This is a genomic window from Pseudoalteromonas sp. SG43-7, assembly GCF_014164295.1.
Lineage (GTDB): Bacteria > Pseudomonadota > Gammaproteobacteria > Enterobacterales > Alteromonadaceae > Pseudoalteromonas > Pseudoalteromonas rhizosphaerae.
On the sequence record NZ_JACJEY010000020.1, the window covers coordinates 1 to 57671 of the forward strand.

A 57671-nucleotide genomic window follows, 5' to 3' on the forward strand; every position below is an offset into this window, starting at 1 on the left:
CCACACAGATGATTGCTTTATATTGTTAAAGAACGTTGCGGTTAAAGTTAAACTTTATCTCGCTAGGGCTGCGCATATTACGCTTTCCTATTTTTTTGTCAACACTTAATTTTAAACTTTCTTAATAATCTAAACTCAAGTTTTACTCGACTAACTGATTAACTCTTGCCTCGCTAAGCGTTGCTGTCTGCCGTCTCAGTGGGGTCGCATTATAGGGCGCGGCGAATTTTACGCAAGCGTTTTTTAAATAAAACTTGAAATAAAGTGCTGTTCGTTCAAAATTCAAGCCAAACCCTACAAAAGAAATACTTTTTTAACTTCAAAATAACTTTATACGGTTATAAAACGCAAAAGCCCGATGAAAATCATCGGGCTTTTGTTGAATAGCTTTAAGTATACTTAGGTTAAGCTATACCATATTGCTCACGATAAGCTTTTACTGATGCAAGATGCTCGTTCATAGTACCTTTAGTTTCAAGGTAGCTAATTAAATCTGCAAGTTTTACTATTGAAACTACTTTAGTATTAAAGTCACGTTCTACTTCTTGAATTGCAGACAGTTCGGCTTTGCCTTTTTCTTGACGATCAAGAGCTATCAAGACACCACTTAGATCCGCACCATTTTCTGCAATGATTTCCATAGACTCACGAATAGCTGTGCCAGCAGTGATCACGTCATCTACTAACATGATTTTGCCTTTTAGCTCAGAGCCTACTAATGTGCCGCCTTCACCGTGTGCTTTCTTCTCTTTACGGTTAAAGCAATAAGGCACATCTTTATTGTGATGATCTGCAAGTGCTACTGCGGTAGTTGTTGCAATTGGAATACCTTTATAAGCAGGACCGAATAAAACATCATATTCAATGCCTGCATCTTCAAGGGCGGCAGCATAAAAACGACCAAGACGTGCAAGGTCACGACCTGTATTAAACAACCCCGCATTAAAAAAGTAAGGGCTAGTACGGCCAGACTTTAAAGTAAACTCACCAAACTTTAACACCTGTTTTTCTAAGGCGAATTCAATAAACTCTATTTGATAATCTTTCATTACTATAAACCTATTACTTATTAAGCTAATGCTTGCTTCTGAACGTCAATGATTTCGCGGATTGAATGCTTCGCAAGAGTGAGTAATTCATCAAGCTCATCAAACGAGAAAGGTTCGCCCTCGGCTGTACCCTGCACTTCAATAATTTTACCTGTTTCGGTCAAAATTACGTTCATATCTGTTTCAGCGTCAGAATCTTCTAAATATTCTAAATCACTAATAGCTTGGCCTTTATAAATACCTACCGAAATAGCTGCAATCATAAATTTAAGAGGATTTGAATTGATCATACCCTTGCTACGCATGTGTGTTAACGCATCTACTAGAGCAACACAAGCACCACTGATTGATGCAGTACGAGTTCCGCCATCAGCTTGAATAACATCACAATCAATAGTAATGGTATTTTCGCCTAACGCTTTTAAATCAACTGCGGCACGAAGTGCGCGTGCAATTAAACGTTGAATTTCCATAGTACGACCGCTTTGCTTGCCACGCGCCGCTTCACGGCCATTTCGGGTATGGGTAGAGCGCGGTAACATACCGTACTCAGCTGTGATCCAGCCTTTACCTTGGCCTTTCATAAAACGCGGTACACCTGATTCAACAGTGGCTGTACAAAGTACTTTTGTGTTACCAAACTCAACCAACACAGAGCCTTCAGCATGCAAAGTGTAATTACGTGTAAATGTAACCGGTCTAATTTGGTTAGGTGTTCTTTCGCTTGGACGCATTCACGATCCCCTTAATTCAGAATTTCCCACATTATATGTATATATAGCTGTAGATGCCATGCTGATTTAAACAAAAGCAAATTGTAAAATTCGCAGCAACAAAAATTTCCGCTAGAGCTTAACCAGTGTTACGGTATAATCACTTTTAATATTGTTTAATAAAACTAGGAAACCATCCATGATCCACAGTATGACTGCTTACGCGCGTCGCGAAATAAAAGGCGATTGGGGCACTGGCACGTGGGAAGTTCGTTCAGTTAACCAACGCTACCTTGAAACCTTTATTCGCGCACCTGAGCAATTTCGTGGCATGGAGCCGGTGATCCGTGAGCGCCTACGTAAACATTTACAACGCGGCAAGGTTGAAGTGTTCTTAAAGTTTGTGGCAAACCCAGCCCATGTTGGTGAGCTTTCAATTAATGAGGCGTTGGCTGCACAACTGATCAATAGCGCCAAATGGGTGCAACAACAAAGTAATGGCGATATTAATCCTGTCGACATCTTACGTTGGCCTGGTGTTATGGAAGCTGAAGAACTAGATATGGATAGCGTTAACACCGCACTCATTGCTGGTTTTGATCAAGTGATTGAAGATTTTAAATCTGCACGTGGCGATGAAGGCGCTAATCTTGAAGAAATGATAGCCACTCGTCTTGATGCTATTTTAGAGCAAGTAGCGATAGTTGAAACTCACATGCCAGAAATTGCCAAATGGCAGCGTGAAAAATTAGCACAAAAATTAGAAGATTTAACTGCAAATATTGACGAAGCTCGCCTTGAGCAAGAGCTCATCTACCTTGCACAAAAACAAGACGTAGCTGAAGAACTAGACCGTTTAAAATCTCATGTCAAAGAAACTAAAAAAATCCTTAAAAAAGGTGGCGCTTGTGGTCGTCGTTTAGATTTTATGATGCAAGAGTTTAACCGCGAAGCCAACACCCTCGCCTCTAAATCAATCAATAGCGACATCACCAATGCTGCGGTTGAGCTTAAAGTATTGATAGAGCAAATGCGTGAGCAGATCCAGAATATAGAATAACAAAATTAAAAAAGGCCGTAATTTAAACTCATTACGGCCTTTTTTAATCTGTTGTTATTTATGCGCACTACAGCAAGTTTAAAGATGCTTTTAGAGTCTCAAACTTAATTGGTTTGGTCAGTACTTTATTTATGCCGACTTTAAAGCACGATGCTTTATCGTCGGTTGCGGCATTGGCGGTGAGTGCGTAAATAGGAATATCGCTTAATAATTCATTACGTATGTATTGTGTAGCAGTTAACCCATCCATCGTTGGCATCATAATATCCATTAAAATTAAATCAAACTTTTTGAGCTTCATAAATTCAATCGCTTCGGCGCCATCATTAGCTATTGTCACTTTATGATTTAATTTTTGTAAGAACGCTTTAATTAATACCTGATTGGTTTTGTTGTCTTCAGCAACGAGGATCGATAAAACAGGATGCTCTGCAGATAGTTCAGGCTTCATTTCACTAATAGGTGCTTCTGCAAATGGAATTAAAATAGTAAAAGTACTGCCAAGCCCAAGTTGCGTATCAACAGTAATTGAGCCCCCCATTAACTCAATTAGGTTTTTTGAAATACTTAACCCAAGACCAACTCCTTCATTCTTTCTGTTAATGCCATCGTTAACTTGCCTGAAAGGCTGAAATATAAAAACCAAATCTTTTTTTGCGATACCAACACCAGAGTCTTGGACAGTAAAGTTAAGCTTTCCATCAACAATACTTACGCATAGTAAAATACGTCCAGAGCGCGTAAATTTGAATGCATTTCCAATAATATTAAAGAGTATTTGCCCTAATCTAAACTCATCTCCCATTATAAAGGTAGGTATGTCGTCACTTATTGATACTGAGAAGATAATATCGTCACTGTCTTCTATTATGTGTAACTGCCCTACTATATTTTCTATTAATAATTTTACATTAAGAGGTTTGTTAACCAATAAAATTGTTCCTGATTCGATTTTTGAAAAATCAAGCACATCAGTGATTAAGCCATATAGAATATCAGCACTTGAATTAGCATAGTCCAGCCACTGTCGTTGTTCTTTAGTGAGCTCAGTATCCAGTAATAACTCTATCATCCCCATAATCGCATTCATTGGAGTACGGATCTCGTGTGACATGATCGTTAAAAACTTTGACTTGGTTTGACTGGCCTCTTCAGCTTTTAATTTTTCACTTTCAAGTGCGGCCTCTCGCTCTTTTGAAAAAGTAATATCTTTGGCAATCCCTAAATAACCAATAAAATTTCCCTGATCGTCAAACTGCGATTTGCCATTAAGAGATACCCAAAGGGGCTTAACTGCATAAACTTCAAATTCAAAACCACTAAAATCGTCATACTCTGCAAGTAAAGCTGAGAATTGCTGCCATTTCAGTGTGTTTTTTCGCTCATTAATAGTGAGTAAATTATCAATTTTTTTATTAATAAAAAGTTGAGCGTAAGTGTTATTTTCGCTTTCAATATTATTAACGCTAATAAACGTCATATTAAGATCTGTGCGCCAAAACCACTCACTAGCAAGCTCTTTAAATAAACTAGAGAGTTGAGAAAATTTATCAAGCAGTAAAATAGATTGGTGAGTTTGAGCGTGTAACTTCATTAAGTTCAAAAAAGCATAGAACGCCTGTTGAAAAAACAGCTTTATAAGATCTGAACCTACAACGTCACTGACCTCATTTATGTCTACATTAGTAAAAATAAATATGCCTTGCTCATTGGAGGTGCTAACACTTATCAATAAAGACGCTTTAAGTGCAGTTTTGGCATTGCCCTCTAAAAAATTAAATTCGAGATCTTCTGACGGATTGTTACAAAATGCATAGCTATTTTTTAATACCTGTAAAAACAATCTGCAATGCGGCCATTTCTGATCATAAAAATCAATATTGCTAGTGCCTATAGTTTGATAATGCTTATCAATTTTTTGTAGGATTATACAATCTTGATAATGAAGCAACGGCTGCAAAAAAGCGGAGATAGTCGCTAAAATATCAATTTCATCATTACATTGAGATAATGACTCTAACTGACTTTGTAATTCACTAACAGTAATTAAATCACTATTTTGCATACCGGTTTCCCCACTTAAAATGCATCGCGTTTTGCAAAAAAAACTTAAGCCGATGACATGACTATTTAATATAGAACAAAATTCAATATAAATCATTGAGTTATTTTTTTTGCTAGAGTGGAATGATTTCTGCTTAATTAATGTAAATAACAAACACCAAGGCAAAACGATGAAAATAGTTTGCATAGGCGGTGGGCACGGATTGGCACAAGTTTTAAGCGCAATAAAACCTTTGTGTAATAACTTAACAGCAATCGTTGCAACCACCGATAATGGCGGCAGGACGGGTAGGATTAGAGAAGCACAAAATTGCATCGCCCTTGGTGATATTCGCCGTTGCTGTGTTCAACTAGCGGGTGAAGGTTCAATTGCTCATTCTGTGTATGAACACAGATTTACGAGCGGCGATATTGAAGGTCACAGCTTAGGTAATTTAACTCTTTTAGGTTTGACTCAAGTTATGGCCTCTCCTACTCAGGCTATTGCATGCTTTAATAAACTACTTGGTAATTGTGAAACCGTTTTACCCATGTCTGATATACCAACAGACTTAGTCGCTGAGCTTGATAACGGTGAAAAAGTGTTTGGTGAGTGTGCGATAGATGCCTTAAATTTACTACCTGAGAAAGTATATTTATCTAAAAAAGTACCTGCATCACCAGGCGCTGTTGAAGCTATTTTAAATGCTGACTTAGTGATTATTGGCCCTGGCAGTATCATAACCAGTATTATGCCCGCTTTTTTAATCGACGATATTGCACTCGCTATTCAAAAAACCTCTGCGTGTCGTGTATTTATTGAAAATACAGCGCAAGAGAACAGTGTAATGCAATACACTCATAGTGCAGGTATTGATTGGTTACAAAAAAAGCTCGGCGCTAAAATATACGATTTAAGTATTTCTCCTCCAGCGATTATGGAAATTTTGCAACACGGGAATAAATGCAATAAAACGGGTAAACATTTACATAATATCGATGAGTTAAATAATGTATTTTCAGAATTATTAAAAAGCTCTTTTAATGCAGAAAAACACGCTTAAGCGTTATTAACTAATTGATTAATTTGTTGAAAAGTTTTTTTACTTTGCGAGTCAGCTAATTTTAACAAAGTCCTAACCTCTGGGTTTAAGCCATTGGTCTTAACTTTTTGCTCAATCAGCTGACATGTTTGTGCTAGATGTATTGCACCAAAGCTATAGCTACTGCTTTTTAAGCTATGTGCATGAAGCTCTATATCATTAGTGTTGGTTGAGTTAAGCATTTGTTCTACTAATTTTTTAGACTCGTCAACAAACACTTTGAGTAACTCAATAGCCATGCTGTCGCCAACATCATATTTTAGCTGTTCTATTACAGATATATCTATCATATTTTTCTTTTGAGGTTCGTTATGAATTGCCAGATTATTTTGTTTGTTGACTCTTCCATGATCGGTGGTATTGAAACCCACATCGTGGAACTACACAAACTACTCAGTAAAAATAACGTTTCTTGCTCTGTTTTATTTTATAAAAATCATGGCAATAATGATTTTTATACGTTACTTGATAAGCAAAGCATACGCTATGATTTTCTGCAAGGCACACCTTCGAGTTTAATTAAGCAATTGCGCCGCTACGATGACAATACAGTTATTCATACCCATGGTTATAAAGCGGGTATTTTAGGCCGTTTAGCCTGTAAACTTACTCATAAACATTGTATAAGCACTTACCACGCAGGTGATGCTGGGACAGGTAAAATGTGGCTATATAACAAACTAGACCTGTGGCTTTCATGTTTATCAACCAACTTTGCAGTCTCAGAGCAAATCAGCAAAACAATTAAGAATGCCACATTACTAGAAAACTTTATTGATATCAAAGAACCACCTACGGTTAACTTTTCCTCATCCCCTCTTAGAATTGGATTTGTTGGCCGGTTATCGTATGAAAAAGCTCCTGATATTTTTTATACCTTAGCCGAAAGTATGCAAAACAGTAACAATGTGATGTTTCACCTTTTTGGCGACGGTCCGATGCGCAATACCATCCCGCAACTGGAAAACTTACACTATCATGGTTTAACCAATCGCGACGATATTTGGCATCAAATCGATGTGTTGCTTATCTGCTCAAGAGAGGAAGGTTTACCCATGACATTACTTGAGAGCATGGCGCACCATAAAATCGTAATTAGCAGTCCTGTTGGCGCCATCCCAAGTATCATAAAAAATAATACGAATGGCTTATTAATGAAAACAGGTGATGCACAAGAGTGTCAAAATTGTATTAACGCACTTTTAATACAGTCTCCTGATCAAAAAAGCGCTATGGCACAAGCCGCTTACGTCATGCTTAAAGAAAGGTTTTCTGGTAAAAACCAATTTTTGTTATTACAAAATGCGTACACCGCAAAATCACGCTTACGCTTATAAGTTTTCTTCCCAGCTTTTAATTTTTCTATAAAGGGTAGAAGGGCTAACTTCAAGTAATGCTGCTGCTTTGGGAATATTTGTTGAACATATTTTTATAACACGTTCTATATAGTCTTTTTCTGCTAACCAAAGTGCTTTTATATCACTTTCAATTTGCGGTAACTCTTCAAATTCTTGTATTTTAGTATGAGTAAAGCTTTCGTTTGGCTTGTAATTTGGTATTTCTTTCTGAGAGCTTTGTGGCAAGCTGGGCAACATATTTACATCAATCCACTCTTGGGCATTGAGCACTAAAATATTGCGGATCACATTTTCTAACTGTCTCACGTTACCAGGCCAATCATATTGAGCCAGTAAGCGCTTTACATCCTCTGTAATGCCTTTGTACGGATGTTGCTCTTCGCGAGCTATTTTGATAAACAAAGCTTCTGCTATCTCAATAATGTCTGTACTGCGTTCCCTTAATGGTGGCAACTCAATAGGGATCACATGCAATCTATAATATAAGTCTTCTCGAAACCGTCCGGCTTCGACCTCAACAAGTGGATCTCTGTTGGTTGCACACACAAATCGTACATCAACTTTAACAACTTTTTCACTGCCTACTTGCTGATAAGTGCCGGTTTGAATAAAACGCAACAGCTTACTTTGTAAGTTGACGTCCATTTCGCATAGCTCATCTAAAAATAAGGTACCGCCATCAGCTTGACCCGCAGCCCCGAGACGATTCGCAATAGCTCCTGTAAATGCGCCCTTTAAGTGACCAAAAATTTCACTTTCAATTAAATCTTTAGGGATCGCAGCACAATTTAACGCAACAAAAGGCTTATCAGCGCGATTCGATGCTTGATGTACCGCTCGTGCACAGAGCTCTTTTCCTGTGCCACTTTCACCGGTAATGAACACCGTAGCTTTACTTACCGATGCCGAGCTAATTATTTGATAGACAGATTGCATCTGCTTTGAACTACCAATCAAATCAAAATATCGACCATTTTCGTAGGTATTTTTATATTTCGTGACGGTTTGTTTTAGGTCTTTTATTTTTAGCGCATTGTTTATTGTAATACGAAAGCGCTCTGCCTCAACGGGCTTTTCTAAAAAGTCACTGGCACCGAGCTTGATCGCTTGAATGGCCATTTCTTTTGTCGCATGACCAGTTAAAACAACAACCTGAGGAGAATTATCAGGAGCTAACTTGGCTAAAATATCTAAACCATTCATGTCTGGTAACATGACATCTAATACGATTAGATCAGGCTTTATTTTATCAATAATCGCTAAAGCACTTGCACCATCATTTGCCACCAGAGTATTAACACCTGTAGGAACTAGATAAGATTGATACAACATAGCGAGCGACTGGGTGTCTTCTACAATGAGTATTGTTGGTGGCATAATCCCTTTCCTTTTAGCAGCCCGCTAAGAATTATTTAGATAAAAAATATTAACTTATGAATGTTAAGTTAACTATAGTTACCTCATTAAATCAAATTCAATTAATTATTATTAGTGATGCATCATCAATTTCTTTGGAGAGTGTCACTTGCGAGTTTTTCCATAATGAGTGGGCAAAGTCCTCAGCAGAGTTGCTCTGTGTTGGGATTATTGTTTTTAACTCAGCCATTTCATCTTTGTCAGTAAAGCGATTATCGGTCCAACCATCCGTATAAAGTAAAATATGTTCAATATTTTCTAATTCAGCTTCATAAAGGGTGTATTGATGATCATTAGAAAGGCCTAACAATGGACCGGTTCCCTTTAATTGAGATATTTTTCCATCTTTATCAATAATAACTGGCGGTGGATGTCCGGCATTAAGCCAATACAATTTATTATTTTCTAAAAAACAAATTACCAGTGTAACTAAACTCGATTTGCATAGTTGCTGCTTATAAAGCGCATTATTAAGCGCCACCAGCATGTCTTGATATGCCAATCCAGTTGCTAAAAAGCCACTGATAAAGCCTTTAATCGCAAAGCTTTCTTTAAGTGCTTGCAAGCCGTGCCCCATCATATCACCGAGGATAAAAGCAGTCCCTTCATCATTAATCGGCATAAAAAAGTCACCACCGTTACCGACCGCAATTGAACCAAAAATATGCGCTGTTTTATTATTAGCTAATAACACTTTTGATGGTGTTAAGCCAAATGTGCTCTGATACGATAAGTAAGCGAACCGGTGCGTTACCCTTTCAATACTTTGCAAAAGCTTATTTTTTTTCACTGGTTTAATTAAGTAATCATCGACTCCTAAGCGATTAATTTTACTGATCACTTCTTCGCTGTCATCACCGGTTAACATCACTACCGATAATTGTGATTTGAGATTAGATTTATTTAGTTTTTCTAATAATGGCTCACAAGTGCCTTTTTTTAGTTGGTGATCAAGTAATAAAATACTGGCATCAGAGGTTAAAATAGCCTGCCAACCCGCCTCAATATTTTCGCAGGTGATCACTTGAAACTTGTCTTGAAGATAGGCGCTCATTAATGCAAGCTGGACAACATCATCATCAACATAAATAATACTTGGCCTTTTATCTATGTTAATCAAAGGAAAGGAAAAATAATTTTTAGAGGCTATTGTTTCATACGTTGCATCTGCAAAGTAATGACGAATTAACTCAACCCCCATTCCACCTTCAACTAATTCATGCGATTCGATTGTCCAAGATGAGTCATTTTTTTTGAATAAATTATAAGGCTTCAATTCATCTACAAACGTTAAATGATATGTGTCAGTATTCGTTTGGCTGATGCGCAACATAATAACGTGCTCATCCCCCTGATTATGCCTAATCAAATTAGTGAGGTACTCCGTTGCAACTAAACCGGCAGCATCCGCTTCATCCCGTTTTACTGATAATGCACCCAACACATGTTTTAACACTTGGCGTATCTCGGTTAACGTTGGCCATAACAATTCAAAGCGTCGTTCAAATAATATATCCATAAAGACCTCAATAATGCTTAAACAGCCACTTTTGCCTGTTGATTTTGTTTGTTAAAAACGTACATACTCTTGGCCATTGAGGTCTATATCTTTGTAAAAGTAATAGCATTCGTTCACCCAAAGGTGCAAAACTATATTGGCTCACTAATAATTTAATATTGCTATGGCCAGCTTGTTTAAGCTCTGCAACGCCGTTACACAAAGACTCTTCATCATTAACACCTAAACCAACTGTTACTAAAGTCAGTTCGCTACATAAACTTAAAGAGTGTAGCGGAATATTATTGCGATTGAGCTTTAACGCAGGAGACATATCAAGTAACACATAATCATATTCTTGTTTTAAACGGATCACAGCCTCATTGAGTACATGTTTATTTTTAGCCGAATCAATGGACTCTAAATTATGTATGCTCAAAATATCTATCCCCTGATAAGGTAATACACTTAACTGGCAAGAAATATCATCAAATCGCCATAGCTTAGTTAAGCTAGATAACTGCTTATCTAAGCGAAACGAACTAATGGGGTTAAGATCAATCACCAATACTGACTTATGTTGACTAACTAATCGCTGGGCAACACTGCTACACGCCGTTGATGAACCTTCGCCACCATACAGCGAAATAAATGTAACGCATCGTGCATCACTATCAACGAGGGTATTACAAATCGTTTCTAGCTCATGATACTGCTCTGGAATTAACTTCATAAACTCACCACTAAAGCAATTATTGTTATAAAATCTAAGAAATTATCTTTAAATTGACTTAATAGATCTTGCCCCTTATCTGGTACATATAAAGTATCGCCAGCCCTTAATACCGGAATATTTGCCGAGTTTGGTGATTTTATAAATGCTTCAAGATTGAATACTCGAGACTGCTCTTTACAACAAGAATGATTAACCACAACAATTTTATCAATGAGTGCGGAACTTGATGGCCCACCCGCTTCAGCTAATACATCTAAAATAGACATAGTGTCATCAAAGTTATAGCGACCCGGCTTTTGCACTGCCCCCATAATACGAACCACTCTCTCTTTAGGTGTACGTAACCAGTCTTTATCTTTTTCAGGAATAAAAATAGTGTCTCCGGGCAACACATGTGGAAAGAGAGTTTCATCTCCGGTTTCAAAATACAGAGCTAAATCAAGCTTGCTAACCTTGGCACTATTACCATTACGGTGCGTTACTCTTATGTTGCGAATATCAGCATTGCCATTAGGGCCATCTGCAGCGGCTAAAATATCAATAAAATGCATATTATCATTAAACGCGTAGCGCCCAGGAGAGCCCACTTGACCCATAATATAAATAGACTTACTCGACGCTTGGCGTATCCATTGTGATTTATTATCGCCAGGGTCAACTGGCAACTCCTCTACAATCACTGTATCGCCTGCGATCAAATTTGGTAGCGCTGTTTTTCCATCAGTAATAGTGTACTTTTCGAGGTCGAAACGCTGAGTGACATCACCATTACGTAATATTTTAATATCATTAATATTGGCCCCTTTGGTTGGCCCGCCCGCATGAGCTAATAAATCGGTAAAATCCATTTCACCACTCCATTCATAACGTCCGGGAGATTGAATGGCACCAATAATTTTAATCGCACGTTTAGTCGGAATTTTTAACCAGCTTTTTTCGTTTACATCTGTTTTTTCGGGCACGAAAATAACATCACCAGGATTTAAATCAGGTACTTTTGTCGTAATGCTACCTTCACTGTAACCTTGTAAATCAAATAAAATACTTTCACCTTGCGGGGTTAATATTTTTATCTGTCGCGTTTCTGCAAAGCGTGTTGGCCCCCCTGCATTAGCTAAAATATCTAGAAAATTGGTACTATCTGCAGCCTCGTAAGCTCCAGGCTTTTGCACTTCCCCCATGATATAAACAGTCCGAGAAGTGGTGTTTACATCATCGACCATTATTGGCACATATATGGTTGAACCAGCTTTGAGAAGCGGCATATTCTTATCAGTGGGTTTATCTAAATATGCTTTTAAATCAAATATCACTGGGGACTTATCGACAATGACTCTAATTTTAGTCACATCAGCATAGCGTGTTACTCCCTCGGCACGCATTAATGCATCTAAGATGGTCATATTTTCTTTAAACGAAAAGCTACCAGGATTATGTACTTCGCCCAAAATTGTAATAGCGCTATTGTCACTGGCATCTCCCGTTGCGCTAAGTGTTTGTGCATCAAAGTCTATTTGTACATTACCAAGTAAAGGAGATACCGGTACAAACACCGTATCTTCACTTTTAAGGGTTGGAAGTAAGCTAATATTACCTGTATCTAAATAGGCTTTGTAATTAAACTCAATCACCTCATCGCCTCGTCTTATTTGCAAACGATCGAGCTGAGCGCCAGGCTTTAAACCATTCGCTTTAGCTATTACCATTTGAATATTACCATCATCAGGAATACTGACTTGGGAAGGCGTAATGACATAACCCATCACATTAATAAATATATCTCGGCTGCGGATCTCCACATAAAAGTCATCTATCGCAACAAACAACTCAGCCAAAACCGGTTTTAACTCAAGTTCGATTTGCGCCACTGTTTTATTGGCAACATTAAATTGCCCTACTTCAGGTATGTTGATCTGGCCTTTTTTATCTACTTCAAACGTGCCATCAAATTCAACCTCGCCAGGCACATATAAAAAGAGTTTATTACCCGCTTGCACAATTGAGTTATCCGCTTCATTTGCCGCAAAGCTGTTGGTCGCTAAAAAAAACAAAACAAATATTGTGAAAAAATATTTCATTATTTTACTCCTTTTTGCTTTGTATTATTTTAGTCCAGTTCATCAGCGCTTTAGCTTTATTGCTTTCTAAGCCTTGCGTGTTTGCGTCTAGAATTATTGCTTCAACTCTTCGGTCTGAATGACGTGTACTCTCAGTTTCTGCGGCATCACTGTAAGACTGCAAACTTCCTTGCGTTAGGGTTGTAATATTTTGCTGTGGCACGCCATAAACGCCAAGCCAATGCTTCACCGTATCGGCACGCTTAAGTGCCAACTCATAATTACTCCCTGAATCTCCAACCGCGTCAGTGTGACCCACAAGTAAAATATTAATACTGCCTAGTTGCTTCGCTAAATCTGCAGCTTGAGCAACTCGTACGGCATATTTAGGGGTTATTTCAAACGCATTAAATGCAAATTGATTATCGCTATTCAATAGCTGTGCAATTTGTTTTTTGATACTAAATGACGCAGGTTGCTCATTAGTCGTAGAGGCACAATCCGTAACTTTTCTAACCGTATCAAAGTGATTCGTTAACTGATTAAGCCCATGATAATGAATCAGTAAATCATGCTCAGCATCTTCCCACATTTGCCCAGCGATTAATCTACGAATACGATTTTCATAAATTTGTGCTTTTAATAGTTGCGCAGGCATACAAGCTTTAATATCTTGCGATTTTAATAACTCAAGTTTAAGTACAAGGTGTTCAAATTCACTCTTAACAACGTCCTCGGGCTGAGTGAAGTTTTCATCGTACTGCTCATCGGCTAATGGATAGTTTTGATACTTTTCAGCTAAGCCACCTTGGCCGTCATCAGGCCAAGAAGCACAGCCGCCTAAAAACATTATAATAACAATTACTATGCGTGCCTTCATTGTACTCTCCCTGATACCTTTTATATTGAGTCAATAAATGGAATGGTTTTATCGACTCTTAATAAGTTCATTAGCTTAAACGGCTGCCCCGTTACATTAAGTAAAGATAGCTTATTACTTTGTTTTTCAATTCTTTTGTATAGAAAAACAATAGCACCTATTCCTGAAGAGTCGATAAATTCGGTCTTAGTAAAATCGAGAATCACGAAGTGTGTGCCTTGCTCGACTAGCTGTTCAAACTGATCTTTTAACTCATCGACAGCAAAGCCGGAGAAATCATTAGGAAGTACGACAACTGTTTGTTCTACTTTATTGGCTAAATTTTTCATCTGAATCACCTATTAAAATATAAATACAAATAGACTATTACAAGAAGAATGCCAGAATTAACAAACTGATATTTAAGGGTTTTAAATTATTTGATACTATTTTTTAGAGGAGGGATGCATAATGCAATTGCTTTTTGAGTGCACAATTGCATTATGCGAAACAACGTTACTGACCTTTACCAGTGAATATAACAGCCAACGTTTTAAAGAAAATAGTAAACTCCATATAACACCAACTGCGTGCAGATGAAGTACTTAGCATATAGGCGTAATCCCAGCCTATTTTGTTGCGCGCATCGTCAATGCTCTCATCGTAACCATTCATTACCTGCGCGAGTCCCGATATACCGGGCTTGATCCCATAAGTACGCTGACAAAAGTACGGGATGTCTTTCTCAAGCTTTGAATAAAACACTGGTCGCTCAGGCCGTGGGCCAATAAGAGACATTTCACCGATCAATACATTCCAAAGTTGTGGTAATTCGTCCAAGCGTGTTTTGCGAATAAATCGTCCAACTGCAGTTATACGAGGATCATCTTTACTTGCCCACACCGCGCCATTTTTTGCTTCTGCATCAACAACCATAGAGCGAAATTTTAAAACATTGAATAAAGCGACAAAATCATCATCACTTTGTCCCACTCTCAGCTGTTTAAATAACACAGGGCCCTTTGAAGTCAGTTTAATCACTAATGCAACAGCTAACATAACTGGTGAAAGTAATATTAATCCAACCGCAGAGCCAACTACATCAATAGTGCGCTTAATGGTTTTGATGAATATTTTGTTTGATTCTTGGGTTTGATGAACGCGCTGCCAATGCTGGTTATAATCACCACGCTCAAACTTAACAATCCCCCACAGAGCCATAAAATAAGCGCTGATAATATAATTTACACTATCTACAATTGGTAACTTAGCCCTGATATTAAAAGCTTTTTTTGCTACTCCTAAGCCATGAGTACAGACTATCGCAACACATACCACTTTAGGTATTAACAAGCTTGAAGATAGTGCAAGTGAAAAAAGTAACGCGTAAATCAGCAGCAGAATAATTGGCATGACCCCACGCAATACTTTATGTGAAAAATAGTTAAAACTTACCCAGCCTAATTTCGGATTTAATAATTCAAACAACATTTTTATTTGCTGCCAGTTACCCGCACCTAATCTTACTCTTCTGGCATAATCATGACTTTGTTCATCACATTCACGCTCAACGATATTTATTTCACTGTTTACAACGGCTTTCCCACCTTGGTTTAACGCTTTCATAGAGATAATAAAATCGTCATTTATGGTGTTTTCATCTAATAAAGCCGCATGAGCTGAGCGTATAGCAAACATAGCACCTGGCACGCCAATAACAGCCCCTAAAGACGACTCCATACTCTTTACTTTGTTTTGATATTGCCAGTACTGTTGCTGCTCAGCAGTGGCTAAATCATCTAAAATATATACGCCGGTGATAACATTAATATTAGGATCTTTAAAATCGGCATCAATTTTATTGAGCACATCAATACTCAGTAGCGCACTAACATCGGTAAAGAGTAAAACATCATAATTTGGCTTACTCAGCTTTATCAGTTCATTGATGCCAAATGATTTGCCTTTATTCACTTTACTAAAATGCAAATGACAAACTACATTTTGCTTTGCAAGATGCGACTGCGCTAGCATCGCTTCGTCATAAGTTTTATCGGTGCAGCCATCAAGATAAACATGAATGGTGTATAGCTCAGTGCTATATAACATTGAGCCTAAGTTATAAAGCTTCTCTGCTATGTGTTCTTGTTCGTTATAAGCACACATTAAAATACCAAAGTGAGTACTGGGTTGAGTATTTTCAGTCATCTCAATCGGTTTACTGTTACTAAATAGCTTTAATAACAGTAAGTAACCAACATGATGATATAAAGCCAGTGTAATTAAAACAGCCAATGTGATCAGTAGAAAAGTCATTGCATTCCCCTTATGAAGCTAAGCCATTATAGAAGTGGTCATACGCTTCACTCATTTTGTTTGCATCTGCAATTGAGAGAATATGCTCTCGAATACACAGCCCATATTTCATGCCTAATGCTTTCAATAGCGCAATTTTTAGGCCAAAAGAGTCATTTGGCTTGACTAATATGCCTTGCTCTTCTGTAACGACCTCGCTGATACCGCCAACATCAGTCGCCACAATTACTTTGCCACACGCCATTGACTCTAAAATTGATAAGGGCAGTCCTTCTCTTTGTGAATAAAGACACATAACGTTAATAGCTGAGTAAAATAGCTGCATATGCTGTACATTTCCTAAAAAATGCACTCGTTCTACCACCCCAAGCGATACTGCCGCACTGAGTAACGAAAAGCGTAAGCTACCATTACCAGCAAACACTAATTCGATGTCTTTAGGCAGCAAAGGCAGTAGTTTAATGAGATCCAAATGCCCTTTCCCCGGCTCTAATCGTGCAGAGCAACCAATTAACTTTTTATCAGCAGGAAGATCAAGTTTGAGCCTTGCGGTTGCTTCATTGATGTGATTAAACTGCTGTAAGTCGATACCGTTCAGAATGGTTTTATCTGCCGTGATCGCTGTTTCATTATAAAATTCATTCGCGACCACTTGTGCATCTGCAACCCAGTGAATTTTAGTTAACTTATTAAGTGTTTTGGTAATTAAACGCTGTTTAAAGCTCTTTAAATACCAAGCATCATGAATAGTTGAGACATGCTTTACCTGAGTATTTGTAAGACAAGCTAGACTCGCGTACAACATGGGACCAATGTGATGACTATGAATCACTTTAATCTCGTGTGTTTTAATTATTTCAGTGAGCTTTTTGATAATACTTAGATCAAACCTAGGCGCTTTATCTAAGCTAATCAGTTTTTGTTCAAATAAAGCTAAAGCAGGCCACTCACTAACTGCTTCTTGCTCATTGCCCTCTAGCGAAACAATAATACTGGTGCTTGCGAATTGGCTTTTTTGCATTAAGGTCACAGCCATTTTTTCAAGGCCACCTATTTTAAAGTGCTGAACTAAATGTAGGACGTTCATGCTAACTCCCCTTATTAATAAAGTGCATTGATGGGCTAGCAGGAACATGTAATGAACCTTTGCCAACAATAGGTAAAATAGTAACTACTTCCAAAGCAGATAGTTTTTCAATGGTTTGAATATCTTTTAAGTGACTATCAAATAATGTCGCTACAAATACACAGGTGGTGCTTGTAAATATGCCTAAAACAATCCCCAAAATAATCGCCACTACTAAAGAGGTATTGATTGGCTGGGTTGGGCTGTAAGCTCGTTCTATGGTTTTTACTTTGTCAGGCCCTTCATATTTAACTAATTTACCCGTTACTTTTGCCATTTCGTAACGTCCCAGCATATCTTTATAAAGTGATTGCTTAACGTCGTAATCCCGCTCTAGCTTTCTTAATTGTTTCTCTATATCGCTTGTAACTAATAACCTTTCACTCACCGTATTAACTTGCTGCTCCAACATGGCAAACTCTTGTTGATGTTGGAGCACAGTGTTTTTTGCTTCTTCTAATGCAAGTATCTGTGAAACAAGCACATTACTTTCATTGTCTTTGCCATCAGGAAGTGTATTGGCCATTTGCCAAAGTTGATCTATGTTTGTTGCATCTAGATTTTTGCCACTTTCTATTAAAGCCTGTTGGCGAGCTCGAATACTCAGCAGTTCACGTTTTTTCGACACGACTTTACTGTGCTTTTCGGTATAACGGGTTTTTAAAAAGCTCAACTGTGATTCGGCATTAATGATTTTTTCTTCTATGCGTCCTAAAATTGGGTTTGCTTGGCCCATTTTTGTTGTTAGCGCTTCAAGCTTGGCTTTTGCACCTGATAAGACGATAGACTTTTGTTGTTGATCACTCAGTAACTTATCGAACGTTTGTCTATTACTATGTAAAACAGCAGGTAAAGTGTTGCTATTTTTAGCTTTAAAATTAGCTAGCGACTCTTCAGAAACCTCGAGTTCTTCTCGTAAACTGACTAACTGTTGATAAAAAAATTGCTCAGACGTATCAAGCGAGGCCTTGGTTGGTGCTAATAAACTCTCTATAAATTTCTCAACCACTTTTTCTAATACTGCTTTCATTTGAGTTTGGTCATGCCAAGTAAAGTTAACTCGCACCAATTCATCACCAACCAGTGATAAAGAAAGCGCTTGTGAGAGTTCTTGATGAATTTTTTCAATAGCAGCAGGGCTTGCATCTTTAGCAACTAAGTTTGTTTCTTTAGCAACAGCTATCAACACTTTTCGACTTATTACAAGCGTGCGTAATGCAGCCATACGATTTGATAAATCAAACGAAAAAGACAAGTCATCTAAATATGGGTTTAGTAATGCAGATTCTTCTATTAAGATTGTTGCATGGTTTGTGTACTGCTTTTGCGCAGTTGCAGCGAGTAAAATAACCACAACAGGTACGATGAACAGAGGCAAAACAAATAGTTTCGCCCTTGTATAAACTGCATACAAAGCTAAATAAAGTAACCTTTTTATTTGCTCTCTAACTAACATAATCCCTACCTATTAATTTGCATATTGCAATGCGAAATTTAACGGCTATTTGCATAATAAAAATTTACACTGTAAATAGCCTAGTTTAATAAGGTAGTTGCACAGGGCGCGCCAAGATTACATTTTAATGCTCAATGTGGAGGATTTAGTCGCAGCAGGTCTTCGTTAACAATCAGCGCCTTTGCCTGCCAGCTGTGCGCTTTTGCTAGATTCTTTTGTACGCTGTTTAATAATGTTAATTGTGGCTGAGTTAACGAAAGCGCCTCATCGACCTTGTTAATAAAGTCATGACTAGAGTGAGCAATAAAAATATGCGGCGTATAATTACTAACTGCAGGAAAATCAGTTGCGACAATCGGTTTACCTGTCGCTAAATATTCTTTAAGTTTTAGCGGATCGCACGCTCTGATTTGCTCATTATTCACAAAAGGTAAAATCGACACATCCCAATGAGCAGAAAACGATACTAAACGGTCGTGGCTAACTGCGCCAATATGCGTAACATTTTTAAACTGCAATAGCTGTGTAACAGGAGTCACAATATCTCCGATAAGCACGAGTTGATAATGCGGCCTTGCAGCCACCAAGGCGGTTAATAACGCAATATCTAACCAAGCATTAATACTGCCGTAAAAGCCAATAATAGGTTCTTTTATAGTTTGTATTTCATCGGCTTTTTCAACGTCGCTTGTAAATAGCTCATAACTTACGCCGTGGGTCAGCATTTTTGTTTTTGTAGCGGGCATCTTTGCCAGCAATAACTCACTGATCACATAGATAAGATCTGCGCTATTAATAAGCTGCTGCTCAAAGGGGGCAACGAGTTTAGCATCAACCCCTGCCAACGCAGAAAAATCATCGCCGCAATAATAAATTAATTTATCAGTGGTTTTTTTATCAAATAAATAGTGTGCAGTTGGCACACTTAACCAATACATAATCGGCTCACTACAAGTTGAGGGTGCAAGGTAACGAGAAAAAATCCAGCGGTTAAAACATCGAATGAGTCGATTATCGTGCCAAGGTAATACAGGCAGCTTATAAATAGTCATATTGTTGGGTGTGGCTATTGCAGCAGTTTTAGACTGTCGAAATAACTGCTTTAACTTGCTGAGCATACGTTTAATATCATGAAATTTAGCGCTTGGTTTTCGCATACCAATGGAGTTTATCCAGTGTACTTCATGCTGCTTAGCAAGCTCTGAAAATAAATGTTGAGTACTGCTTGGATGACTCGCCCAGTCTTCACCAAATACAATAAATTTCATACACTTACCCCTTAATTTTTTTAACTACTTTGGCAGGGTTTCCCGCAGCAATAGTAAAATCAGGAATATCTTTAGTAACCACACTTCCCGCACCAATTATCGCCCCCTCACCGATTGTGACACCGCCCAGTACAGTCACTCCAGTGCCCAGCCAAGCACCGCGTTTTATTATAATGTCACCAATTTGAGATTCATCATCGCTTTCAGAGTTAGCGCGGCGATCACAGTCAATTGGATGCCCAGGAAAACCGGCTAAAAAAACTCGTCCTGCCAGCCTGACATCGTCTTCAAGAATAATGGTGCGCCCTACAGAAAAAGCATTTTGCCAACCAATGTCAACATTATTGCCAATACTTAGTAGCGGCTCTCGCTCATTACTCACCCGCCCACATAAGGTGCTGATCCCTGAAATTCTCACATCGTCTTTGCATTCAATTTTTAACTTGCCAAGTATTTGCGGCATACCTGAATATAAATATAAGCGCTTTTTACTGCCCTTAATTTGGCTTTTAAATAAAGGTGTATAATAAAAAATCCGAACTAGCTCATGGCATAACTCTTTTATAAAATAATGCAAATAGTAAAGTGAAGCATGTAGCACAGGGATTACGATGATTTGCGGATTGCAAAGCGACTTTGCAAATTGAAACAACCATGTCGCTAATGGATTATTACTATTTTTTAGCCAAAGTTTAAGCTGTATCAACATATTGTTATTCCTTATTACTTTCTATAGTAAGCTTTTCTAGTGCAATAGTCAGAGCCAGAATAATATACAGTGGCCATGTAAAAGCTTGAGTTAAAAAAGTGCCAGCAACCATAAAGCCAATTAAACCGGCCTTTAATGCGTTAGCGTTCACCATCACTTCAGGATTAAAACTACGTTTATTAATACAATAAACCCGCGACAGACTTCGATAAATACTGGCTATCACGAGTAAAAAAATACAAAAGCCAACAAAGCCAGTTTCACCTAACACCTGAAACCATGTGCTATGTACTGCATGATTCTTGCCATCCCAATGAGGACTGTAAAAATAGTAATTTACAAAAAAATTATTAACTCCAACGCCAGTTAATGGATTAGACAACGCCATATTGATTGCAGCCTGCCAAGCATAGAGCCTACCCATAGCTGATTCATCGACACCTCCTTCTGCCGCACCACCACTTTGTCGGTCAGAAATACCAGCAAAAATCATCATGGCAAGCATAGCGACACCACCGCACATAGCCACTACGAAGGGATTTTTGACTTTTTGATATAAAAAGAAACTTAAAATAGCGGCTATTCCTAATAAACCACCACGACTTTGAGTGGCAATAACACCGGAAATAGCCAAGATCAAACCAACTCCGGCAAAAGTACGTCGATACTTATTACTATTTGTATCAAAAAGTTCAGCTGCTAAAAATGAAACAGGAAACATCAACACCAAAGATAAATCATTGGGATCACCTAATTGCGAGCGATATTCCCGTGAAATAGTCACTCTAGTTCCTTCAACTAACCCCACACCATTTATTTTGTTATTCAACGCCACTAAAGCGATAGTGACACCTGAGATCATAATACCCAGCCTAATGTAACTAAAATGCGAAAACCGCGTTAACCACCAGCTAATAGCAAATACCATAATAAATACTTTAACCAACACACCAGACCAATACTCAATAGCAACGCCTCTATTTGAAGCTGAAAATACGCATACCGTGAGCCAAGCGAACCAAATTACAAAAATAAGATGCGTAGAGCTCCAATGTGGTTTTAAAGTTTTAGATACAAATAAATGCCATGCAATGGCCAGTAAAGATGCTAAAGCAAGTAATTTAGGAATTTTAAGCGGCATTAGAAAAACAAACGCCTCGTGGATTCTAAAATAGCTAAACAAAATAAATAATATAATAAACACGGTGCTAATACGTATCGCCAAAAAACCCGCAAACGGTAATAGCAACAAGGCAAAAGCGGCTATGGGGCCAAATAGCGAATACAAACCTAAAATGAGCACAGTAATCACCAAGCCATTTATTAAATGGCAATGCGCTTTATACCAATTAACCATGTGCTTTCCTTGTTACATACTGATTCAGTATTGCCATTATTCTGTTTTGATACTTATTAAATAAAACGCCTATTAGGCAAACTAAAGCCGCGATTTGCCAAATTACATAATGAGTAATTTCACTTACGCTCAGGGCAAAAACACTAATAAAACAGAGCCAGCTAGGTACTAATCGCTGAATACTAAATGCCAGATTTTCGAGCTTTTGGCTAACAACAACAAACAACACTGTTTTAAGAGTTTGTGCAAATACTAAGCTGACCACTGCACCAAGCACTCCCCATTTAGGCACTAGAATACCCAATGCTATTAGTACGCAAGCTGCACTAACAGCATTAATAATAGTGACAAATAGTGCGTTAAAATGAATATAACAACCAATATTGAGTAGATCGCTGTGATGCCTAAGTACAACAATAAATATTAAACTGGGTAAAAGCCAAGAATTTAGTAAGTAACCTTGTGGTAAAACCAAGATAAATAAATGAGGCGCAACAATAAGCATTACTGCACACAACGCAATTGCGATTTCTAAACTTAGCTCACATAAAGAAACATAACGAGTGCGACAAGAAGTTAATTCATTAAAACGACGAGAAAACCACCACATTCTGATCGGTTCAAAGGTAAACGAAGTCATAACTGCAAATTGCATTGCCACATAATATTGGGCAAGCTTTTCTTTTCCGACACTGGCTGCAATAAACCAGTTTTCAGCGCCATTATTTGCATACACAAACAGCGATGAAGCAATAATACTTAATAAAAACAAACTATTTTTATAACTTATATTCCAAGGAACATAGTTAAAACTAATCGTAATTGTGCGGCCAATGACGCATAACGAAATCATCAGCACAATAAAGCTCGACACAGCACCCGACACCATAACCCCCGTTACTCCATAGCCAAGGTAAAGTAATATAATGGTGAGTAGCGTTTGCCCCACTCCTTGTAAAATAGCTAAAAAGCAGAACTGCTTAGCCATTTCGTAATATCTTAAAAAGCAAAACACAATGGACAGCACAGCAGAAAATGCTAAATTAACCGCTAATAACTGCAGATCAAGTTTATTAATGGAGATGGGTAATAACACACTAAATGAGCTGGTAAATAACACCATGATAACAACAAACAACGCACTCAAAACGCTACATAAAATAATCGCGTCTCTAAACAAAGCTTGTTTATAAACCGCATTTTTCATTTGTTGCTTGAACAATAATTCGGGTAACCCTAAACACAACAACAAAGACATAATAGCGGAAATAGAAACTAAAAAGTTTAGTTCACCAAATTGAGCTTGGCTTAAAAGACGAGTAGATATAGGCAACAAAGCAAAGCCAAGCCCCTTAAGTAACAAGGTTGATAGTCCAAAATAGGCGATTTGCTTTAATCCATTCATCTTTATTCCTTAAGAGTTTTGCACCCAAGATGACAATTTTTTAGCTTGTGAGCTGGCGTTAAACTTATTTGCAACTAAGCGTTTGGCGTTAATTCCTTTGGCGTATCTCTCATAGGGATTTAATTCACAAAACTCCGTTAAAATTTTCTCCAACCCTGAAATACTCGACGGCTCACACTTAAAGCCCACCGAGTCATTAACAATTTCTTTGGCTCCCATTAATTGAGTTGTGAGCACTGGAATACCACTAGCCATAGCCTCTTTTAAAACCACCGGACCAGTATCTCTATCTCCGTTACTTGAAATGCAAAATGGCGCAACTAACGCAGAGTAATTACTGGTGTTTTTTGATAGCCACAGTGGCGTTTGCTTGCCTAAAAATCTAACTTCTTTTTCAATGCCTAACTTTTCACATAAAAACTTTAGGTCGTTCATCAAAGGGCCTTCACCAACAACATCTAAAAATATTGAGTATTTTTTATTTAATTTTTTTATTGCGGGTAGTAAAAATTGTAGTCCCTTTTTTTCAACTAAACGGCCAATAAATAATAGTTTCACAGACTCATTAAGTCGGTTAGGCGTTGCGTTAAATAAACTTAGATCAACTCCACAATGCAGCAACTCAACTTTACCCGCTTTGTATTTACCTAACTTTTCAGCCATATCTTTGCACACGGCCACGGAGAAATTACACAATGAGAGTTTCAGCCTAAGATCAGTATCATTAACGTATACGTCATGCCCGTGGCCAATCGAGGAGATACTAATGCCTGCAATTTTGCTGGCTATAATTGAGTACGCCAGAGGCGCATGCATAAAGTGGCAGTGTATGTGGGAAATACCATGTTGTTTGATTATGTCAGCAATATTTAATCCGTAGCCAAGCAGTGAAGTGACCGAGATTGAGGTAAACCTTGTTGCTGTTAATGCCGCTTTAAATGCTGCCAGCGGTTTTTTCATGGCAAACTTGGCCGCATATAACAACGATTTTTCAATAGTAATGACGTTTACACTGCTATCAAGATTGGTACAACTATTTAAATTTGCAAAGGTGATAACACTGACCTTGTGCCCAGCTCTTACTAATGCGTTTATCTCAGTTACCACAAAGGTTTCTGAGGGGATATGGAAACTCGGTACCACAATGCCAATATGTTTCATGCTCAACACTCCAAATATAACTTATGGTTATTTCGCAAGAAGCATGCCCAGTTAAAACACACCAAAAACATGATTAAAAAGTCAATTTGCGAACATCTGTTGCAAAATGCAAAGCATTAGACAAAAACCCCCTCGCAAACCTATTAAAATAATTGGCGCTGAACTTGCGTAGTACTTAGTTAGTTAATTTATAAAACTAGGATGCGGATCATGAGTATAGAAATAAGCGTTATTATCCCTAACTACAATTGTAAACAATATTTAGCCAAAGCCATTAGTAGTGTTGTTAAACAAAAAAACGTGAATTTAGAAATTATTGTGGTTGATGATGGTTCAACAGATGGTAGTGTTGAGTGGTTAAAAACCGCCCAAACAACAATTCCCCAGTTAATTGTTATAGAGCAAGAAAACACTGGCGTTGTCAATGTAAGAAATCGCGCTATTGCCGCAGCAAAAGGTGATTACATTGCTTTTTTAGACGCTGATGATTACTGGAGTGATGATAAGTTATACGAACAATTAAGCTATATGAAAGAGCACTCAGAGTGCGTTTTAAGTTTCACAAACTATATGCATATTAACGAAGAATATGAACCCATTGTCGATTGTTTTTCTTTTTGGCCTGAATTTTCAAAATTTGTTGATAAAAATAATATGGGTTATCAAAATTTAAAATGCCCAATGGATTTACTGATTTTTGCTAATGTAATTGGCACATCTTCGGTTGTGGTTAAGCGTTCAGCGATTAATTATATTGGCCGATTTGATAACCAATTAAATAGCGCTAGCGACTGGGATTGCTGGTTAAAACTTGCAAGGATCGGTGATGTTGCGTTTTCACCGCGTATCGCAATGGATTACTTGATGAGAGCGGGTTCTATTACTGCAAACCGTAAAAACAGACTCAATGCAATGAAAGAAATTGTCTCGCGTTGTAAACATGATGCTGGCGTTATGGCAAAAATAAAAGCACAAGCACGCATTTTAGAATGCTATGGTGAGTACTATCGAGAAATAGGTTCTAAATTTAAAGCCCTATCGATTGCAACTGCTGCATTCACACTTTTTCCACATAAGCGAAACCTACGTCATTTACTACATGACTTAAAAATGACCTTTGCCATTACAGTAAAATAAATCCGCATTGGTTTATTTAATCAAATAGCATGTGGTTAATCCTGCATGCTATTTTTATTAACTAACTAAGCTGAACTTTGGTTAATCATGAAGGCTCAAACTGTAACTAAGCATCTTATGATCACTTCCTGCAAAATTACTCACTATTAAGCTGTTTAACGTAAATTGCTCGTCAAAAACACAGTGATCTATGGGTAACCCGGTTAGCAGTGTCGGCTTAATATTTAAGGGCATAAAACTGCTATAAGGATTTGCTCCATAACAACTTTGTGTACTTTGCCAACTAAAATAACGTGACCAAGGGACAATATTTAAATCACCTGCAATTAGCCATAGTGTTTGCTCTTGTATTGTTGCTGCATGCAGCGCCGCGAGTAAAATATTTCTATTTTCCCAGTGCTGCTTGGTTCTTGGTGATGGTGGGTGGGCAATATACGTAGTGATAACTTCATTATTAAATAACAAGCGCAGTTTAATGTAACCTAACCTATCCCCTTGAAGTTTTACTTGTTGTCTATAAATTATAGGGAAACGCGAAATAACAACGATGCCGTAAGGGATCCCCTCTACTTCACGATAACCAAATAAACTAGCCTTGGTTAAAAAACGAGAGAGCAAATGCCGATTTAAATCACTAAACTCTTGCAGAATTAATACATCCCAAGATTGTTTTTGTAAGCTAACTAAGTGCGATTCAATAAACGGGTTACTATAATTTAAGTTTATTTGTTTTATCAAAATCGCATTTTTGGTTTGCTCACTTGGTAACGAATGCAATGGTAATAATGAACTCAAACTTATCAAGCATATAATTGATAGCGCCCCACCTAAATATGTTGCTTTTATAATTAAAAGCAACATGGCAAAGCATAAGGCAATAACTAGTAATGGCATACGCAATGATACTAAAAGATCAGCGTAATAATATTGCGAAGGATTATAGGCAATCGCAATTAGCATAAACGCAGCTGCTGCGACAAAAAATTTTACTAGCCTCTTTTTTTGCAAAAGATCGCCATTGTTATCATTAAGAAACTTCAACATAAATCACTACCCTAACTAGTATAAAGAATATACCTAGGTGTATTCTTTAGCTTGATCACTTTACCGTTACTGCTTGCCTTTGACTTTTACTACCTTATTTCAAACATCTGATGTTCTGCTTGTGTATCAAACTGCCATGCAAATGAAAGGGGTTGAGTGCTGGTATCGTAAAACCAAATTTCTGCAATCAGTTCGATATCTTGTCTACTCATTGCAAGCGTAGTTTTTATAGAGCCTTGCGATAAAGGAGCTCTAACTAAGCAGTTTCCATAATCAGCACGTAGGCTATTGGCCTTTTTTTGGCAAATATTTAAGTAAGCTCTTACGTCACCTATAGAGAGATCTACATCAATCTTTAGTTTAAATTTCGTTGATAAATCAAAACGATCATCTATCACTAAACTGGCCATTCCGGCTGAGTCGGTGGTGATAGGAACGACACTCGATGGTAGTGATTCAACAGCTGCAGGTACTGCCGCAGTACTTTCGCTTTCACCACCACCACACGCAACTAAAAATGATGATAAGCATAAAATTACAGTTAATTTTTTCATTACTGTTCCCCTCTAACTGCCACATTATTGCTGTTGTAGCGATTGAACCATTGTGGATTTTGCTTTCCTGACGACTGAGCAAAATTAGCAAAGCTATCGTAGGCATCGGTTATATCTACACCTTCAAGTGGATGTAACCATTGCACTCCTACTTCAATCGCCCATGGTAGGCCGTTTTCAGTTAAGAAAAACAAACCACTTTCTTGCTGGCTCACATCATCTGCACCACTGAGATCAAACAAAGTCGCGTCAAATACTTCTGTGGGCGCTTGATTTTTCATGTGTACTTCCCAGCTGCGCGCATTTTTACCAACTAAAAAATCGCCATGATAAAAGCCCTCTGTAGCAAAAATAAAAGGGTCTAATAATGTTCCGGGGGATAATATTTTCGCTTTAGGGACTTTTAATGGGATAGTCATACTAAAAGTTACTTTGCTGTTAACGTCGCAATTGCTTTCCGTTCTAAAATACTCGCACCCTGATTGCTTATTCACATGCAGCCAAGTGTCTTGCATAAAAATTAAAATAGCCTGCTCTGTGTTTGCTTCCAAAAATGAGCCTGTTTGTAGTTCGCCATTAATCACAAACCGAATATTATCGGCATCGACTTCTCTACTTAAAATTGAGTAAGTTGTATTATTTACCGTCTCTTTAAGGCTTACCGCAAAGCCATTATGATAGGTTGCTCCTACACCAATTAACTGGCCATCAATTTTATAACCAACAACATTAGTGCCCTCAATGAGCTGAGTAGTACGGTAATTTACGACCACGTCATTAAAGTCATAATCACCTGCAAACGGCCATTTATCTTCATAAGCAAGTGTCACCCAATCGTTTTCTCCTGGGTATACAGCACTAGCAAATGTTGTTATTTCATAATCTTCCACCTCACCACCTAAAACACCGCCAGTGGCAGTAATAAGCGAAGCTTCCGAGCCATCAGTTACCCTAAAACGAGCCCATGTCTGCCCAGCTTTAACATTACTAGGTACATTAATTAAAATACTGTTATCGCCTTGATTAAGTTGATATTTAGTTATTATGCGCTCACTTTCACTAAAGCCGCCATTTTGATCCCAATCAAACCATGCATATAAAAAGCTACTCGCAGAGGCGTTTACAATAATTTGGCTATCTTGACCCGCCGATATTGCCGTCACAAAGCTCACCCCATCATCTGATGCATCAACTGGGTTGTTGATTAAGTCGGCATCAGTATTGATATTTTCACCATCGACTGTATCGCCTAAATAAATCAGGTTACTGCCAGTGCTGTTAGGATCGAATAAATGCCTGGCTCCGCTTTGCTCTAAACTGGTGTTATAAGGTAGAGGAGCATCACCAAAATCAATCGAACTATCTGTTACCTCAACTTCGGCAATAGCACAACGAGCCCCATCGTTCTGACTTGACTTAGGGCCCGATGTAAACACATTCGCAACAGGCGTATAACCAACAACAGGACTAATACTTAAATCAACTTTGTGAATTTTTCCGCTTTTATTATTACTAAAATAAAACTGACCATTGATATCAAAATAGGCAGCACCAAATGCGCCCGTATCATCACCAATATCAACTTGAGTAATAAACTTGGTAGTATTTTCTGCAACGTTAATTTCATGCAAATCACCATTTGATTCAACTGCGTATAACAGATTACTTTGCGGATGAAATGCAAAATCAAATATACCTAAGTTCCATGTCTCGGTTGCAGGTAGTAGCCGAGCAGTTATGGGGGCATCTAGATCACCCTCTAGATTGATTTCATATAAACCAAAATTGGGAGTATATACATAATACATCGCACTTTGATTTGCTTGCTCACCAGTCACTTGAATATCACCTACATAAAAATTAGTATCGGGTAGGCCAGTAACATTTAACCGCTTCATTTCGTAGTTGCTACCAATTTGCACCACGCTTTTAGGCGATTGTCGGCTAAAACCGTATAAGTATTGGTCTTTGTAATTAAAACCGACGGCATTCACACTTTCATTATTTGCCTCGCTAGCAAACGTCAAAGCCGATGATAAAATCGTAGGTTTAGCCGACACTAAATCTATACCGTAAAGCTGTGCCTTTGCATCCTGCATCAAAAATGCCTGACTAGGGCAATTATCGAATGGCTGGCTAAATACAGCACAAGGAAGTGAAACTAAACACGCTATGGCTAAATGGGTTAATCTCATTAGTAAGCCCTCAATCATTAAGTAACTGTACCAATGCAGGCATCATTCCAAAAAATAAAGCATTGAAATAAAACAAAATAAAATAAAGTTGAAGATGAAAGATGCAACTTGCAACGACCATTTTTGCATTATGCAACTAAGTACAAATAATCGTTAAAATGCGGGAGTTTTTTAAACAGTCATCATTGCCGTAACAAAAATACGGTTATTAATACGTTAAAATTTAATCACCTCACTAGGATACTTTCGGCAGTTGAGTAAACTTCACTAAATAAAGTACAATACCAAAATTAAGGCGGAGCTTATTAGCAGCTCTAGTCGGTTTATTTTAGGTAAAAACCCATGGCACACTCTCGCGGAAACTTATTTATTTTATCGGCACCATCTGGTGCGGGTAAATCCAGCTTAATCAATGCATTGTTAACTAAGTATAATGATATGAAAGTATCTGTATCGCATACTACTCGCTCGCCTCGTCCGGGCGAAGCAAATGGCGTGCATTACCACTTTGTAAATGTTGATGAATTCAAATCATTAATTGAAAAGAATGATTTTTTTGAATGGGCGCAAGTGTTCGATAATTACTACGGTACATCAAAGCAAGCAATTGAAGAGCAGCTTGCAGCAGGTATTGATGTATTTTTAGATATTGATTGGCAAGGTGCACGTCAAGTTCGTGATCTGGTCGCTGATGTTGAAACCATTTTTATCCTACCACCGTCAAAATTTGAGCTTGAAGCGCGCTTAAATAATCGCGGCCAAGATTCACAAGAAATCATTGCTGGTCGCATGGCAAAAGCACAATCTGAAACGTCTCATTACAATGAATATGACTATGTCGTGGTTAACGATGATTTTGCAACTGCGCTGAAGGAAATTGAGACGATCGTATTGGCAAAACGCTTATCGCTACAAAGCCAAGCTATTCGCCATCAAGATTTACTCGTAGACTTACTGCGTTAAATCCTAATTTGGGTTCAGTAAGTATTTTATTTGTTTAAATTAACCACAAGCTATTGGCGAATCTGACTCGGTGCAGTAAACTACGTCTTTGCTTAAAAATTTATTTGGAGTGCTAAGATGGCTCGCGTAACTGTTGAAGATGCAGTAGATGCAATTGGTAATCGTTTTGATTTAATTTTAGTTGCGGCCCGTCGTGCCCGTCAAATCGCGGTCGGTGGTAAAAAGCCACTGGTTGATCCTGAAAACGATAAACCAACGGTTGTTGCTTTACGTGAAATTGAACTTGGTTTAGTAGATAGCTCATCAATGGATCTTATTGATCGTGAAGAGCAACAACATCAAGAGGCGGCTGAAATGGCTGCAGTTGCAGCTATTGTAGGCGGCAACCAATAATCTGACTTCCTTGTCTGATTTAGCCAACGGTATAGTATTTCTATTCTAGCCGTTGGCAATCCCTTCTTTTCATCGTATATTCTTAACATACCGTTACCTATTTGCTTCACGAGAACATTGGAGTGTGAATGTATCTTTTTGAAGGTCTAAAAAAGAAAATATCAGAATACTTACCTGCTGCTGATGTAGAGCTGGTACAAAAAGCCTATGTGGTAGCCCGAGAGGCCCATGAGGGTCAAACTCGCTCAAGTGGCGAACCTTACATTACTCACCCTGTTGAAGTAAGCCAAATTCTGGCTGGTATGCATTTAGATCACGAAACGTTAATGGCTGCATTAATGCATGATGTGATTGAAGACACCGACTTTAGCCAACAAGATTTAGCCGAAATTTTTGGCGAGACAGTCGCAGAATTAGTTGAGGGCGTAAGCAAACTTGATAAGCTCAGCTTTAAAGATAAAAAAGAATTCCAAGCTGAAAACTATCGAAAAATGATTATGGCAATGACACAAGATATTCGTGTTATTTTAATCAAACTTGCTGATCGTACTCATAATATGCGCACTCTTGGAGCATTACGTCCTGACAAACGTCGACGTATTGCCCGCGAAACGTTAGAGATTTATGCGCCGATTGCTAATCGTTTAGGTATTCACGATATTAAAAATGAGTTAGAGGATTTAGGTTTTCAAGCCCTCTACCCGATGCGTCATCGCGCTTTAAAGTCAGAAGTTGCCAAAGCGCGCGGCAATCGCAAAGAAGTCATTTCAAATATCCAAACCGAGATAACAGCACGCCTTGAAGAAGCTGGCATTACAGCCACTGTTTCTGGGCGCGAAAAACATTTATATAGTATTTATAAAAAAATGCTTAATAAAGAGTTACTGTTTAATGAAGTCATGGATATCTACGCATTTAGAATTGCAGTTGATTCAATGGATATCTGCTATCGGGTACTTGGCGTTGCCCATAATTTATATAAACCAATCGAAACTCGCTTTAAAGATTATATAGCAGTACCTAAAACTAATGGTTATCAATCGTTGCATACCTCATTAGTTGGTCCTCATGGGATCCCTGTTGAGATCCAGATCCGTACTCACGATATGGATCACATGGCAGATAAAGGAGTTGCTGCTCATTGGATGTATAAAAAATCCGGTGATAACGCAGGCCACACTGCACAACAACGGGCACGTCAGTGGATGCAAAGTTTGTTGGAATTACAACAAAGCGCAGGCTCATCATTTGAATTTGTTGAAAACGTTAAAACAGAGCTATTCCCAGAAGAAATTTACGTGTTCACTCCTGATGGTCGCATAGTCGAGTTACCTATGGGTGCAACCGCCGTTGATTTTGCATACGCGGTCCATACCGATGTTGGTAATACCTGTGTGGGTGCACGCGTTAACCGTAAACCTCATCCGTTAAGTAAAGCATTAGATACGGGTCAAACAGTTGAAGTGATTACCAGCTCAGGTGCGCACCCTAACGCAACGTGGTTAAACTTTATTGTTACCGGTAAAGCACGTTTAGGAATTCGCAATTACCTGAGGAGCCAACATCATGAAGAAGCTTTATTACTTGGCCGTCGCTTACTCGACTCTGCTTTAGGTGAAACGAAGTTCGATGATCTGCCTGACGAAAATATTAGTCGCGTATTAGCAGAACATGAACTCAATACTGTATTAGAGCTATTAGTTGAAATTGGCTGCGGTAATTTAATGAGCATGCTGATCGCACGCCGCTTACTGCAAAATGACAATGATGATTTAGGCGATATGACTAAAAATGCTAAAGCGACCATTATTGGTACTGAAGGCATGCTAGTTAATTATTCTAAATGTTGTCGACCAGTGCCAGGGGATGCTATCACCGCACATATAAGCCAAGGTAAAGGCATCACGGTTCACCGCCAAGAATGTAAAAATATTCGTGGCTGGGAAACTGAACGCTCCAAGTACTTGGTTGTTAAATGGGATGATAATCCAGAAAAAGAATATATTGCAGCACTGCGTGTAGAAATCATAAACCACCAAGGCGCACTCGCAAAACTAACCAATGTAATTGCTACAACCCAAGCAAACATAGTGGAAATTGCCACAGATGAAAAAGAAAGTAATTTATACGTGATAGATTTAGGGATCACCGTGAAAAACCGTGTCCATGTTGCAAATATCATGCGCCGCATTCGCGTAATGCCTGATGTGCAAAAAGTCTATCGTAAAAAATAACATAGGATAATCATGAATAAAGCATTTATTTCTACGGATCTAGCACCTGCTGCCATCGGCACTTATAGCCAAGCAGTAAAAGTTGGTACAGCAGTTTACTTATCGGGTCAAATTCCATTAGTTCCCGCAACGATGGAAGTGATCTCTGAAGATTTCGCAGAACAAACACATCAAGTATTTAAAAATATTAGTGCGGTATGTGAAGAAGCCGGTGGCAACATCCAAGACTTGGTAAAAGTTAATATCTATTTAACTGATCTATCTAACTTTGCGACGGTAAATGAAGTAATGAGCCAATACTTCAAAGCACCTTATCCTGCCCGAGCAGCAATTGGCGTGCGCGCATTACCAAAAAACGTGCAAGTTGAAATTGACGGTATTATGGAATTGCCTTCAACAAATTAAGCTTACAGCAATACACCTAAGTATTTATACTTAGGTGTATTAACTCATCAGTCCCCTTTTCCTCGATCTTCTTGACAGTTATTCAAATCTCTAGCACTCTATCTTTATATAATTATAAAAACCTTTAACTTAAGTGTTGTAAAAGGATGATCCGTGTTTAAGCTTGCTCATAACGGTAATGTACTACTCGATGTTATAGAACATTCGCCGCCTAGTGCCGCTTTTGTTATTGAGGCTCTAGAAAAATCAACATTCTGTGAATGTCGCATAGACTATGATGCTATCAATGCTTTTTTTAAAGAGCCTAGTAGCGAACGTAGTTTAGTGGTTGCCAGTAAGCATGACGCCACACTAACTGTTACACTCAGTGATGATAAAATGTTAGCAACAGGCGAACTCACACTCGCACAAGGTGGCAAAGTTTTGGCCCTTGATCAAGCGAAACAGCAGCTGATCAAAGCTGGGGTTGCTCGGGGCTACAAACAAGCATTTTTAGAGCAGCTGCTACAAAAACAATTTGAATTACCCGCTGGCACTACCGTTAAAGGTATCCTCGCTAAAGGTCGCTTACCAGAAGACGGCAAATCATCAAAATTACTTCCTCAAGTATTAACTTTAAAAGAGCGTTTGCATACCCCGAAACTGCGCGAAGATGGCACTGTCGATATGCGCGACTTTGGCAAGTTAGCAAGTGTTGAACCCGGTACATTATTAGTTCGACAGCAACCCGCAACCCCTGGTAAAGAAGGTTTTACCGTAAAAGGCGATGTCCTTCCGGCAAAAGCAGGAGAAAGTAGCCCGCTAGTTGCTGGTGAGGGCAGTGAAATATCAAAAACTAATCCTCTTGAATTAATCTCAAGTATTGCGGGCGTACCAGTCGAAATTCAAAATGGTATGCGCGTTGATGATATTTTTACGATTGGCGATGTCACAGTTAAAAGCGGCCATATAAACTTTGATGGCAGCATTATTGTCACTCATAATATAGAGCCTGGCATGAAAGTAACCGCGAAAGGCGATATAACTGTGATGGGCACGGTTGAATCCGGAGAGCTGACAGCGCAAGGTAATATCACCATTAAACAAGGTGTGATTGGCCACCAGCTAGATGATAAAACACTTTCGTGCAAAATTATTTGTAACGGTGATATTCATTTATCTCACTCCCAATATAGCTACCTTGAAGGTAATAATATTTTTATTGAGCGCCAAGCTAGCCACTGCGCAATGAAAGCGACTAAGCTTTTACAGATAGGCCAAGCAGACAATCCACAAGGGAAGTTATTTGGTGGCGAGATCCTGGATGCCGGAATGATTATCGCTGGTGAAATTGGTAATGAATCTGGCGCTAAAATGCTCATAAACATGGTTGCCTCAGGAAAGTCTGTTACTACTGAAACCGATGAATGCCTTAAAGAATTAGCTAAAACCGATGAGCAATTAGACACCCTGCAAGCAACGCTAGAAAAGGCCGATTTAGTAAAAGATTTAGATAAGAAAAAACTATTGCTCGCTAAAATAGGAGCTACTCAGCAACATTATTGCCAACAAGCAGAGCAGCTAGAAAAACGCCTAACAACGCTAGAACAAAGTCTATATGAACTACTTGATAATGCTAATTTAGCGGTCAATAAAAAATTGCATTCTGGGGTAGAAATCCACATTTTCGATAAAGTATTAAGAACAAATCGCAGCTATCCTCCTTGTAACGTAAAACTGCAAGAAGGAAAAATAGAGATTGAATTTAAAACCAGTTGATCGCAAGCAGATAGAGACTAACAGCAGATAATCTCTATTCTCTCGTCTACGTTATAAAATACCAGCCACTTGTTGTTTTAACTCCTCCGGCCATACACTTACTTGTACTTGACCGATGTGAGGTTTTTGTAATAACAACATCGCCAATCGAGATTGACCAATGCCACCACCTATTGTCTGTGGTAATTGTTTAGCTAGTAGTTGCTTATGCCAATCAAATTCTAAACGAGCTTGGTCACCGGTAATTGCAAGCTGTGCAACTAATGCTTCTGGTGATACGCGAATACCCATTGATGAAATTTCAAAAGCATCTTCAAGCACAGGGTTCCACAGTAAAATATCACCATTTAAGCCACTGTATTGCTCGCAAGTCTGAGTCGACCAATCATCGTAGTCAGGTGCGCGTACATCATGAATCTTACCATCGGCTAATGCCCCACCAATGCCTATCAAAAACACCGCACCATATTCTTGTGTAATCGCTTTTTCGCGCTGCTTGGCGGTAAAATCAGGGTACATTTGACGTAACTGTTCACTGTGTACAAAAGTAATATCAGCGGGTAAAAATGGTGATATACCAAATTCATCAGCAACAAATTGCTCGGTTGCTTTTAAGCCTTTATACAAGGCTTGTACTGTTTCTTTTAACTTATCAAGAGAGCGCTCAGAACTGGCACAAATTACTTTCTCCCAATCCCACTGATCAACATAAACAGAATGGATGGGGCTTAATGACTCTTCATCCGGGCGCAACGCTTTCATATGTGTGTATAAACCTTCACCAATTGCAAAGCCGTGCTCAGCTAGTGTTTTTCGCTTCCATTTTGCCAAAGAGTGAACCACTTCAAATTGACTCGCTGGAATAGTTTTAACTTTTACCGCAACCGCATTTTCAGTGCCACTTAGGTTATCTTGGATACCATCGCCTACTTTAGCCAAAATAGGCGCTTGTACTTCAATTAACCCTAGCTGTTGTTCTAGCTGGTGTGAAAAATACTGTTTAACTTTACTAATTTGCAGCTGTTGCTGGACAAAGTGTGAACTCATAATAATTGGCCTCATTCCCAGTTATTGTTACTTGCATAAATGCATGATTGCACTATGAGCAACCATGTCGTTAAAGCAATCCTCAATCATTTTGCACTTTAATTCAATAACCAATAACAAAAACACCTTTACCATATTAATTTGATTAATTTAGTGGTATAAAAAATGATGATTCAACAATTTAAAGATGATATTTATATGGAAAATTATCAAATCGATAATCTTGATAAACAGATCCTCCACGCATTAATGGATAATGCCCGCACAGCCTATGCAGAATTAGCCAAACGGTTCGCCGTTAGCGCAGGTACAATTCATGTACGGATTGAAAAAATGAAACAAGCCGGGATCATTACAGGCACCCAAGTTAGCGTCAATGCCAAGCAGTTAGGCTACGATGTATGTTGTTTTATTGGCATCAACCTCAATAATGCTCGAGACTACCCACAAACCTTATTGCACCTAAAGGAACTTGAAGAAGTCGTTGAGGCTTATTACACAACCGGTAACTACAGTATTTTTATTAAGGTAATGACCCGTTCAATTGATCATTTACAAGATGTATTGATCAATAAGATTCAAGCTATCGAAGCTATTCAGTCAACCGAAACGCTAATATCACTGCAAAACCCAATTAGCCGCTCAGTAATGCCTTAAGACGGTAATTCCCGTATAATAGCGGCAATTTTATGAGTTAAGACAAGGCTAAAAATGGAAAACACCCGCTATCATCGCATTAAACACGTACTAGATCGTCGTCAAACCGATTTAACCGTGTGCTTAGAAGATGTGCACAAACACCATAACTTGTCTGCAATTGTTCGCAGCGCTGATGCTGTGGGTTGCCATAATGTTCATGCAGTATGGCCACAAAACCAAAAATGGCTCACCAATAATACCTCTGGGGGCAGTAAAAATTGGATCGCAACTCACTTACATAAAGATATCGACAGCGCTGTGGCTATGATGCGCCTGCATAATCCGCAAGTACAAATACTCGCTACTAACTTATGCCCTGATGCTGTTGACTACCGTGAGATTGATTATACTCTGCCAACAGCCATTATTGTCGGCCAAGAAAAAACCGGGATCTCTCCACAAGCACTTGCCCACGCAGATAAAAACATTATTATTCCAATGCAAGGTATGGCGCAGTCTCTGAATGTGTCTGTGGCCGCTGCACTGATATTATTTGAGGCACAAAACCAACGTCTGCAAGCCGGCTTATATGAGCGCACTATGCTGGATGAGAGCATAAAACATAAGATGCTATTTGAAGGTTGCCATCCAATCATTGCACAAAAATGCAAAGAAAAATCGCAACTCTATCCAGCCCTCGATGAAAATGGTGAAATCATCGCTGATGATGAGTTTTGGCACAAATTAAAACATGCTTGATGACAAGCCTGTTCGCACGTAAACTAAAAAGTATCTAAAAATGAAAGATTTGAGCGTATTGTGTCAAAGCCAACTTTAAGCCGCTACCCAATCACTGACCTCAAAGGCGTTGGTCCAAAGATGGCCGAGCGGCTAAAAAAACTCGGCATTAGCACAGTGCAAGATATGCTCTTTCATCTACCGCTTCGATATGAAGACCGCACCCGTATTTATGCTATCAGTGATTTAGCTGTGCATAGTCATGTCAGTATTGAAGCCACCATAGAAACCAGCCAAATTACCTTTGGTAAACGTAAAATGCTCGTTTGCCAAGTTAACGATGGTACTGGACGACTCACCCTGCGATTTTTTAATTTTACTGCAGCACAAAAGAATACCTTAAGTAGCGGTAAGGTGATCCGCTGTTTTGGCGAGGTACGACGTGGCAGAGTCGGTTATGAAATGACTCATCCTGAATACAGCCTCAGCGATACACCGAGCGAACAACCAACAGCGACCACACTAACGCCTGTTTACTCGACAACGGAAGGGTTAAAACAACTGTCGATCCGTGCATTAAGTGATCAGGCGATTGCATTACTTGAAAAATATCAGGTAGAAGAGTTATTGCCAGTGCAATTCCAACACGCTGGTATGGATTTAACTCAAGCACTGCTACTTTTACATCGCCCCGCTAATGATGTAGATATCACCGCATTAGAGCAAGGCCTGCACCCGGCTCAACAACGTTTAGTGTTTGAAGAGTTACTGGCGCAAAATTTGAGCTTATTAAAATTACGTCAACAAGGACAGCAAGTAAAAGCAGTTGCTCTGAACCCTATTAATCATCTGGAGCATGATTTTTTAGCGCAGCTCCCCTTTGCTCCAACCAACGCGCAAAACAAAGTCGTCGCTGAAATAAAAAACGATTTGCAGTCTCCTTATCCAATGATGCGCTTAGTACAAGGCGATGTTGGCTCAGGTAAAACCCTCGTTGCGGCACTGAGCGCCTTAACAGCTATCGCACAGGGCTATCAGGTGGCATTAATGGCACCCACCGAAATTCTGTCAGAACAACATGGCATTACTTTCGAAAATTGGTTTACGGCTTTAGGTATAACTACAGCATGGCTCGGTGGTAAAACCAAAGGAAAAGAACGCAGCGCAACGCTTGAAAAAATAGCATCAGGTGAAGCGCAAATGATTGTTGGGACTCATGCGTTATTTCAAGAACAAGTAACATTTAATAACCTAGTGCTTATTATTATTGACGAACAACACCGCTTTGGCGTCCATCAGCGCTTATCGCTACGAGAAAAAGGCCGTTTTGGTGATTGCTATCCCCATCAACTGGTTATGACAGCAACACCGATCCCACGTACACTGGCGATGACAGCTTATGCCGATTTAGAAACGTCCGTGATTGATGAGTTGCCACCAGGACGTACCCCAATTAAAACCATTGCACTACCTGATACGCGTCGTGATGAAATTATTGCTCGTGTAAAAACAGCCTGTACCGAGCAAGGTCGTCAAGTATATTGGGTATGCACCTTAATTGATGAATCGGAAGCATTGCAATGCCAAGCAGCAGAAGATAGCGCACTGCAATTAACTCATGCACTGCCAGAGTTAACTATAGGATTAGTTCATGGCCGTATGAAAGCAGCAGAAAAGCAAGCTATTATGAGCGAGTTCAAAGCTGGAAAGATTCATATATTAGTGGCGACAACGGTCATTGAAGTCGGTGTAGATGTGCCGAATGCCAGTTTGATCATCATTGAGAATCCTGAACGGCTTGGCCTTGCACAATTACATCAGTTACGTGGGCGAGTTGGTCGTGGTGCAATCGCATCCCATTGTGTGCTTTTATACCACGCACCGCTGTCTCATACTGCACAAAAACGTTTGGCTGTTCTAAGAGATAGCAATGATGGTTTTGTAATTGCAGAACGTGATTTGGAAATTCGTGGTCCAGGTGAAGTGCTCGGCACTAAACAAACAGGCTTAGCGGAATTTAAAATTGCTGACTTAACCAGAGATAAGCACACACTCAACTTAGTCAGACCTATCGCACTACAAATGCTCCGCCAGTATCCTGAACAAGTAGAACAACTAATCAATCGCTGGCTTGCGGGTAAATCAGTGTATGCACAAGCTTAATAGTAAAAAACCTTACAGCAATAAGTAAGGCTTTTTCAACGGTCTAAAGACTAAAACTTGTATTCCATGCCAACACCTAAGTAATCTTGATCAACATTGCTGTCCATATCAAAATTAGTGTAGAAGGCAAATAACGTGGTGTTTTTGCTCAAGGAGTGATCAACACCTGCAGAGATGGCAGACTTTTTATCACCCGCATCAAAATCCATTACTTGGTATTGAACTTTAAATGTATTGCTATCAAGAGTGTAAGCCGCATTAACTAAATAACCATCGGCATCACCGCTACCATCCACTTTTTCTTGGCTTTGGTACATTGCACCTAATTTAAAATCAGCTACCTTCCCTTGCACGGTAGCGCGTACAACATCATAACCATTAACTTCACTGTCGGCAGCAACTGATGCATAAACATTGCTTTTCTTCAGTCCAGCATCGCCATAAGTAAGTGCTAATGAATAACCGCTATCGCCATCACTGTCTTTTTCTGCAACGTAAGTTGCAAGCACTTTAAAGCCACTTAAATCCTTTGATGAATAAGTAACTGTATCACTAAGACGGTTTTCACCTTTAAATAAATTTTTGATATCACCTTCAAGGTTATCAAATAAATCCAACTTTCCTTGTGATTGCTTTAAAGCAGTATCATTACGGCCAATCACTAATTGACCAAATCCACCTTTTAAACCAACGTATTGATTACGTGATGTAACCGTGTCTTTTGAATCATCAGAAACATTAACTTGAAATTCGAACTTATAAATAGCTTCTAAGCCATCACTGATGTTTTCAGAACCTTTAAAACCAATTCGCGATGCATTGCTTTTAATTTCGCTGAATGACCCTTCACCGTCATCCGAAGATTGCACAGATACATTCGCTTTACCATACACATCAACATCAGCAAACGCAGAAAAAGATAAACCACTTAACACAGCTAGTAATAAGCTCGACTTTGCAAATTTCATATTATTTCCTCAATAAACGCAACAGACTAATTTTTAATTCGCTGCATTTTGCCTGTGGTAAATGACAGAAATATTACAACAGAAACATTTATGACTCATATTATTCATAAAAAGGAACAACAAAAGACATCAAATCAACATAAAACTGTCATATATAGCTTACTTAGCACTAAATTCACTGCTTATTGTTGGTGTTAATTCCAGTAATAAATTAACCAACGTCTCAAGCAAGGGTTTTTGTTCATTATCTCTGTGATAAGCGACAAAAATATCCCGAGAAGTATGTTCCACATCAGACACTCGATGTAGCTCCCCTTTATCTATATGGCTTTTCGCTAAAACTTCAGGAATAAATGCACTACCTCCACATTGTAGTATCAAATCTAATGCAATGCGTCCTGTGCTGGTGCGAAAATATGGTGGAGTGTGACCAGTAAATTGCCGTGCATGCCAAAGAGAGAAGGTAGTTCCCCAGTCAACATAGACATATTGATTATCAAAAAAGTTTTCATTCGCAGCTCCTTCAAATGCACTGATAGGTATAATTGGCAAGGTGCAAATACGCTCAACTACTAATTCATCCACTTTTGGTGGATCAAATAAAATAGCTAGGTCTAAGGTGCGCTCTAATAATAACCGTGTGCTTTCTTGTTGTGCTTTAACTTCAGCCACCAGCGATACCCCTGGCATTGCAGAAACAATATTAGTGATACCAAACTGTAAAAAAGCATCCCAAATATTAGGCGTCCCTGCTAAACTCACTTGCTTATGCATATTATCCGCAAGAGCAACATCGACTTTAGCCCGTTGCATACCAGTAATAATCATTTGCGCATGGGGTAATAAGCGCTCCCCTGGTGCAGTCAATTGGATGTTATTACGTTGGCGGATAAATAAATTAACCCCTAGTCCTTGTTCTAATTGACGAATTCGAAAACTCACCGCAGACTGCGTAATGTAAAGGTTTTCAGCCGCTTTACCAAAGTGACGAGTACGTACCACTTCGACAAAGGTTTTCAATAAATCTATATCCAATTATTTATCCTCACGATAAAAATTTTTTGTTTAATAAATTGCGCAACTTGATCCATACTCCAGCTTGAAAATAGGGTATGAGGAAACAGCCATGAGCAATGATATTTCACTACTTCGCCAAGCATTTGTAAGCCAACGTCAGTTTTATGATGATCAAAACTTTCCGCGCGGATTCGGCCGCAGCGGTAATTTTACCTTACTAGAAGCCAGTATCCTTGAACAACACGGTGTTGTTCTAAAAGGGTTATATAATAAAACCCTTGAACCACAAAATGAAATCCAAGAACAATTTTTTGCCGTTGTCTCTGGTAATCAAGAACCAACCAACGCAATTGAACGTGCGTGGATTAAATACCTAAAGCTAACGACGTGTAAAGCAAAGTTTCATACTCTGTTTGGGCGTTCTAAAATTTCAAGTCCTGCACCACAAAATCCAGACTACTATTCGGAGTCTGATAGTTTATAAAAGTAATGGTGTTATTTGCTTTTTCGTGTTTTAACAGTTACAACTTGTATAACTGAACAAACTTGGCCATGCCAAAAACAAGGTGTTACGTGACACGAAAAATACTCATCATTGAAGATACGCCAACTATAGCGCGAGTGCAAAAGCACATTGCAATTAAAGTTGGCTATGATGCAGATATAGCCTGTTCCTTAGCGCAAGCAAAAGAGTTAATTAGTAAAAATAACTATTTTTGCGCTGTAGTAGACTTTATTCTACCTGACGCACCACAAGGCGAGGCTGTACCCTGCACTATTGAAGCTCAAATTCCTACTATAGTAATGACCGGCAATATAGATGCAAAGACCCGTGATACCGTCGAAAAATATCCAATAATTGATTACATCACTAAAGAGAACAAGCAAGCCTACCATTATTTAGAAAAGCAACTACAGCGCTTACCTCGCAACGAAAACGTTAAAGTCTTAGTCGTCGATGACTCACCATCAGCACGACTACATATATGCAGCTTGCTTAAACGTCATAAATATCAAATATTACAAGCCTGTGATGGCATTGAAGCACTTGCAGTGCTCGAACAAACACCTGATATAGCAGTTATAATTGCAGATAACGAAATGCCTAACATGAATGGTGATGAGTTATGTGGTGAAATTCGTCGCTTATACAGTAATGATGAAAAAGCAATAATCGGTATTTCCGGCTCAAATGCAGCGCATCTTTCGGCGCGTTTTTTGAAAAATGGCGCAAACGACTATTTACGTAAACCATTTAATAACGAGGAATTTTATTGCCGTTTGAGCCAGAACGTTGACATGCTGGAACAAATTGCCACCATTCGCTTACAAGCGAACACTGACTATTTAACTAAACTACCTAATCGTCGCTACTTCTTTGAAGAGACCACAAAATCATTAAAACAACTGCAGAAAAAAGAGTTAATTCCCTCTTTGGCGATGCTCGATATTGACCATTTCAAAGCAATCAATGATACCTATGGCCACGATGCTGGTGATGAAGTACTAAAAGGACTTTCAATTTGTTTTGCAAAATACTTTACAAAAGACTTGGCGGCTCGTTTAGGCGGTGAAGAGTTTGCTGTGTATTTTAATGACACAAATAAAGATGAAATATTAAAACGTCTGGATAATTTTCGTCACTTTGTTGAGCTCAATAGCCCTGAATTTAGCAAAGAAAAAATTCAATTTACGCTCTCTATTGGTTACGCACACGGGCCTGTTTATCAAATTGATGAATTATTAAAACAGGCCGATATTAAGCTTTATGAAGCCAAAGAAACTGGCCGCAATAAAGTCATTGCTTAAACAGGCTTAGTGGGTGCAGGGATATTTTCACGTTTACGCTTTTGTGATTGTCGATAGGAATCCCAACTAAAGATAGCCAGCGCACTCCAAATACAAGCAAATGTTACTATTCGTTCAGGACTAAATACTTCACCATAAAATACCACCGCCAACACAAACATTAAACTTGGCCCAATATATTGGAAAAACCCTAAGGTAGTATACTGCAATCGCTTGGCAGCACCTGTAAAGCAAAGTAGTGGCAGTGTGGTAATAACGCCTGCACTGATCAACAATACATTAGTATGCCAATCATTCGCTACGAAATCAGAGCTATTCGATGGCGCCATTAACCACCAATATACTAAAGCAACTGGCAATAATATTAATGCCTCTAGTAGTAACCCCGGCAATGATTCGATAGGTAACTTTTTACGAAGTAAGCCATACACCGCAAATGACCCTGCTAATGAAAGTGCGACCACCGGAAATGAGCCAAAACTAATAACTTGGATCACCACACCAAATAACGCCAGAGCAACCGCTAGCGCTTGCCATTTGCGTAGTTTTTCACTTAAAAAAAGCATACCTAGCAGTACGTTTAATAACGGATTGATATAATAACCAAGACTTGCATCAAGCATATGATCATTATTAACCGCCCAAATAAATAGCCCCCAGTTAAAGCCAAGTAAGGTGGCCGTAATAACCAGCATAGCAATGAGTTTAGGGTGTTTAAGTACATGCTGTACTTTATGCCATTGATTCATTACTGCAACAATGATGACGATGAATAATACCGACCAAACCACACGATGCATCAGTATTTCAAAAGCTGATATATGCTGTAGTAATTTAAAATAAATAGGTGCTAAGCCCCACATAAAAAAAGCCATACAGGCTAAGATAACACCTTTACGCTGTTCAGGATTAGTTGGCATAGATTGTTTCTGATGTAGTTTAATGGCGGCTAGTTTACCTGCCAGCTACGCTTTATCCAACTAAATAAGTTGCCGTACCAAAAGCTATTTGAATGCCTTGTTCATTATGGAGCTCCATCCGGCATACACATACTTTATTACCGGAGCGAATTAGCTTAGCACTAGCGGTAAATTCAAGCCCTTTGCCTGGACGCAAGTAATCAGTGCGCAAATCGATGGTGCCGAGTGTCGCTAGCTTGGTTTGAATACTAACTATATTAAGCTCAGTGAGCTTATCTATCATCGCCGCCGCCGCTAGCATCCCCCCCACATTATCAAGCACCGCAGAGATCACCCCACCGTGGAGAATTTTTTGAGCAGGATTACCAATAAAGACATCCTGCCAAGGAAAGCTTATTTGCGCTTGTTCCGCATCTAGTGATTTAACTTTTATTTGTAAAAACTGGTTAAACGGCATTTGCTCTACAAAAACTTTAGCAACTTGGTCAATTAATTGGGCTTTATTCATTATTATTATCCGCGACTTTATAACTGGTAAGATGAGTAAAGCACAACTAAAAAGAAAGTGCGATAAAAAGCACCTATGCAAGGTCGTCTAAAAGCTCTAAAATGTCCGCGATGAATACACCAAATCCCACAGCAAGCACCGTAGTGCGCAGTCCCGCAGCTATACTCAAACAAGTGTTTGGTTATAGCGAATTTCGTGATGGCCAAGAAACGGTGATCAATGCAGCCCTTAACGGCCAAGATTCGCTAGTATTGCTGCCAACTGGCGGCGGCAAATCAGTATGCTACCAAGTGCCCGCGCTTGCCTTAAGCGGTCTGACAGTCGTTATTTCGCCATTAATTTCCCTTATGCAAGATCAAGTATCACAATTGCAAGCGCTCGGGGTGAAAGCGGCGTATATCAATAACAGTTTAAACCGCGACGAACAGCAGCAAATATATCAACAACTGCACAATGGTTTGCTTAAGCTACTGTATGTTGCACCTGAAAAAGTGCTGCAACATGAATTTAAAGAGCGCTTAAGTCACCTTAATATTAGTTTATTTGCGATTGACGAAGCTCACTGTGTATCACATTGGGGTCATGATTTTCGCCCTCACTACTGCCGCTTAAGCGAACTAAAACAACGCTTTGCAGATGTGCCTATGATGGCGCTCACAGCGACAGCTGATAAAGCCACGCGGTTTGATATCGTCCAGCAGCTTGGTTTAAATGCCCCCTATATACACACTGGTAGTTTCGATCGACCAAATATTCGTTACACCATTGAAGAAAAATTCAAACCGCTGGCGCAATTACTTCGCTACTTAAAAGAACAACAAAGTCAAAGTGGTATTATTTATTGCACCAGTCGAAAACGAGTTGATGAAATAGCTGAAAAGATCGCTGATGCTGGAATGAACGCAGCGGCTTACCATGCAGGTATGAGTAACGAGCAACGCCAATTTGTACAAACCGGTTTCGCCCGTGACGATATTCAAATAGTGGTGGCTACTGTTGCCTTTGGCATGGGCATTAATAAACCCAACGTCCGTTTTGTACTGCATTATGATATTCCCAAAAGTATCGAGTCTTACTATCAAGAAACTGGCCGTGCTGGCCGTGATGGCTTGGCCGCTGAAGCTATTATGTATTTTGATCCGGCCGATATTGGCCGTGTTAGGCGATTTTTTGAAGACATTGAAGATGAACAACGTCGTCGTGTCGAAGAGCAACGCTTTAACGCCATGGCCAGCTTCGCAGAAGCACAAACATGTCGTCGGCAAATACTTCTTAACTACTTTAGTGAATATCAACGCGAACCTTGCGGCAACTGCGATATTTGCCTAAATCCACCAAAAAGTTTTGATGGTACTTTAGTGGCACAACAAGCCCTTTCGTGTGTGTATCGTGCCGAACAACGGTTTGGTTTAGGCTACATAGTTGAGCTACTGCGCGGAGCAAATACCAGCCGCATTAGGGATAACAATCACCACCAACTCAGCACTTATGGCATAGGTAAAGACCACAGTAGTGAATTTTGGCTCAGTATTTTACGCCAACTGATTCACCAAGGCTTACTGAGTCAAGATATCACCCAAGGCTCAGCACTGCGCTTAACCGAAGGTGCTCGCGCTATTTTGAAAGGTCAATACGCGCTGCAAATGGCTGAACCACGTCTGCAAGCGAAGCACGTATACCAAGACAAGCTCGCTCAGTTTAATTACGATAAAAAGCTATTTGCCAAACTACGTGCCTTACGTAAAGAGCTTGCCGATGCGGATGATGTGCCACCATATGTGGTGTTTAACGATAAAACCCTCGCAGAAATGGCGCAACTAATGCCAACCAATGACAGTGAATTTCTCAAAGTGTCAGGAGTTGGCTTTACTAAACTCAATAAGTACGGCAGCCCTTTTTTACACGCCATACGCGACTACTTAGCCCAGTCTTAAATAAAGAGAAAATTGATGACTCAGTTGCAACTTGATAATCAACATAATGCCATTATTATTATCCCCAGCGAAATGCCCAACGATGATGATTTCGAGCTTTGGGCGCAGTTATTTTTACATGGCCCAGAAATAGTAATTGGTGAATTTGCAGCGGGAGCGGATCGCCACCAATGTCGCTTTACGTATGCACAGCAAAGCTTTAATTTAAACTTTGAACACTACAGTAACAGTATTTGGGTTAATGGCGAAGGCATTGAAGCTGAGCATTTATTAGCAGCCTTAGCACACTATTTTCTTACACTATTGCAACAATGAGGTAGACTTATACACAAACTTAGTGTGTAGTGGGTTAACGGTAAAAACCCATAATAAAGGATTTCAATGGTTGTAAATAACGCTTATGCATTTTTATTGTTTAGCTGTTGCAGCACTTTGCTCTATTCATCCTATGGCTTAGCGCAATCATCTGGTGACGAACAGCAAAGTTGCAGTAATCAACGCACAATTACACCCACTGAAAAAAATCTCCGTCGCCAACTTGATGTCGATGAGACACTGCCAGAAAAAACCAACAAAGCCAAAATTGCCCAGGTCGAACTTGATCAACTCAACGTCTTCAATACCAATTTAGAAGCAGAAAATAACGCATTATTTCGCTTTGCCAATCGTGTTCATATGACCACTGAGCCAGACGTTATAAAAAATATTTTATTGTTCGAACCTGGTGATCACTATGAGCCGAAAAAACTCGCCGAATCAGAGCGCTTATTACGTCGTCAAGGTTATCTATACGATGCCAGAATAAAAGCAGAAACTAACTGCGATGGTGACATTAATGTAAAAGTGATCACCCGCGATTTATGGACGTTACTACCAGAAATTAGCTTCAGCCGCAGTGGTGGCGAAAATAAATCGAGCATTGGGTTTCGCGAATCCAATTTATTTGGCTGGGGTAAACGTTTGTCACTTGCTCGCACTACCGATGCAGAACGTAATGGTTACCTGTTTGTTTATGATGATCCTAATATACTTTCTAGCCGCTACCGTGGTCGTATAGAATACTCAGATAACGACGATGGTAAACGCCATTTACTCGAGCTTAGCTACCCTTTTTACTCTATTGATACGCCTTACAGCTATGGCTTATTAAGCTACTCGGATCAACGAATTGAATCTCTCTATAAACGTGGTGAAGTATTCAGTCAATTTATCCAGAAAACAGACTATAATCGTATTCACTTTGGCCACTCTAAACAGCTTGCTAATAATTGGACTCAACGTATTAGCGTCGGTTACACCCATGAACAACAAGCATTTGAAAGCACTGTAAATACCGTCACACCATTGGCAGAAAAGCGAGAGCTAAGTTATCCATATATCAGTGGTCATTGGTTTGAAGATCACTACATAAAAGTGCGTAATTTCGACAGTATTTATCGTACTGAAGATTTAAATCTTGGTTGGAATGTGCAAGGTTTATTAGGCTATGCAAGTGAAGAATTAAGCAATGACGATAGCCGCGCTATTTACTCTTTTGATGCGAAAAAAGCTCATTTTAGTGGCGATAATACCCTTTGGCGCTTTCATGCTAGCCTAGATGGTAATTGGAACGAACAACAAAGCAAAGTAGAGAACTTACTCGCGAGCACTCAAGTGCAGTATTATTTAAACACCAGTTTTGAACAGTCGTGGTATGCCAAAATACGCTTAGACTATGCTAAAAACCTAACCCCCGACAAACAGCTAATCTTAGGCGGCGAAAATGGCCTACGTGGCTATCCGCTAGACTACCAACAAGGCGATCGTAGTTTTTTAGTTAACCTTGAAAAACGCTATTATTGGGAATACGACCTGCTTCAACTGTTTAAAGTTGGTGGAGCTGCATTTTTTGATATTGGTCGCGCTTGGTTTAATGACCAAAATAACGGTAAAAATGGCCAAGTATTGAAAAATATAGGTATCGGGTTACGACTCGCTCCAAGCAGAGCAAATGCAGGTACTGTGATCCATTTAGATATCGCCGCTCCACTTGATAAAAGTGATGATGTTGATTCTATTCAATGGCTAGTCACTGTAAAAAATTCCTTTTAAAGTGTGCTAAAAACGCTAAACTAGTTACTCCTAAACCGCATTTGGATTGATTGTGGAACTGTTAGATATTCTTAGCACACAGTATAAACTCATCGTCACTTTAGTCGCTCTGTTACTTTTTCCTGTACTATTAAAACTGACTAAAAAATTACTCGAAAAAACTATTAAGGGCAAAGTCGATATTCACCGTAAATATCGTGCCGAACTATTACTGAAAATTATTCTCGCATTTGTAATGCTGTGCTTAGTGTTAGTTTTTTGGGGTATTGAATTACGGGGTTTACTAGTACTTGGCTCATCCTTGTTTGCCATGCTAGGTGTTGCACTATTTGCAGCTTGGTCGCTATTGAGCAATCTGACCTCGTTTTTGCTAATGTTTATTCAAAATGACTGTCGTGTTGGTTATTGGGTTAGAGTTATTGACGGCGCGAACTTTGTTGAGGGGCGTATTGTCGAGATGGGCTTGATGAATGTGGTATTAGAACATGTTGATGGGCACCGAGTTATTTATCCTAATAACCTATTTGTTACTCGTCCGGTGATGGTTTTAAATAAAGAGCCGAAACCTACTAAAGCAATCGCGGTTAAGCGCGCTATTGGACCTAAAAAGCTGCAATAAACTAAAAGCACAAACAAAAAGCCGTTTAAGAATATCCTTAAACGGCTTTTTTGATCAGTTACAATCAGCAATTAATTATTTAATTCCGCTGTTTTTAACTCATCTTCAATATCACTTATTTCATCAATAAAGGTTTCAAGCTGTTGTTCTACCAAGCTGTTTGCGTGAGCAAAATATGCTAAATGAAACACTGCATCACCTTCATTAACCAGTGGCATAGTTTGTTGACCAATCACTATACCACTTCTTGGCGCTAATAATTCCAGCTCAGAATCACCGAGTGGGCTACTGATATAAGCTAATATTTGCCCTTTCATTACTCGCTCACCCAATGATACTTGCGCACGCACAATGCCATCGACTTCAGCACGCACCCAACTGGTAGAGCTGGCAATAATTGGCTCAGGTAACTTCTTAGCGCGCTTGCCACGGATCATTTTTAAATGACGCATGACATAATCAACGCCTTGCATACCAGCCGCTATTGCAATTGGATCAAACCGCAGCGCTTCTCCAGCTTCGTATGTAATCACCGGAATACCTAAGTTCGCGGCCTCACTTCGCAGTGAACCATTACGAAGTGACGCATCAATAACGGCTGGTGTACCAAATGCATTCGCCATTTGTGCCGTTGCTTCATCACTCAAATCTGCGCGAATTTGCGGTAAATTGGTGCGATGTATTGCGCCAGTATGTAAATCAATAATATGCGTACAATGAATGGCCACTTGCGAAAAGAACATATGTGCCATACGTCCAGCAAGCGATCCACGAATAGAACCTGGAAAGCTGCGATTCATATCACGGCGATCAGGTAAATAACGTGACTTATGAATAAAACCAAATACGTTAACAATCGGCACAGCAATCAGCGTACCACGCAGCTGGTTAGCATCTATTTTTGCTAATAATTGGCGTACGACCTCTACGCCATTGAGTTCATCACCATGAATAGCCGCACAGACCATTAAAACAGGCCCTGCTTGAACTCCATTCACTACCTCTATTGGGATATTCAACGGCGAATGGGTGTACAGCTTAGCTGCTTCTAGGGCCAGCGTCTTACGCTCACCGACACCCACCGTTTCACCTAATAAAGTAAACGCACTATTGATTCTAACCTTTGCCACGCGTTGCGGTCCTTTTGGTTGCAGCGGTTTTTTCGATAAATTCGATCACCATACCTGCAATATCTTTTCCTGTTGCTACTTCGATACCTTCAAGACCTGGTGAAGAGTTAACTTCCATTACCAAAGGTCCGCGAGATGAACGAAGTAAATCAACCCCAGCTACGTTCAAGCCCATTGCTTTAGCTGCAGCTACTGCTGTTCTACGTTCTTCTGGCGTAATACGCACTAATGTTGCACTGCCACCGCGGTGTAAATTAGAACGGAACTCACCATCTTGTGCTTGACGCTTCATTGCGGCAATCACTTTGTCACCAAGTACGAAACAGCGGATATCTGCACCACCAGCTTCTTTAATATACTCTTGTACCATGATATTAGCTTTTAAGCCCATAAAGGCTTCAATAACACTCTCAGCAGCTTTACGTGTTTCAGCTAACACCACACCAATGCCTTGAGTACCCTCTAACAGCTTAATAACTACAGGTGCACCGCCAACCATTTCAAGTAAGTCTTTAACGTCATCTGGCTTGCTGGCAAAACCGGTTACCGGCATACCAACGCCTTTACGTGATAACAACTGTAACGAACGTAATTTATCTCGCGAACGTGAAATAGCAACTGATTCATTAACAGGAAATACATTCATCATTTCAAACTGACGCAGTACTGCACAACCATAAAAAGTAACTGAAGCACCAATACGCGGGATTATGGTATCAAAATCTTTTAAATTTTCACCGCGATAATGGATCTCTGGTTGCTCAGAGTTAATGTTCATGTAACAACGTAATGCATCGATCACTTTTACTTCATGACCACGCATCTCAGCTGCTTCAATTAAACGACGCGTTGAATATAAATTCTTGTTACGAGATAAAATACCAATTTTCATAGTTAAAACCTTAACTATCTAATAAATGAGATAAAGCCGGATCAACGACTATACGATTTTCCATGGCTGTGCGCCCTAATAACATTCTAAACTTCATACTCGCTCGGCTGGTCAAAGTGACTTCTATTGGCCAACTTTTATCACCAGCGCAGAGCTTAGTCTCAATAAAATACCGCAACTCACGCTGCCCACTTGAGCTGGTTACATATTTCATCTTTTTTACTTTAGCATCACACTCAATTTGAGTGTGCTCATCTTCTTGCAAAGGCTGAGCAATAAATTTAACCCACTTTTCGCCTTCTCGCTCATATTCTTCAATATTAAGAGCATGAATACATGACGTACGGGCGCCCGTATCAATCTTAGCCTTAATTTGATTAATGCCAAGCTCAGGTAAACTTAACCACTCACGCCAACCAACAATTATCTTTGCCGTCATAAATGTGCCCTTTAATAAAAAACTGTCTTATACGCTACACGGATAAAAACACAAATGAAATAATTTTATCCAAATGATAAGCTAATTTAATTGACCTAAGTCACTCAATAGTCAACTATATTAACATACAGGATTAATGAGAATTTACTATGTTCAATGGTTTACTACACGCACTTATACTTGATGAACAAGGCGGCGCACGCACAATTGATAATAGTGCAGACTTACATAACTGGCAGCCTGAGCAAGGTAAATTGTGGGTTCATCTTGATTATAGCCAAAGTGAAGCCATAGATTGGTTACAAAACAGTGAATTGTTGACTGATTATGAACTTGCATCATTAACAGCCGATGAAACACGCCCTCGTATCACCAAAGTAACTAACGGTTGTATGTTGTTTTTACGAGGCGTGAATTTAAATCCTGCGCAGAGCCCTGAAGACATGGTCTCAATTCGTTTATTTATCAATGAAAATGTAGTGGTCACTACCCGAAAACGCCGTTTACTTTCAGTCCAAGATATTTTAGCTGCACTGGAAGAAAAAACTGGGCCAGTTAGCATTTCTGAATTAGTTTGCCAACTGACACAAAATCTTACCTCACGTATGCAAGGGGTAATTGATGGCTTAGATGACACTCTCGATATTTTTGAAGATGAAATTGACGAGCCGACAAAGCGCTTTGATAACCAAGGACTGTCGCAGTTACGCCGTCAATCAATTGGTTTAAAACGCTACTTAAGGCCACAAAAAGAAGCGCTCAGTACTTTAATGGCAAACAAATACAGCTGGCTTAGTGAAAACGACAAAGCCAAGTTAAACGAAACCACCAATCTACTGATCCGCTTTATTGAAGAATTAGACAGCTCTATTGAACGTGCGCAAATTATTCAACAAACCATTACTAATCAGGTTTCTGAACAATTAAATCAGCGTATGTATGTGATGTCGGTGGTTGCGGCACTGTTTTTACCGCTAGGATTTTTAACCGGTTTACTAGGCGTAAATGTAGGCGGTATCCCTGGTACAGAGAGCCCTTACGCATTTAGTTTTTTTGTTATATTTTTAATCGTGATCACCGGTGCCATCGGCGTTTACTTCAAAAATAAAAAATGGCTTTAAAAATACTCACGGTTGTTCAACTACATTGATTGGTATAGTAATGATAAAAGTAGTGCCAGCACCTAATTGACTCTGGCACTCTATCGTACCGGCTAGTTTATGTATTACTAAATTATAAACAATGTGCAACCCCAAACCTAAACTCAGTTGTGCGTTATTCGTAGAAAAGAACGGGTCAAATACTTGCTTGCGGACATCTTCTGGCATGCCTTTACCATTATCGCTGATTATCAGCTGAAGTTGTTCATCATGTTTACTCACTGTAATGTTCACCTCCCCAGGCGTTGAATCATCAAAAGCGTAAACTAAGGCATTTTCCACTAGCTGCCCTAAAATTTGCGAGAATGCACTTGGTGAGGCAAAAAAACGAATTTCTTGCTGGTATTGGCATTTAACTTTATGAGGCGTTTGGTCAACACGTGAGTGGATTGACAGCAGAATATTATCGATATACTCACCTAAGTTAAACCAGCGATTTTCCTGTGTATCGTTGTCTACCGCAACTTGTTTAAAGTTATTGATTAGATTGGTAGCTCTATGGAGATTCACGCTCAATAACTCTGTGCTTTGTATTATATGATCATAGGCCTGATTAAACTCCTCTCTCGACATGTTACCCGCAGCCGCTTTGCCATGAATAGTTTTCGAGGTGCTTTCCAGTACTGATGCAGCCGTGACGCAAATGCCCAATGGGGTATTTATTTGATGAGCAACTCCAGCAACTAATCGTCCTAACGACGCATGCTTTTCATTTTCAATTAACTGTTGCTGAGTACGTTTTAGCTGTTCCAGCGATAATGTTGCTTCTTTGGTCTTAGTCTCAAGCTCAGTAGTACGCAGAGCCACTTTACGCTCAAGTACCGCATTTAACTGTTTTACTTGTTGCTGTGAAGACATCAACTTGGTATTCGCATCTTCAATCTCACTGACGTAGCTTTTTACTTGTAAGTACACATCATTTAAAGCAGTAATAATTGGGGTAAACTCATTGCGTTTAGCATACTCAACTGGCAGTAGATTAACTTGCTTATTACTACCATAACGAATAGAGCTTTTTATGATATTTAATACCTGATCAAAAGGGCTAAACAAAGCTTTGAGGATAAAAATCATCAGTATAATAAAGCACAGCCCTATGCCACTGCCTGTGATTAAAGCCCAAGAAGACACTTTATCAACTTGTTTACTTAAATCATTTTTAGGAACTAATGAGCCAAAGATAAAACCGCTCTCACTAAGCTGATAAAAAATATACTTATCTTCAATTGCTAGCTGCTCAAACCCAAAGCTATTGACCTTACTTAACCGACTTTGAGCTACTAATGTTGCCGCCCAAGGAAAGTCATCGGTCAACTGCTGTACCGTTTGAGGCTTGTCTGTAAAGCCAATAATTAACTCAGAATCCCGGTGAAATAAAAATGATTGTGCATTTTCGGTCACTTTAATGCTGACTAAAAACTCACTTAACTCAGCTAAAGACCAGTCGAGCGTCGCCATACCAATCGGACTGCGGTTATCGTCAAGCATCACCGCATCTATAGTCATCATCAACGAGAATGAGCCTGCATCATCGTAATAAGGGTTAGTCCAAAATATTGGACGATAGCTGGATTGGTTTAATCCCCACCCTTGCTGTTCAGCAAGCTGGTACCAATCCTGAGAAAAATAATCGTACTGTGGTTTATTGAGATCCCACGTAAATTGCAGCTGTTTATTTTCTTTATATACATATGGGCCAAAATAACGATACTGCTCATCCAGTACCTGGGGTTGATACCAAAGCCCTCCTCCCATGGCTTGTTCAAAACTGGCAAACTTATTTTGTAACGTGCGCTGAGCCAGTTCCTTGATATCAGCCATGGGAGTAGATTTTTGATGACGCAGAAAGTATAACTGTTCACCGCTTAGAGCCAGATCGATCGCATGCCCTTGCATTTGTTCTGTAAGATGATTGATTCGGGAAATAGTGCCATTGAACACAGCTTGAATTTCATTTTGCTTAAATTCATCCAAAGATTCTTTGTAAATTAGCGTGTTGAATAACTGTAGGGTTGAATAAGCCAATATCTCAAACAAAATGACAAACACCAGAATACGGGTTTTAATATTCATTCAATCTCCAGAGTACTCTTTGCTAAAGAGCTCATTTAACACAACACTCACAGGCATTGCCTAATAACAACTGTGCTCGACTTACTTAGTATACAAAATGACATGAAACGGTAATCCCACCATTTTTATTGGAGGCGAGCTGTAGTGCATAATACAATTCCCTAAGATAATGAATTATGAGTATAGTCCAGTTGTCAGTTTTACCACTTGTGCAATTTAATTAATTCTAAATATTGGTAGGGGTTTATTTACATCATGAGTACTAAAAGAGTGTGATTGAGGGCAAACACTGTGGAGTAAGATAGAGAGTTATTATTGATTGCCTTTGATGAAAGGCTGGGCATTATTGCAAATGGCGCTCTCGGTAGGGATCGAACCTACAACTCAGCCTCCGGAGGGCCACGTGATATCCATTTCACCACGAGAGCACATTTGTGCCACCACACCAACTCGCGATATCAGTGCTTAGGCCGAGCAATAATAAAGGCATATGCAATTAAATGCTAGCTTCTATCGCTTAGATGCTTATTAATTCAGCAAATTATAATAAATTACTTCACAAGCAAGCAAAAAACAGCTATTAAATTATACTTAATAAAAATCACTAACCATTTTGCAACATATAAATGCCCGTTTAACGACTTTTAAGGCGCTTGTAAAAGGTTTAACATGAGGAAGTATCTATGAGTTTAATGTCAACCGAGCAAGTAGCGGAGTTTTTAGGGGTTAAAGTTGAACGTGTAAAGCGTCTTGCCCGGGAAAGTTTATTAATATCGAAATCTGTTGATGAAAACGGCGAACCACTATTTGATGCAGATGAAGTTGCAAAATACAAAGAACTTGCGGCGCGTTTTGGTGGTCTTTAACGATACTCCATTGAGCTAATCAAACAATCCAACTGCGTACGCAACTCAGTCACTTTATTATCGACTGAGCGTGCGCTATACCAACAAATACACAACACTAAAAACACCAACTGATAGCATTCAAGCTTTTGCAGTGAATTGTGAAATTTTTGAATAGCAGGCAATTGCTGTTGGTAGTTTGAAAGTAAGCTATTTTTTTGCTTATCATTCAACGCAAAACTAACAGTCAGTGCTGCTAAATCGAAGTATACGTCATTACTTTTAGCGTACTCAAAATCAATTAAAAACATGCCTTGGCTATTCACAATAATGTTTTCTTTTACTAAATCATTATGGCAAAAACCTTCATCACGGGGTAATAACGCGATTTGCTTTAATGCATCCTCAACGCTTGCTTGATATTGCTGATATAAGCGAGTTTTTTTATAAAAATCCAGCTCATACTTTATATCCATCGCCTCAGTAACAACATCATGGCAATGAAAAGCAATCAACTTTTGCAGCAACTCTAAAGTGTAATCCCCTTGTGCAATATCCCCCTCTAGGTATTCAAAAATCGCCAGCTTGTTAACTTCATCAGTCCACAGTGGTTTAGGGCATACCTGCTGCTGCGCAAATACAGTTTGTGCTGCCAAGCCCTGCACTGGCCAATGCTCGCGATAGCACTTTAATAAAAAAGCCTGCTGTGCAGTACGCACTAAAAAGTTATCGTTACTTAAACCGCTAAATAGCCGCTCATTGCTCAATACCTTTAGTTGTGGATCAAAAGCGGCAAAAATGCCGCTAATTTCTTTACCTGTCATACTGCTTCTTATAATTGCGCCAAAGGCTTAGCTTGATTTTGCTCGTACTCTTCATACCAGGTTTTAAACCCCCATGCTGCCATTATGGTGTAAAAAATAAACAGCGCTAATGTTGGGTAGTAGCCTTTCTCGTAATACAAGTACATCGAAGCCGCATCAATAACAATCCAATACAGCCAATTTTCCAGTACTTTTTTTGCGACTAAATACGTTGTAACAACAGCAAAACAGGTTGTAAAACTATCTAAATAAGCAAAGTCTGCATGGGTATGATTGTTCATCACATAACCAAATATTAATGCCACAATCGAAGTCGCAATAATGATGAATAAGTGTTGATGCAAGCGCCATGAGGTGATCACTAATTGATGTTTATTAGCGTCGCCTTTTCGCCATATTACCCATCCATAAACCGCCATATACATATAGTAAAAATGCAATAGCGATTCCATTAATAAAGCACCATTCCAATACATTATGGT

Annotated in this window: 52 protein-coding genes and 1 tRNA gene (1 of these 53 running past the window's edge); 20 read left to right on the top strand and 33 right to left on the bottom strand. The window is 39.2% G+C overall.

All coding sequences use genetic code 11. The annotated features are described in order from the left end of the window. Positions 1 to 404: 404 nt before the first annotated feature. Both pyrE and rph read right to left on the bottom strand, forming a co-directional pair. Positions 405 to 1049, bottom strand: a complete 645-nt coding sequence (gene pyrE / locus H5200_RS10865; RefSeq protein WP_145237117.1) for an orotate phosphoribosyltransferase — start codon at positions 1047 to 1049, stop codon at positions 405 to 407. 20 nt (positions 1050 to 1069) lie between these two features. Beyond that, positions 1070 to 1783: a ribonuclease PH gene (rph, locus tag H5200_RS10870; protein WP_145237114.1), complete on the bottom strand. Its 714-nt coding sequence runs from the start codon at positions 1781 to 1783 to the stop codon at positions 1070 to 1072. Between the two features lie 178 nt (positions 1784 to 1961). On the opposite strand from rph, the gene H5200_RS10875 reads away from it, so the two are divergent. Then, entirely contained in the window at positions 1962 to 2822 is an 861-nt protein-coding gene (locus H5200_RS10875) for a YicC/YloC family endoribonuclease (RefSeq protein WP_145237110.1), read from the top strand. A gap of 67 nt (positions 2823 to 2889) precedes the next feature. On the opposite strand, the gene H5200_RS10880 is transcribed toward H5200_RS10875, so the two are convergent. After that, the gene (locus H5200_RS10880; protein WP_182761490.1) at positions 2890 to 4887 is read right to left on the bottom strand and encodes a response regulator; all 1998 of its coding nucleotides are present in this window, start codon (positions 4885 to 4887) and stop codon (positions 2890 to 2892) included. Positions 4888 to 5056: 169 nt separating this feature from the next. On the opposite strand from H5200_RS10880, the gene yvcK reads away from it, so the two are divergent. Further along, positions 5057 to 5929, top strand: a complete 873-nt coding sequence (gene yvcK / locus H5200_RS10885) for a uridine diphosphate-N-acetylglucosamine-binding protein YvcK (protein ID WP_182739713.1) — start codon at positions 5057 to 5059, stop codon at positions 5927 to 5929. On the opposite strand, the gene H5200_RS10890 is transcribed toward yvcK, so the two are convergent. Beyond that, on the bottom strand, positions 5926 to 6258 hold the full coding sequence (locus H5200_RS10890) for an Hpt domain-containing protein (RefSeq protein WP_149980674.1): 333 nt from the start codon (positions 6256 to 6258) through the stop codon (positions 5926 to 5928). The two genes, yvcK and H5200_RS10890, sit on opposite strands and share 4 nt — an antisense overlap. A 21-nt stretch (positions 6259 to 6279) precedes the next feature. Between H5200_RS10890 and H5200_RS10895 the strand changes: the two genes are divergently transcribed. Further along, on the top strand, positions 6280 to 7305 hold the full coding sequence (locus H5200_RS10895; RefSeq protein WP_182739712.1) for a glycosyltransferase family 4 protein: 1026 nt from the start codon (positions 6280 to 6282) through the stop codon (positions 7303 to 7305). Here the strand turns inward: H5200_RS10895 and H5200_RS10900 are convergent. The 14 genes from H5200_RS10900 to H5200_RS10965 form a co-directional block, all read right to left on the bottom strand. Then, the gene (locus tag H5200_RS10900) at positions 7300 to 8703 is read right to left on the bottom strand and encodes a sigma-54 dependent transcriptional regulator (protein ID WP_182739711.1); all 1404 of its coding nucleotides are present in this window, start codon (positions 8701 to 8703) and stop codon (positions 7300 to 7302) included. The genes H5200_RS10895 and H5200_RS10900 overlap by 6 nt on opposite strands. Before the next feature lie 97 nt (positions 8704 to 8800). Then, the gene (locus H5200_RS10905; protein WP_149980671.1) at positions 8801 to 10261 is read right to left on the bottom strand and encodes a SpoIIE family protein phosphatase; all 1461 of its coding nucleotides are present in this window, start codon (positions 10259 to 10261) and stop codon (positions 8801 to 8803) included. 7 nt (positions 10262 to 10268) lie between these two features. After that, positions 10269 to 10973 (bottom strand): AAA family ATPase, encoded by a 705-nt coding sequence (locus H5200_RS10910; protein ID WP_182732256.1) that lies wholly within the window; start codon positions 10971 to 10973, stop codon positions 10269 to 10271. Then, the gene (locus tag H5200_RS10915) at positions 10970 to 13054 is read right to left on the bottom strand and encodes an SLBB domain-containing protein (protein ID WP_182761491.1); all 2085 of its coding nucleotides are present in this window, start codon (positions 13052 to 13054) and stop codon (positions 10970 to 10972) included. Before H5200_RS10915 ends, H5200_RS10910 begins: the two co-directional genes overlap by 4 nt. A 4-nt stretch (positions 13055 to 13058) precedes the next feature. Further along, a complete protein-coding gene (locus H5200_RS10920) occupies positions 13059 to 13913 on the bottom strand; it encodes an OmpA family protein (RefSeq protein WP_182718095.1) in 855 nt (284 codons plus the stop codon). A 20-nt stretch (positions 13914 to 13933) separates the two neighbouring features. Next, positions 13934 to 14242, bottom strand: coding sequence for an STAS domain-containing protein (locus H5200_RS10925; RefSeq protein ID WP_149980667.1), 309 nt, complete (start codon positions 14240 to 14242; stop codon positions 13934 to 13936). Positions 14243 to 14408: 166 nt separating this feature from the next. Then, positions 14409 to 16208 carry a sugar transferase gene (locus H5200_RS10930; protein ID WP_182718094.1) on the bottom strand — a complete coding sequence of 600 codons (1800 nt, stop codon included), beginning with the start codon at positions 16206 to 16208 and terminating at the stop codon, positions 14409 to 14411. A 10-nt stretch (positions 16209 to 16218) separates the two neighbouring features. Continuing rightward, positions 16219 to 17295: a glycosyltransferase gene (locus H5200_RS10935; RefSeq protein ID WP_182761492.1), complete on the bottom strand. Its 1077-nt coding sequence runs from the start codon at positions 17293 to 17295 to the stop codon at positions 16219 to 16221. A 1-nt stretch (position 17296) separates the two neighbouring features. Further along, entirely contained in the window at positions 17297 to 18790 is a 1494-nt protein-coding gene (locus H5200_RS10940; RefSeq protein WP_182718092.1) for a GNVR domain-containing protein, read from the bottom strand. Positions 18791 to 18921: 131 nt separating this feature from the next. Further along, complete coding sequence (locus H5200_RS10945) at positions 18922 to 20058, bottom strand: glycosyltransferase (RefSeq protein ID WP_182739709.1); 1137 nt, start codon at positions 20056 to 20058, stop codon at positions 18922 to 18924. Between the two features lie 4 nt (positions 20059 to 20062). Then, entirely contained in the window at positions 20063 to 20767 is a 705-nt protein-coding gene (locus H5200_RS10950) for an acyltransferase (protein ID WP_182761493.1), read from the bottom strand. A gap of 4 nt (positions 20768 to 20771) precedes the next feature. After that, the gene (locus H5200_RS10955) at positions 20772 to 22124 is read right to left on the bottom strand and encodes an O-antigen ligase (protein WP_182718089.1); all 1353 of its coding nucleotides are present in this window, start codon (positions 22122 to 22124) and stop codon (positions 20772 to 20774) included. Further along, on the bottom strand, positions 22117 to 23529 hold the full coding sequence (locus H5200_RS10960) for a lipopolysaccharide biosynthesis protein (protein ID WP_182718088.1): 1413 nt from the start codon (positions 23527 to 23529) through the stop codon (positions 22117 to 22119). Before H5200_RS10960 ends, H5200_RS10955 begins: the two co-directional genes overlap by 8 nt. A gap of 9 nt (positions 23530 to 23538) precedes the next feature. Continuing rightward, complete coding sequence (locus H5200_RS10965) at positions 23539 to 24690, bottom strand: glycosyltransferase (RefSeq protein WP_149980659.1); 1152 nt, start codon at positions 24688 to 24690, stop codon at positions 23539 to 23541. A gap of 210 nt (positions 24691 to 24900) precedes the next feature. Here H5200_RS10965 and H5200_RS10970 point away from each other — a divergent pair, with 210 nt between their 5' ends. Further along, entirely contained in the window at positions 24901 to 25827 is a 927-nt protein-coding gene (locus H5200_RS10970; RefSeq protein WP_182761494.1) for a glycosyltransferase family 2 protein, read from the top strand. An 81-nt stretch (positions 25828 to 25908) separates the two neighbouring features. On the opposite strand, the gene H5200_RS10975 is transcribed toward H5200_RS10970, so the two are convergent. From H5200_RS10975 to H5200_RS10985, 3 genes are all read right to left on the bottom strand, one after another. Continuing rightward, the gene (locus tag H5200_RS10975; protein WP_259398782.1) at positions 25909 to 26871 is read right to left on the bottom strand and encodes an endonuclease/exonuclease/phosphatase family protein; all 963 of its coding nucleotides are present in this window, start codon (positions 26869 to 26871) and stop codon (positions 25909 to 25911) included. Between the two features lie 89 nt (positions 26872 to 26960). Further along, on the bottom strand, positions 26961 to 27425 hold the full coding sequence (locus tag H5200_RS10980; protein WP_182739705.1) for a hypothetical protein: 465 nt from the start codon (positions 27423 to 27425) through the stop codon (positions 26961 to 26963). Then, the gene (locus tag H5200_RS10985; RefSeq protein WP_182761495.1) at positions 27425 to 29620 is read right to left on the bottom strand and encodes an LruC domain-containing protein; all 2196 of its coding nucleotides are present in this window, start codon (positions 29618 to 29620) and stop codon (positions 27425 to 27427) included. The genes H5200_RS10980 and H5200_RS10985 overlap by 1 nt, the downstream gene beginning before the upstream one ends. Positions 29621 to 29962: 342 nt before the next feature. Between H5200_RS10985 and gmk the strand changes: the two genes are divergently transcribed. From gmk to H5200_RS11010, 5 genes are all read left to right on the top strand, one after another. Next, complete coding sequence (gene gmk, locus H5200_RS10990) at positions 29963 to 30583, top strand: guanylate kinase (protein WP_182739703.1); 621 nt, start codon at positions 29963 to 29965, stop codon at positions 30581 to 30583. A 117-nt stretch (positions 30584 to 30700) separates the two neighbouring features. Further along, the gene (gene rpoZ, locus H5200_RS10995; RefSeq protein WP_064667923.1) at positions 30701 to 30976 is read left to right on the top strand and encodes a DNA-directed RNA polymerase subunit omega; all 276 of its coding nucleotides are present in this window, start codon (positions 30701 to 30703) and stop codon (positions 30974 to 30976) included. Between the two features lie 128 nt (positions 30977 to 31104). Further along, positions 31105 to 33210, top strand: a complete 2106-nt coding sequence (gene spoT, locus H5200_RS11000) for a bifunctional GTP diphosphokinase/guanosine-3',5'-bis pyrophosphate 3'-pyrophosphohydrolase (RefSeq protein ID WP_182718083.1) — start codon at positions 31105 to 31107, stop codon at positions 33208 to 33210. 12 nt (positions 33211 to 33222) lie between these two features. Continuing rightward, entirely contained in the window at positions 33223 to 33615 is a 393-nt protein-coding gene (locus H5200_RS11005) for a RidA family protein (protein ID WP_145237101.1), read from the top strand. Positions 33616 to 33768: 153 nt separating this feature from the next. After that, the gene (locus H5200_RS11010) at positions 33769 to 35373 is read left to right on the top strand and encodes a DUF342 domain-containing protein (RefSeq protein WP_149980653.1); all 1605 of its coding nucleotides are present in this window, start codon (positions 33769 to 33771) and stop codon (positions 35371 to 35373) included. A 51-nt stretch (positions 35374 to 35424) separates the two neighbouring features. Here the strand turns inward: H5200_RS11010 and asnA are convergent, their stop codons facing one another. Continuing rightward, a complete protein-coding gene (asnA, locus tag H5200_RS11015) occupies positions 35425 to 36420 on the bottom strand; it encodes an aspartate--ammonia ligase (protein WP_145237095.1) in 996 nt (331 codons plus the stop codon). Between the two features lie 198 nt (positions 36421 to 36618). On the opposite strand from asnA, the gene asnC reads away from it, so the two are divergent. The 3 genes from asnC to recG are packed head-to-tail and all read left to right on the top strand — an operon-like array spanning position 36619 to position 39960. Beyond that, positions 36619 to 37077 (top strand): transcriptional regulator AsnC, encoded by a 459-nt coding sequence (asnC, locus tag H5200_RS11020; protein ID WP_145237092.1) that lies wholly within the window; start codon positions 36619 to 36621, stop codon positions 37075 to 37077. 54 nt (positions 37078 to 37131) lie between these two features. Then, entirely contained in the window at positions 37132 to 37818 is a 687-nt protein-coding gene (trmH, locus tag H5200_RS11025; protein WP_182761496.1) for a tRNA (guanosine(18)-2'-O)-methyltransferase TrmH, read from the top strand. A 60-nt stretch (positions 37819 to 37878) separates the two neighbouring features. Further along, positions 37879 to 39960, top strand: a complete 2082-nt coding sequence (recG, locus tag H5200_RS11030) for an ATP-dependent DNA helicase RecG (RefSeq protein ID WP_182718081.1) — start codon at positions 37879 to 37881, stop codon at positions 39958 to 39960. Between the two features lie 50 nt (positions 39961 to 40010). On the opposite strand, the gene H5200_RS11035 is transcribed toward recG, so the two are convergent. Then, a complete protein-coding gene (locus H5200_RS11035; protein WP_149980650.1) occupies positions 40011 to 40928 on the bottom strand; it encodes a porin in 918 nt (305 codons plus the stop codon). Positions 40929 to 41087: 159 nt separating this feature from the next. Continuing rightward, positions 41088 to 41963, bottom strand: coding sequence for a LysR family transcriptional regulator (locus H5200_RS11040; RefSeq protein ID WP_149980649.1), 876 nt, complete (start codon positions 41961 to 41963; stop codon positions 41088 to 41090). Between the two features lie 91 nt (positions 41964 to 42054). On the opposite strand from H5200_RS11040, the gene H5200_RS11045 reads away from it, so the two are divergent. Together H5200_RS11045 and H5200_RS11050 are read left to right on the top strand one after the other, a co-directional pair. Further along, positions 42055 to 42429, top strand: coding sequence for a DUF413 domain-containing protein (locus tag H5200_RS11045; protein WP_145237075.1), 375 nt, complete (start codon positions 42055 to 42057; stop codon positions 42427 to 42429). Positions 42430 to 42518: 89 nt separating this feature from the next. Continuing rightward, positions 42519 to 43754, top strand: coding sequence for a response regulator (locus H5200_RS11050; protein WP_182718079.1), 1236 nt, complete (start codon positions 42519 to 42521; stop codon positions 43752 to 43754). Here the strand turns inward: H5200_RS11050 and rarD are convergent. Next, a complete protein-coding gene (rarD, locus tag H5200_RS11055) occupies positions 43751 to 44674 on the bottom strand; it encodes an EamA family transporter RarD (RefSeq protein ID WP_182718078.1) in 924 nt (307 codons plus the stop codon). The genes H5200_RS11050 and rarD overlap by 4 nt on opposite strands. A 52-nt stretch (positions 44675 to 44726) precedes the next feature. Further along, positions 44727 to 45182 carry a thioesterase family protein gene (locus H5200_RS11060; protein WP_149980646.1) on the bottom strand — a complete coding sequence of 152 codons (456 nt, stop codon included), beginning with the start codon at positions 45180 to 45182 and terminating at the stop codon, positions 44727 to 44729. A gap of 110 nt (positions 45183 to 45292) precedes the next feature. On the opposite strand from H5200_RS11060, the gene recQ reads away from it, so the two are divergent. The 4 genes from recQ (at position 45293) to H5200_RS11080 (ending at position 49826) form a co-directional block, all read left to right on the top strand. After that, the gene (recQ, locus tag H5200_RS11065; protein WP_182718107.1) at positions 45293 to 47116 is read left to right on the top strand and encodes a DNA helicase RecQ; all 1824 of its coding nucleotides are present in this window, start codon (positions 45293 to 45295) and stop codon (positions 47114 to 47116) included. 15 nt (positions 47117 to 47131) lie between these two features. After that, positions 47132 to 47431: a DUF3630 family protein gene (locus tag H5200_RS11070; protein ID WP_182718077.1), complete on the top strand. Its 300-nt coding sequence runs from the start codon at positions 47132 to 47134 to the stop codon at positions 47429 to 47431. 66 nt (positions 47432 to 47497) lie between these two features. Continuing rightward, complete coding sequence (locus H5200_RS11075; RefSeq protein ID WP_182718076.1) at positions 47498 to 49207, top strand: POTRA domain-containing protein; 1710 nt, start codon at positions 47498 to 47500, stop codon at positions 49205 to 49207. 52 nt (positions 49208 to 49259) lie between these two features. Further along, positions 49260 to 49826, top strand: coding sequence for a mechanosensitive ion channel domain-containing protein (locus H5200_RS11080; RefSeq protein ID WP_149980644.1), 567 nt, complete (start codon positions 49260 to 49262; stop codon positions 49824 to 49826). A gap of 71 nt (positions 49827 to 49897) precedes the next feature. Here H5200_RS11080 and H5200_RS11085 read toward each other — a convergent pair whose 3' ends face one another. The 3 genes from H5200_RS11085 to H5200_RS11095 are packed head-to-tail and all read right to left on the bottom strand — an operon-like array spanning position 49898 to position 52287. Next, entirely contained in the window at positions 49898 to 50956 is a 1059-nt protein-coding gene (locus tag H5200_RS11085) for a succinylglutamate desuccinylase/aspartoacylase family protein (RefSeq protein ID WP_145237048.1), read from the bottom strand. Next, the gene (gene rimK / locus H5200_RS11090; protein ID WP_145237045.1) at positions 50943 to 51848 is read right to left on the bottom strand and encodes a 30S ribosomal protein S6--L-glutamate ligase; all 906 of its coding nucleotides are present in this window, start codon (positions 51846 to 51848) and stop codon (positions 50943 to 50945) included. Before rimK ends, H5200_RS11085 begins: the two co-directional genes overlap by 14 nt. Before the next feature lie 10 nt (positions 51849 to 51858). Then, the gene (locus H5200_RS11095) at positions 51859 to 52287 is read right to left on the bottom strand and encodes an ATP-dependent zinc protease (RefSeq protein WP_145237042.1); all 429 of its coding nucleotides are present in this window, start codon (positions 52285 to 52287) and stop codon (positions 51859 to 51861) included. A gap of 149 nt (positions 52288 to 52436) precedes the next feature. On the opposite strand from H5200_RS11095, the gene H5200_RS11100 reads away from it, so the two are divergent. Then, entirely contained in the window at positions 52437 to 53408 is a 972-nt protein-coding gene (locus tag H5200_RS11100) for a zinc transporter ZntB (protein ID WP_182761497.1), read from the top strand. A 6-nt stretch (positions 53409 to 53414) separates the two neighbouring features. Here H5200_RS11100 and H5200_RS11105 read toward each other — a convergent pair whose 3' ends face one another. Together H5200_RS11105 and H5200_RS11110 are read right to left on the bottom strand one after the other, a co-directional pair. Then, positions 53415 to 55520 (bottom strand): ATP-binding protein, encoded by a 2106-nt coding sequence (locus H5200_RS11105; RefSeq protein WP_182761498.1) that lies wholly within the window; start codon positions 55518 to 55520, stop codon positions 53415 to 53417. 353 nt (positions 55521 to 55873) lie between these two features. Further along, positions 55874 to 55948, bottom strand: a tRNA-Arg gene (locus tag H5200_RS11110). Between the two features lie 255 nt (positions 55949 to 56203). Here H5200_RS11110 and H5200_RS11115 point away from each other — a divergent pair. Continuing rightward, positions 56204 to 56386 (top strand): helix-turn-helix domain-containing protein, encoded by a 183-nt coding sequence (locus H5200_RS11115; protein ID WP_145237033.1) that lies wholly within the window; start codon positions 56204 to 56206, stop codon positions 56384 to 56386. Here H5200_RS11115 and H5200_RS11120 read toward each other — a convergent pair. After that, positions 56383 to 57189: a phosphotransferase gene (locus H5200_RS11120; RefSeq protein WP_182718073.1), complete on the bottom strand. Its 807-nt coding sequence runs from the start codon at positions 57187 to 57189 to the stop codon at positions 56383 to 56385. The genes H5200_RS11115 and H5200_RS11120 overlap by 4 nt on opposite strands. Before the next feature lie 8 nt (positions 57190 to 57197). Beyond that, a protein-coding gene (gene pnuC, locus H5200_RS11125; protein ID WP_149980641.1) for a nicotinamide riboside transporter PnuC crosses the window boundary here: on the bottom strand, positions 57198 to 57671 show its 3' portion. It continues 150 nt past the right edge of the window; 474 of the gene's 624 nt are visible here — the last part of the coding sequence; the start codon falls outside the window, past its right edge; the stop codon is at positions 57198 to 57200.

What these genes read in the sequence shown, in the direction of transcription:
- pyrE (WP_145237117.1), bottom strand. Translation starts at nt 1,049, where the DNA reads ATGAAAGATTATCAAATAGAGTTTATTGAATTCGCCTTAGAAAAACAG.
- rph (WP_145237114.1), bottom strand. Translation starts at nt 1,783, where the DNA reads ATGCGTCCAAGCGAAAGAACACCTAACCAAATTAGACCGGTTACATTT.
- H5200_RS10875 (WP_145237110.1), top strand. Translation starts at nt 1,962, where the DNA reads ATGATCCACAGTATGACTGCTTACGCGCGTCGCGAAATAAAAGGCGAT.
- H5200_RS10880 (WP_182761490.1), bottom strand. Translation starts at nt 4,887, where the DNA reads ATGCAAAATAGTGATTTAATTACTGTTAGTGAATTACAAAGTCAGTTA.
- yvcK (WP_182739713.1), top strand. Translation starts at nt 5,057, where the DNA reads ATGAAAATAGTTTGCATAGGCGGTGGGCACGGATTGGCACAAGTTTTA.
- H5200_RS10890 (WP_149980674.1), bottom strand. Translation starts at nt 6,258, where the DNA reads ATGATAGATATATCTGTAATAGAACAGCTAAAATATGATGTTGGCGAC.
- H5200_RS10895 (WP_182739712.1), top strand. Translation starts at nt 6,280, where the DNA reads ATGAATTGCCAGATTATTTTGTTTGTTGACTCTTCCATGATCGGTGGT.
- H5200_RS10900 (WP_182739711.1), bottom strand. Translation starts at nt 8,703, where the DNA reads ATGCCACCAACAATACTCATTGTAGAAGACACCCAGTCGCTCGCTATG.
- H5200_RS10905 (WP_149980671.1), bottom strand. Translation starts at nt 10,261, where the DNA reads ATGGATATATTATTTGAACGACGCTTTGAATTGTTATGGCCAACGTTA.
- H5200_RS10910 (WP_182732256.1), bottom strand. Translation starts at nt 10,973, where the DNA reads ATGAAGTTAATTCCAGAGCAGTATCATGAGCTAGAAACGATTTGTAAT.
- H5200_RS10915 (WP_182761491.1), bottom strand. Translation starts at nt 13,054, where the DNA reads ATGAAATATTTTTTCACAATATTTGTTTTGTTTTTTTTAGCGACCAAC.
- H5200_RS10920 (WP_182718095.1), bottom strand. Translation starts at nt 13,913, where the DNA reads ATGAAGGCACGCATAGTAATTGTTATTATAATGTTTTTAGGCGGCTGT.
- H5200_RS10925 (WP_149980667.1), bottom strand. Translation starts at nt 14,242, where the DNA reads ATGAAAAATTTAGCCAATAAAGTAGAACAAACAGTTGTCGTACTTCCT.
- H5200_RS10930 (WP_182718094.1), bottom strand. Translation starts at nt 16,208, where the DNA reads ATGACTTTTCTACTGATCACATTGGCTGTTTTAATTACACTGGCTTTA.
- H5200_RS10935 (WP_182761492.1), bottom strand. Translation starts at nt 17,295, where the DNA reads ATGAACGTCCTACATTTAGTTCAGCACTTTAAAATAGGTGGCCTTGAA.
- H5200_RS10940 (WP_182718092.1), bottom strand. Translation starts at nt 18,790, where the DNA reads ATGTTAGTTAGAGAGCAAATAAAAAGGTTACTTTATTTAGCTTTGTAT.
- H5200_RS10945 (WP_182739709.1), bottom strand. Translation starts at nt 20,058, where the DNA reads ATGAAATTTATTGTATTTGGTGAAGACTGGGCGAGTCATCCAAGCAGT.
- H5200_RS10950 (WP_182761493.1), bottom strand. Translation starts at nt 20,767, where the DNA reads ATGTTGATACAGCTTAAACTTTGGCTAAAAAATAGTAATAATCCATTA.
- H5200_RS10955 (WP_182718089.1), bottom strand. Translation starts at nt 22,124, where the DNA reads ATGGTTAATTGGTATAAAGCGCATTGCCATTTAATAAATGGCTTGGTG.
- H5200_RS10960 (WP_182718088.1), bottom strand. Translation starts at nt 23,529, where the DNA reads ATGAATGGATTAAAGCAAATCGCCTATTTTGGACTATCAACCTTGTTA.
- H5200_RS10965 (WP_149980659.1), bottom strand. Translation starts at nt 24,690, where the DNA reads ATGAAACATATTGGCATTGTGGTACCGAGTTTCCATATCCCCTCAGAA.
- H5200_RS10970 (WP_182761494.1), top strand. Translation starts at nt 24,901, where the DNA reads ATGAGTATAGAAATAAGCGTTATTATCCCTAACTACAATTGTAAACAA.
- H5200_RS10975 (WP_259398782.1), bottom strand. Translation starts at nt 26,871, where the DNA reads ATGTTGAAGTTTCTTAATGATAACAATGGCGATCTTTTGCAAAAAAAG.
- H5200_RS10980 (WP_182739705.1), bottom strand. Translation starts at nt 27,425, where the DNA reads ATGAAAAAATTAACTGTAATTTTATGCTTATCATCATTTTTAGTTGCG.
- H5200_RS10985 (WP_182761495.1), bottom strand. Translation starts at nt 29,620, where the DNA reads ATGAGATTAACCCATTTAGCCATAGCGTGTTTAGTTTCACTTCCTTGT.
- gmk (WP_182739703.1), top strand. Translation starts at nt 29,963, where the DNA reads ATGGCACACTCTCGCGGAAACTTATTTATTTTATCGGCACCATCTGGT.
- rpoZ (WP_064667923.1), top strand. Translation starts at nt 30,701, where the DNA reads ATGGCTCGCGTAACTGTTGAAGATGCAGTAGATGCAATTGGTAATCGT.
- spoT (WP_182718083.1), top strand. Translation starts at nt 31,105, where the DNA reads ATGTATCTTTTTGAAGGTCTAAAAAAGAAAATATCAGAATACTTACCT.
- H5200_RS11005 (WP_145237101.1), top strand. Translation starts at nt 33,223, where the DNA reads ATGAATAAAGCATTTATTTCTACGGATCTAGCACCTGCTGCCATCGGC.
- asnA (WP_145237095.1), bottom strand. Translation starts at nt 36,420, where the DNA reads ATGAGTTCACACTTTGTCCAGCAACAGCTGCAAATTAGTAAAGTTAAA.
- asnC (WP_145237092.1), top strand. Translation starts at nt 36,619, where the DNA reads ATGGAAAATTATCAAATCGATAATCTTGATAAACAGATCCTCCACGCA.
- trmH (WP_182761496.1), top strand. Translation starts at nt 37,132, where the DNA reads ATGGAAAACACCCGCTATCATCGCATTAAACACGTACTAGATCGTCGT.
- H5200_RS11035 (WP_149980650.1), bottom strand. Translation starts at nt 40,928, where the DNA reads ATGAAATTTGCAAAGTCGAGCTTATTACTAGCTGTGTTAAGTGGTTTA.
- H5200_RS11045 (WP_145237075.1), top strand. Translation starts at nt 42,055, where the DNA reads ATGAGCAATGATATTTCACTACTTCGCCAAGCATTTGTAAGCCAACGT.
- rarD (WP_182718078.1), bottom strand. Translation starts at nt 44,674, where the DNA reads ATGCCAACTAATCCTGAACAGCGTAAAGGTGTTATCTTAGCCTGTATG.
- H5200_RS11060 (WP_149980646.1), bottom strand. Translation starts at nt 45,182, where the DNA reads ATGAATAAAGCCCAATTAATTGACCAAGTTGCTAAAGTTTTTGTAGAG.
- recQ (WP_182718107.1), top strand. Translation starts at nt 45,293, where the DNA reads ATGAATACACCAAATCCCACAGCAAGCACCGTAGTGCGCAGTCCCGCA.
- H5200_RS11070 (WP_182718077.1), top strand. Translation starts at nt 47,132, where the DNA reads ATGACTCAGTTGCAACTTGATAATCAACATAATGCCATTATTATTATC.
- H5200_RS11075 (WP_182718076.1), top strand. Translation starts at nt 47,498, where the DNA reads ATGGTTGTAAATAACGCTTATGCATTTTTATTGTTTAGCTGTTGCAGC.
- rimK (WP_145237045.1), bottom strand. Translation starts at nt 51,848, where the DNA reads ATGAAAATTGGTATTTTATCTCGTAACAAGAATTTATATTCAACGCGT.
- H5200_RS11095 (WP_145237042.1), bottom strand. Translation starts at nt 52,287, where the DNA reads ATGACGGCAAAGATAATTGTTGGTTGGCGTGAGTGGTTAAGTTTACCT.
- H5200_RS11100 (WP_182761497.1), top strand. Translation starts at nt 52,437, where the DNA reads ATGTTCAATGGTTTACTACACGCACTTATACTTGATGAACAAGGCGGC.
- H5200_RS11105 (WP_182761498.1), bottom strand. Translation starts at nt 55,520, where the DNA reads ATGAATATTAAAACCCGTATTCTGGTGTTTGTCATTTTGTTTGAGATA.
- H5200_RS11115 (WP_145237033.1), top strand. Translation starts at nt 56,204, where the DNA reads ATGAGTTTAATGTCAACCGAGCAAGTAGCGGAGTTTTTAGGGGTTAAA.
- H5200_RS11120 (WP_182718073.1), bottom strand. Translation starts at nt 57,189, where the DNA reads ATGACAGGTAAAGAAATTAGCGGCATTTTTGCCGCTTTTGATCCACAA.